Raw genomic sequence first — 56,606 nt, forward strand, 5'->3', positions numbered from 1 at the left:
TTTGATCAGGAAGACCTGGAAAAGAAGGGCTTCCGAATCTGGGATGTCAATCCGGGTACATATGTGGTATTTGATTGTGTGGGTGAGGATGGCGACTGCATTGCTAAGACTTGGACGATGTTCTATAAGGAGTTTTTACCTCAAATGGGATACGAAGCGTCAGAAGAGACAGACTATGAACTTTACTTCGATGGTACTCGACCTGACGTGTTCTGTGAGTTATGGATTCCAATCAAAAAGAAGTAAGTGGTTAATGGAAGAACATCAGGAAGGCAGTGAGCTGACTAATAGCGATAAAGGACTTAAAAATATGAAGATAACTTAATGATTTCTATACAGCGATAAGGCGTCTATGAGTAGAAATACTTGTAGGCGCTTTTCTTCTATTTAGAGTAAGAGGGTATGATATATTGAAAATGTAGAAGTTTTTGAACTAGCTAATTGATAATCTAAATATTTAACATATGTGATGTTTTTTGTTGGTTAAGTGGTGAAGGAGATATTGGTGAAGTATGGCTTGTATTGTTTCCTTTAGAGGAACTCGAGGAAATTAACTATGACTATGAGATAGATAAGTATCTTCTTGGACATATTATTATTGGATCTGATGGCAGTGGTGAATTATATGGAGTAGATGAAAATGGTCGATTCTTTAATGTTCCTGTTATGATTGAAGCAGAGTATGTTACATATTTTGGAACGAATAGGGCTAAGATATAACTTGGTAAGAAAAACAGAAAGTTACTAGTGTAACAATAAAGGGAACTGTTGGTAAAAATAAATACCATTAACGACAACAATAATACAATTTACAACAGATTATAACCTCTGATAATTTTTCTGATGTATTATGCATACATAAGATAAATGAAACGCAAACGAATCGCAAAATAATAAATCGGAGGATATGAAAATGAAGAATACAAATAAGGAAATCGTAGTCACAGGTAAGATGGTAGTAAAGGCAGCTATGATAGTAGCGCTTATAGCAACAGTAGTTATTATGGGATTTGGTATCTATCATGCTGATAGTCGTTTAATTGGAGAAGCATCATTATTTGCATGTGTTCAGTGCGGATATTGGTCAGCGCAGGAGCTTAAAAAGAAAAGTGATGAGAAAACTGCAAAGAAAGTTATCAAAATGGAAGTTGTTAAAGGAATGATAGCGGGATTTGCTGTAGGAGTCATCTGGGAACTTATGATCATCACACCGCTTATGAGCAATTGGACTCTTAGAAGCATAATCGTTGCATTATCAGTTTCAGGGTTTGGATGTAGTATAGCGGGTGCAGTATTTGCGATAGGAAAAAATAAGAAAAATGATAATCTATGTTATAATTAATTTGTTTTCCGAAACTGATGTGTTTTTATCGGAATGGCTTGTAAAAGTTTATTCCAGTAAATCAGATAGTTAATTACTAAGAAACGATATATATACTGGAGGGGTATGCTTATTGAAATCTAAACGTGAACCTAAAATGAGCTTCTGGATGACTCTGTATGGGAAGAATATTGATCTATCTGGAATCGAGGAATTGCTCCATATACAACTCGATAATAACAGCATCCGTGTACCGGATAATTTGCCGGAGAATTCGGATGGACCTGTATTCTATGAAGAAATAGAATGGCTTTTGAATCTGGCAGAAGAAAATGAGAAAGAACTTATCAGACTGGGAGTTGATTTCTCAGATTCGCAGATTTGGATGATCTACTATTACGATAAACAATGCAACATGGAGTATGATCCTGATCTGATGGGGCGCATGGGAAAACTGGGGTTGAAACTTTGTGTTTCCTGTCAGGAGATTTAACCGGAAGTAAATGGATGAATTTATACTAGATTAATTAAATAAGTGAGGATAAGGGCATGAAGATTGGAATAATAGGCTATGGCAGTATGGGAAAAATGCTGCTTTGGAAGTTTTCGGAATCTGGATTATACGGTAAAGACAGCTTGTTGGTTGCTAACCGGACAGTAGATAAACTTGAGGAAGTAAGAGATATTGCTGTTATATGCAGAAACGCGGAAGCTGCAAGTGAGGCTGATATAGTCTTTGTCTGTGTGCGTCCGAGTGATATGAAAGCAGTATTAGCTGAAATTGAACCAAGTATCAATAAGGATGCTTTGCTTGTGACTTTGAACGGCAGCATTACATTTGAGATGATCCAAAAAGTTATAAATCATAGAACAGCTAAAGTAATACCGAGTGTGACGGCAGAAATCAATAAATCACAGACAATAGTGTGCTATAACGATCTGGTGAATCAGTCGGATAAAGATAACCTTACCTCATTGCTTGAGATTATTGGAAATGTAATTGAATTGCCGGAAAATGAAGTTGGAATGGGATCGGAACTGGTAAGCTGTATGCCGGGATTCATAGCATCTATGTTTGATGTGGTATGTACTGCCGCTAAGAGTCATACTGATATCCCACAGGATAAAATAGTGAAAATGGTTCTGAATACTATGATTGCGACAGGAAACCTTATGCTCGAGAAGGATATGTCATATGAAGAAGTGGTTTCGAGAGTTGCAACTAAAGGCGGAATTACAGAAGAAGGAACCAAGGTGATATATAGAGAGTTCCCAGAGACAATGGAGGAACTGTTTAATAACACATTAGAGAAAAGAAGATTGACAGCTGAAAAAGCTAAAGAGTCATTTGAATAGATTTGAAAAGATGACAAAACTTCGCAAAATAATCATATACAAATGGACCGATGGAAATGACGAAGATTTTCAAAGGTTTTATCTCAAAACAGGAGAGTATTATGCAAACAATCCAGCAAAGATATGAAGAGATTAGGAATGAGCAGGAATTAACTGAAAAAATAGATAAGCTGATAGTTGATTGTTATCACTATAAAATCTTTAAGGAAAAAGCTTCCGCTAGATATAAGAAAGAGTTTAAGGATGATTTTGAACGGGACTATCCGGTATATGTTAGTGATATTACAAAGAAGCTTGCTAGTAGACTTCGTGGCAGGATTAGCTTCTATAAAGAGGAAGAGGCATACCAGGCGAAGGCCAGACAGCAGAGAGCTAAAAGGGGATATGCAGACACTGATGTCTGGAATATGAATGACTGGTTTATGGATACTATTTCTCCAATGCTTAAGCAGTTCAGGAAAAAGCATAATGGAGTCCCTTCAACCTTTTTACCATCTATGATGTGTTCAGATGAAGAGCGGGAGGTTGCCAATGCAAAATGGGAACAGATATTGGATAGAATGATTTTCCTGACCGCTATCCGACTGCTCAGGAAATCAATGATAAGTATTTTGAATATGAAAGAAAGATATTTGAATATAGAGATCAGTGTAAAAAAGAATTCTTTGAATTATTTTCAGAGTATTTCTGGCAACTATGGGATTGATATTTAAAAGGAAATGTGAATTACAAAATGATAATAAAACGTGTTAGTGAAATAGATGATCAAATAGGAGAATTTATCAATAAAGAGTTCGCTGAATATGGCGTGCAAAGTGGTGTGGAACTTAATTTCGAGGAATTTCATTTTGTGGCTGAAGATGAAGATGGCAAGGTTATAGGAGTTATTACCGGTCATGCGTACTATAATGAAGTTCATATCGGTGATTTAATTATAGATAAAAATATTAGAAGAAATGGTTTGGGAAGACAGCTTGTGGAAGCTGTAGAAAATGCATATAAAGACAAGGAATATGAAAAGATAACGCTTACAACATTTGGATTTCAGGCGCCTGAATTCTATAAGAAGCTTGGGTATGAAGTAGAATTTGTTCGTGAAGATAAAAATCCAAAACTAAGCAAATATTTCTTTGCCAAAAGTATATGATAAGATAAAAGAATAATTATGGCGATAAACACCAAGGGAAAACGAAAGTTTGTTTTTATAAGATTGCTGTTTTTTGTGATGGACTTCTGTAATCAGTCTTAACAATGAAAACATATATTCGGAGGAAATTAAAATGACAGATAAAACATTTGGTGAAATCGAATACGATGAACAGTACGGGTATATCGGACATACGACTCTTGTATTTGGAGGAGGCGAGCAGTCTGTGGAAGTGGTGATTGGCTGCGACGATGATGAAGATATATCTCAGTTCCAGCGTGATGCATTTGAAGCGTTATTGAAAGGCTGGGATGAAGTGCAGCATAAGATAGCAGCTGCAATACTTGAGTATTACAATGAAGAAGAAAAGGGAGCGTATGGCCCTGAGGACGAGAGCGAATTTGAATCGTGGTGGCCGGATATTGACACTGAAGAAGAACTGGTAAAGAAGATACATCTTGATTCGATAGTCATTGAGTCAGAGTATGTTATGGAATCACATGGTGAAAATCCGGTATATATTTTGTTCAATCGTGACTGGGGCGGAGAGGATACGGAAGATAACGGTGTTGCTGTGCTGATTGAAGATGGAGAAGTGACTGAAGTTGGTTATAAAGATATTGCTTTCTGATTATCATCAGTATGATAAAGGTTAACGTCTATGTATTATGGAAAATCAAGGGGACAAAAGCGAAAATTAAAAAGATTATTGAAGAATATTGCTCAGATAGAACCATATCAAGCTATTGAAGAAACAAATGAATGGGGATATGAGCATTTTCATGTTCCTTGTTCTGTATGGCTGGATATGCCTAAAACTTCATCGAAGATAAAATCATTGTTTTGTAAAACCTGGATAAGAAAGACGGAAGAAATACTTAAGGCAAAACCTAAAGATTTGCAATTCTGCAAGGTTGTTTGTTGCTTGTGCATTCCTAATGTATGGGAATCACAGATTATTATTTTTTATTCGCAGAAGTATTATGAAACTTTTTGGAATAGGCATGGTGATTATCAGGATTGGTCAAGGATTCCTGATGGTCATTCGCTTTTGAAGGAAAGGAATATCGAAACGGGATTAAAAGAATTTGGTTTCAAAGAGACGCTTACGGATGAGGATTATACAGTTGTTTCACATATATGGTTTTATGGTGAAGTAAAAGAAGATATTTAGAATATATCTTCGTAAGATATTCCGGAAGTTATCTAAATAGTTGTTAAAGGCAGTAAGAAAAATGATTAGAGAAGTCACAAGGGACGATATACCCGTATGTGTAGATATTATAAGAAAGAGCTTCAAAACTGTAGCTGAAGAATTTGGATTTACGATAGATAACGCTCCAGGATTCACGGCATTTGCAACTACAGAAGAGCGTTTGTATTGGCAAATGGATAATGAGCCACGTCTGATGTTTGTATATGAACAAAATGGTGTTATATGTGGATACTACTCTTTGCTGATGCAGGATAATAATGAATGTGAACTCAATAATCTTGCAGTCCTTCCTGAATATAGGCATAGTGGATTTGGTAAGAGATTATTAGAGCATGCATATGAAACTGCAGGAAATCAAGGATGCAAACTCATAAACATAGGAATAGTTGAAGAAAATATACGGCTTAGGAAATGGTATGAACAGAACGGAGCCGTACATACCGGAACTAAAAAATTTGATTTCTTTCCGTTTACGTGCGGATATATGGTAAAAGAATTATAAGGTGCTATCGGATGATTCAATGGTAGGTTATCCCGGAATAGAATTGAATAGAATAATCGTAGTAAAAGTCCTGATTCATAAATGAAATATGAATCAGGACTTTTATTGTATGGAGCGTTCAAGGATTACATTTTATGCTATAATGATTCTGGCGCAATAAGAGAATAAGATGCGCACAGTAAATTTTGTTTAATAACAAGGTGATTACAAGAGGAGTTCTGACCGTAGATATGGGAACTAAGAAAAAGATTATATTAATAATTCTGTTTCCGATAGCTTTGATGATTTTTGCCATGAGTAATGGCTTTTTTCTGGATGTTCTGTTGGAAGCGATTATCAGAAAATCTGTTTTAGCGGACCTGGGTATATATGGCTCAATAACTGTGATTTCAGGTATTGTCGAGGTTGCTATAATGCATGCGCTACTAAAAGGTTATGATAAGGTTGTGGAGAAAAAGAAAACTTTGAAATGGTATTTTGATAAGCAGCTGATTCCAATGTTCGTGGTGGGAATCACAAGTGCACTGGTTCTTATAACAAAGCGAAACGATGATAATGAAGGACTATATCGTGTCATAGGTGCTGCTATGTTCCCGCTGATGGGCATCACTGCTACACCCAATGTAGTACGTTATGCATTACGGGAAATGAAGAATTGGAAAGATGCATTTTACAAAACAGGGAATCTTCACAAATCTAAAGATTCTAAGGATTTTTACAGAGTAAGAAAACCACTGCCGTGTGAAGGAAGAATGTGCTTTACAGTAGTGAGAACCCAACTCATGATTTTAGTGGGAGTGATACTAATTATGCTCCTGATAGTTTATGCGTATATATCTTCCATAAGTGTTCCTGATTCTGTACCTGCCGGTGATATAGCGCAGGCAGTAATATTTGTAAGGCGCAGAAGAGGCCAGGGACCGCTGTTTTTTATGATGATATTCGTAGTCACATTTGCTATATCCATCATTGCATATTGCATAACCTACATGGCAAAGAAACTGAGAGTAATATTACGTCATGAATATATAGCATATCACGTGATTGTAAAGAAGGTTGAAGACTCCACCGTAACCGTTGATCGGGACGGCAAAGTGTTTCATTACAAGGATTGTTCATGTATTGGTATACAGGCTAAGAAGATAAATAATACCGGGGCAACTCTTGTATTTATTCCGGATGATGTGCTGCTCGTACCGGATGAGGTAGTAAAAAAATGAGATTTAGCAAATTTCTAAAAATATTATCAATTGCATTTTTCATATTGGGATGTGTATTTTTGGTGCTTAATAATTTATATACAGCAATAAAGCGTCATGAGTAGAAGTACTTATAGGCGTATTTTTTATTTTAGATAAACCTTTGTACGAAAAGTCCAAAAGTTGGATGAATTACCATTTACGACATCCTCTATTCTATTCACAACAGATTTGAAATTAGTATCCTCGGCTTGTTGTATTATTTAATCATCGAAGCGACCGATTGCGAAGTAATCGGTGGTCCGAGTGAAACGAGGATTCGTTCTGCAAGGCAGAACCAAGACTTCCGTAGGAAGGCTTGCATATCGCTGAAAGCGATATGGCACAAGATAAAACAAAGCGAACAAATCGCAGAAATAAATAATAAATCGATGGAGGATACAACAATGACAAATACAGTTATGAATAAAAATAAGAAGGAAACAAAGGTTACAGAGACAAAGGTATGTGCAATTCTGCATTCTATTACAACAGTTCTTTGGCTATTCAATGCAGGAATGATACTTGCAGGTTCAATTTCTTCAGGTGATAAACTTGGATGGAACTTCTGGTCAGATATAGCAATAGCAGTAGTTTTTGGATGCTGTGCAGTAGAATATTTTCTTAAATGGAAAAAAGAGAAAAGGTAGAAACAACAAATAAAAAGTCTTTTTTATCTATTCAGGGTAAGGGGGTTATGATATATTGAAATTGCAATATATAATAATATTATGGATTTTATCTTTGAACGTTCTGAATATGATGTAGTTGTAAAATCATGTTATGAAAAACATAGATGCAATTTTTTTTGTGGAGGGTAATAATGTCTTTATCAGAATGTATTACAATATTAGAAGAATTATATGAGAAAGATATTAAGATAAAAGAAGGTTGTGAGGATGAATCCAAGCGTTTTCAGGTTCCTGATAAATTGAGAGATTTCTATTCTTTGTTTCAGTCTCTAAAGATGCCTTTTGGAAGAATATATCCAATTCACGAGGGACTTGAAATGTCTCAGGATGAACCATTTAAGTCTGAAGGTTGGTTTTGTTTTGGTCAGGATGATTACTTTTCATTTTGGCTGTGTAAAAATACTCCAGATTCTGAGGGAATGTCATTCACTGCATGGGATCACGAAATGGAGGAGGAAATCGGTAATCCTGCTTTCGGGAGTATTGAAGAATTTCTTCTCTTTCTCTCTGATGAATATATGGATAGTGAATCAGCTACTATGTGTAAAGTGTATGTTTCAGGCTATTGTCGGGAAGCTATGAAAGAAATGATGGAGGTAAAGAAGGCGTTTCACAGTCCAGTCTCTATGCTTGACTTAAAAGATAAAGCAACCAAAGGAACATGTATGATAAAAGAAGGATTTCATTATTATCAGGCAAGGAAAATTATTAGAAAATTAAATCTAAAATATCTCAAAGTAACATTAAAGAAAACAAAAGAATGGTATTAGAGTTATCAGGAAGAAAGCTCAATACCGGAATGCTAATCGGTAGCAAGGGCTCAGCATTATATAGAACAGCATAAATGTAAATAAAAGATTTCAGTGGTTGTGAGTAATCCCTAAAATATGACACATGCAAACAAATTTTAATCCTAAGGAATATGTTGAGATTACTGAATGGAGATGCAACTTGTTGTCATCATGAGCATGAAGTTCATGGGAAACATGGCTGCGGTCATGGTGGATGTCATTAATGAGAGGAACGAAAAGATATGACAAATGATTTTATATTAAGAGAGGCACATTTAGAAGACGCTGTAAGATTGGTGGAGATATACTCATATTATGTACTAAATACTGCAGTTTCATTTGAATATACAGTACCAACAATTGAAGAATTTGAAGATAGAATAAGCAAAATTGTTGAAAAATATCCTTATCTGGTATGTGAAGTAAACAATAAAGTTGTTGGCTATGCATATGCGAGTGCATACAGTGTTCGAGATGCATATGCTTGGACTGCCACGACTTCAATATATCTAGATAAGGATTATAGAAGACAAGGGATAGGTACTGCTTTTTATGTAAATTTGGAAAACAGACTCCGTGAGCAAGGGATAGTGAACATGTTAGCTGGTGCGGCATATTGTGAAAAGGAAGATGAGTATTTGTCTCATGACAGCTTCAAATTCCATTCAAAGATGGGATTTACTAAGGTTGCGCACATGGAATCTATCGGAAAAAAGTTTGATAGATGGTATGATCTTTTATGGATGCAAAAGAAGCTTTAATTTCAGGATAATGTGTTAAAGAAAGTATAGGAAAAAACCATGTCGGTGTATGAATTGTTGAAACAGGTTAAAGATAGAGACTCTTTTTTGATTTTTCTTGAAAGTCTGGCTAAAGATTATGACGAAAATCATGATGAGTGGGTAAATTGGACGATATCAGACTATCTTGAAAGAATTTCTGCGTGGATAAAAGACAGCGATGAAAACTTTGAAACTATTGACTTCAAAAAGATGGCTGAAATATTTTATGTAGGGAAGATTTACGAGTAAATATAAGTAAAATGGATGAAGAACGAAAGAAAAGAGCTATTAGTTTATATGAGAAAAATGGATTTGAGATAGTAGGTAAAGCGTAATATTCCGGAATTATTAATCATGGATAGTGTTACGAAAAGTAGAAATATTGAAGAGGAATTATGATATGAATATTGGGATAATTGGATATGGTAGCATGGGAAAAATGCTACTTCAGAAAATCAGTGAAACTGGTAAAGTAAATCATGATAAGTTATTTGTATCAAACAGGACTTTATCGAAAATTGAAGCAGCTCCAGATAAATATGTGATCAGTGAATCAAATACTTCTCTTGCAATGTCTTCAGATATTATATTTATATGTACTCGTCCTGCTGATTTGCTGCCAGTATTAGAGGAAATATCAAGTGTTGTAAAAGATGATACGCTTATTATATCCCTTAATGGAAGTATAACATTTGAATCTCTTGAGAAGATCAGCAACCGAAAATATGTAAAGGTTATTCCGAGCGTAACTGCTGAAATAAATAAATCTCAAACGTTGGTTACTTATAACAGATTTGTGAGTGAGGATGATAAAAGATTATTAAGAGATATTCTTTCATGTATCGGTAACGTCATTGAATTACCTGAAAATGAGATGGGAATGGGGTCAGAGCTTGTAAGTTGTATGCCGGGATTTATAGCATCTATTTTCGATGTGATTTGTCAATCGGCAATAAAACATACGTCGATTCCGCAGGAGCAAGTAATTAAGATGGTTCTTGACACTTTGAGTTCAACCGGGGAACTCATGCTTCGTAAAGATATGAGTTTTGAAGATGTGGTAAAACGAGTAGCAACCAAAGGTGGTATTACTGAAGTGGGCTCAAGAGTGATATATGATGGCTTTCCAGACATTGCAGATGAGATGTTTGGAAAAACTCTTGCTAAGAGAAGAGAAACTGCAGCTATAGTTAAAACATACTGTGATTGAAGTTTAAAATGGCAAACTATAGATAAATTAATTTCAGTTTTAATACCGAAAGAAGAAAGAGAAATTTTTATGGAAAAGTATATTGAAGGAAATAAAGCGGCTTGGGAAGAAGCTTTTGATAAAAGGGATGCCTCATGGGGCGCCGATATAACGGAACGTGTACAGAAAGAAGACTATCCGTTTTTTGAAAAGGAAATGGCGGATGTTTTGAAAAACATGGATACGAAAGGAAAGACGATCGGTCAGTTTTGTTGTAACAACGGTCGAGAACTGCTTTCTTTGGTAAAAAGCGGAAATGCCTCAAAGGGTGTTGGATTTGACATTGCTGAAAACCAAGTGGCTTTTGCAAATGAAAAAGCAAAAGAATTGAACTTGCCTTGTATATTTGAAGCTGTGAATGTTTATGATATTGATGATCGTTTCAGAGAACAGTTTGATATTGTGATCATCACTATCGGAGCACTATGCTGGTTTGAAAATCTGAATCGCTTTTTTGAAATCGTGGCAAAATGCATGAAACCCGGAGCAGTGATCGTGCTTAATGAACAGCATCCCTGCACGAATATGCTAGCTACGGAAGGCGATGCTGAGTTTGATCCTGAGCATAAGATGGAATGTCATTTTTCTTACTTTGAACATGAATGGACCGGGAATAGCGGCATGTATTATATGACGCTGAAGAACTATCATTCTAAGACTTTTACCGATTTTACTCATTCATTGTCAGAAATAATATCCGGAATGTGTAATAACGGAATTGTCATCACCGGGCTAAAGGAGTTTGATCATGATATCAGCGGTGGGTTTTCCTCAATAGATCATAGGGGGTATCCACTGTCAATGATCCTACAGGGAAATAAACAATAAATTTCAGTTTGTCTTACGAGGAGAAATAGAAAATGGAATATGAAATAAAGAGTTTGACTCCTGATTTGGCGGAGGATTATTTTGATTTCTTTGATAATAGGGCATTTTCAGACGGATCGCCATTCTATCCGTGTTATTGCAATGCATTCAATCTGAGTAAAGAAAGAATGAAAAAGGAATTGTATCAGAGGGCGGAGGATTATGGCAACGGACTGGAAGGCTGGATAAGAGCACTTAGGGAATCAGCTGAAAGAATGGTGCAGGCAGGCGAAATCAAGGGATATTTGGCATATGATAACGGAATAGCAATCGGTTGGTGTAATACGAATGACAGGCTGAGCTACTTTAGAACCGGTGAATTTGATCTTCATACCTTGCCTGAAGATCAGGAATACTCACATAGCATTGTTCCTGGCGAAGTCAAAGCAATAGTATGTTTTGAAATATCTCCGGAATACCGCGGTAAGGGAATTGCAACGCAGTTTTTACACAGAATCTGTGATGATGCAAAGACCGAAGGATACAAATATGTTGAAGCATATCCTGTAAAGGATGGAGAGAATATAGAAATGGCTTTTACCGGACCGTTACGATTATATTTAAAGGCCGGCTTTGAAATTATTGAACAGTCCGGTAATACATATACGATGAGAAAAAAACTGATTCTGTAACTTGGAATAATCTTTAAGCGTGAAGAGTGGGATAGAAACGATTTCTTGCAGATATGCTTATATTGTGACACTGATCCCGATATCAACTGCAATTAAATCGAAAGGAATAGCATATGGCCGGGGATAAGATGTATCAGGCGATGAAGAAAGATCGTGAAGAAACCTTACCAAAGCTAATAAATTATAAATGATTTTTTACGACCGCTATGAGAATTAGTTCATGGCGGTTTTTCCATTCGCGGCAGCTTTATTATTTAATTATGGAGGATTTGTGGAGTTATATGGTATAGTAAAACAATAGTAGCTTGTAAATGTTTATTCCAGTTTTATAGACGATGACAGATCGGGGTTTATGGAGGAAAAACAATGCGACGCAATGATAGAGAGGTTACAAAGTTCTCAGACATAATTGCAATAATTGAGAAATGTGATGTGTGCAGACTTGCTTTGAATGATGAGGATTATCCATATATACTGCCACTTAACTTTGGAATCAATATTACAGAGGATAATAATTTAGAACTATATTTCCATGGAGCATCAGAGGGAACAAAACTCAAACTAATTGCAAAAGATAATCGGGCAAGTTTTGAAATGGATTGTGAACATACTTTGGTATCGGAAATTGAACGTGGAAGCTGCACAATGGAATATCAAAGTGTGATTGGGCATGGACATATCGAGATGATACCTGATGAAGAAAAGTATAATGCCTTGTGTATTTTAATGAAGCATTATCACATGGAGCATTTTCCATTCAATAAGGCTGTCATGCCTCGAACAACAGTTTACAAACTTGTTGTAGAACATATGACTGGGAAAATAAGGCTAAAAAGAAACGATAAGCATTAAATTCAAATTTGTCTGGATGAAGGCATAGTGTATGAATTCACAGGTGAGAATTAATCAGGAAAATCGGAAAAGAACTGAGAAAAAATATATACAGGTTAGATAATTATGGAATTGGTAAAATACAATGGAAATCTTAAAAGTGAACTGTTTCGCTTTACCACTGAGAGTTTTGCTGAATTAGGAAAAATGATTCATTCTTCGATTCCGGATTGAAAGATGTTTATATACTGATAAATGGAAATGATATTATCGGAAGTGTCGCGCTGAAAGGTGAAGAAATAGATGATCTTATCGTGAATTCTAAGTATCAGGGAAGGGGATATGGAAGGCAGATTCTTTTATGGGCACTGGAAAATATAAACAGTAAGCGGATAATACTGCGTGTGGCCGCATGGAATAAAAGAGCTATTAGTTTATATGAGAAAAATGGATTTGAGATAGTAGGTAAAGCGTAATATTCAAGCAAAATAAAATAAGGGGAATGTAAAAATGGCATCGAGCAAAGATTATTTGGATTTCATATTAGAACAGCTTTCAGAGCTGAATGATATAACTTACAGGGCGATGATGGGAGAATACATCATCTATTATCGTGGGAAAGTTGTCGGTGGCATTTATGATGACCGCTTTCTTGTGAAGCCTGTAAAGTCTGCTGTGAGAATGATGCCGGAAGCCAGTCTAGAACTGCCATACGAGGGAGCGAAGGAGATGCTCCTTGTCGATAATGTTGAGAACAAAGAGTTTCTTCGCAATCTGTTAGAAGTGATGTATGAAGAACTACCTGCGCCTAAGAAAAAGAAGTGAGTTATTGTAGGAAAAATCGGAATATATTATGCTGAAAGGGTTAAGAAACTGATTATATGAAATATCCAATAGACAAAGAACTAAAGAGCATATCAATATATAGCGGGTCAGTGGTAGGCAGGTTATACCCGTTGATCAATATGGGGTATAGGCTGAGAAAATGTAGATCAGACAAATGTATATCTGTGAGAAGAGTATCTACTCCGGGATATGACGGCGAGAAAATTAATACGTTAATAATTGAACCCAAGGAATGTGGTAGGGATTTGCCTTGCATTGTTTTCTTTCATGGTGGTGGGTTTCTGATGAGCGCATCTGATGCTCATTATAGGGTGGCAAAACGTTATTGCAACGAAATAAACTGTAAGGTGATCATGCCGGATTATAGATTACTGCCCAAGTATCAGTATCCTGTTGCCATAGAGGATTGCTATAACACATATCTTTGGGTTTTGGAAAATTCAGAAAGCCTTGGGATAAACAAAGATGGAATCATATTTGTAGGGGATAGTGCAGGCGGAAACATTGCTGCAGCTGTGACAGTGATGCTTAAGGACAGAAATCAGCTAATTCCCCAGGGTAATATGCTTATTTATCCTGTCCTGGATAAAAGAATGATCACTGAATCAATGATGAAGTATACAGATACTCCTATATGGGATTCAAAGTGCAATAAACGGTTTTGGGATATGTACTTGAAAGGAATTGATTCGTCTCATGCAAGGTATTCATCGATATCCGAGATTGACCATCTGGATTTCTTTCCAAAAACATATGTGGAAGTGGCTGAATTTGACTGCCTTCACGATGAAGGAATCGCCTTTGCCAGGACTCTCATTTCTGAGGGAGTAGAAACTGAGTATTATAGCGTCCATGGAACGTGCCACGGATTTGAAGCGGCAACAGGAAGTTCGATTTTTAATGAGTGTATGAAGAGGCGTATTGAGTGGATGCAGAATGTATATAAGGTAAAAGTTAGCACCAATGGAGGGTGAAGTGTATGAGGAGTATAGAAAAGTATAAGAAATATATTTCATAATAACGTTCTATTAAGGGAAAGAAATATGATATACAGGCTTCCCGAATTAAGCGATAAAGTCATCTTCACATTTCTTACCGATCGTTGTGCGTTTGGGAATGTTGTAAAAAGCATCTGAAATCTTTCTGTAAACAAGTACACATATTATGATCATAAATACGTAAGCTATGCCATACGCAATAGTCAGCATGAATGGTGTTCCGAAGAATGCCATTATGAGTACATTTGGCAGCCAGACGAAAAGTGATATTTCCAGTGCAAAGATTATGGATGCAGATATTGAGGCCTTCTTTGGAAGACAACAGCGATTCCATAATGGAAGCAGAACACCGGCCATAAACATGAATATGGTAAATACTATATAGAACAAGGTTTCACGTTCAGTGGATACACCCAGAATACTGCAAAGTCTCCAGGAACTGTTAACAGCACCGGCTGCTATATCTGTCAGGAAGTTAAGTGCGGCAAAAAGCACTCCATATATGATTGAGCATATTATAAATCTTGTATTTGTAATATGCTCGATCTCATCAGGATTTTTCACATCATAATTCTTCATAAGAAGTCCGAGAACGAGGCCCTTCAGAGAATAGGAGATGACATCAACAACGAGGATTCCCATGGAGAGGGACTCTTCGATTATCTTTCCGTCACCACCCAGCATAGCCAGAATATTGGGAATATAACTGCTGATGAGAATCAGCATTATATAGGCGAAGCCGCGAAGAACCGTATTCTTTATCGGAAGTTTATATCCAATTACCAGATAGCCGAGTCCCACCACAAGCTCTGCGCAGATTCCGTATATAATAAATGGAACTGTGACAAAAGCAGGTGCCCCTTCTTTACCTTCTATAACAGCTTCCACAAATATGCGGAGTGGAGTAGTTAAAAGAATAGTTATAAGTACAAAGAGAAGCAGGCGAAATACTCTATTCACGGTTAGTGTCATTACTTAATTCCTCCTTCATAACATAAAGTTTATTCAGCAGTTTCTGCTGAACTTTTGCAAATGTCTTTATATCTCTTTCGGATATGTCGGCATAGAGTTCAGAAACAAATCTCATATTTTTATCCAGGTTTTCGGCACCCCATCTACGGCCCTTATCTGTAATAACGATTATCATGTTTCTTTTGTCAGCATCGGATTTTTCGAGAGTTACATATCCTTTTTCAACAAGCTTATCTACAAGCTGCTTTGTGCTCTGTCGTGTGATGCCGCATTTCTCAGCAAGCTGATTAAGATTAGGCGCTTCTTCACATCTTCCAAGTATCATAAGAGGAAGCCACTGTCTTGAAGTGATATCCTCCATTCCCATATCCATAACGCTCTGAAGAGTATTGGCGAGTCTGGAAATTTCAACGAGAGAAGTAAATACAGGTGTATTATATTTATCCATGGTATATCCTCCTGATCAGAATATGCAGTATACTGCACAAATATGTTTGGACGTAGTATATATGCAGTATACTGCATTTGTCAAGGTGAAAAATAAAATAATATAATATAATATAATAAACATGACATACAGTTGTCGGGATTGGGGTGCTAAGATTATATAAAAAAGAAAGGGGTAAAATATAATGCGATTAGATGGATTTGGACTGCTTGTTGAAAATATGGGTGAGATGATCCGGTTTTACAGAGATGTACTTGGTTTTGAGATAAAGGAAGAAGAGGATTCATCAAATGTATATCTTGTTAAAGACGGGACTTTATTTCTTCTATATGGCCGAAAAGACTTTGAGGATATGACGAGCCGTAAATATGAATATATTAAAGGACTGAATGGACATTTTGAGATTGCTCTCTATGTTGATACTTTTGAGGAAGTGGATGAGGCATTTAAAAAAGCAGTACAAAATGGTGCAGAACCGGTACTGGAACCAGAACTTGAGCCATGGGGACAGAGAACATGTTATATTGCTGATCCTGAAGGAAACCTTATTGAGATCGGTTCATGGAATAAACCATTCGAAGAGAAGGATGCGGAGAGGTAGATTGAAATGGCATTTGATTTTAAAAAAGAGTATAAAGAATTTTATATGCCTAAAGCGAGGCCTGAGATTGTTACAGTTCCTAAGATGAACTATATAGCAGTTCGCGGAAGCGGTGATCCGAATGAAGAGGATGGCGATTATAAGAAGGCAATCGGGCTTCTGTATGGAATCGCCTTCACTATCAAGATGAGCAAGAAGGGTGACCATCGGATTGAAGGTTATTTTGATTATGTGGTTCCGCCACTGGAGGGATTCTGGTGGCAGGGTGATAATTCAGCAGAGCCGAATCCTGATGTATTGACAGGTGTGATCGACTATTCGCACAAAGAGGATTTCCATTGGATATCAGTGATAAGACTTCCTGATTTTGTAACTGAGGAAGACTTTAAATGGGCTGTAGATGAAGCAATCACAAAGAAGAAGATGGATTTTTCCAAGGTTGAGTTTCTTACCATTGAGGAAGGCCTGTCAGTTCAGTGCATGCATATAGGTTCCTATGATGATGAACCGGCTACTGTTGCGATGATGCATGAGTTTATAGAGCAGAAAGGCTATGTACTGGATATAACAGAAGACAGACTACATCATGAAATATATCTAAGTGATGCAAGGAAGGTTGCACCGGAGAAGTTAAAGACTGTAATCAGGCATCCGATAAAAGAAAAATAGATTAAGTGTTGACAGATAAGGATATGCAGAGTATCCTAAACACATTATAATTCATAAACAAGTTAACGATATTAAAGGGAGTTTATTCATGCGTAAGTTCAATCTCGCAAATGCATACGCCGTACTAAGACCATCAAACGTCAGACTAATGAATGGTCTTAATTTTGTATGTGAGTTTCCGGGATTTAAAGCGTGAGTGGATTGTCAGAATATTATAGTATTAGCTATTATAGACCACCTATCGTCTCGGATAGGTGGTCTTTTTTCATAAGGAGGAATGTAAGTATGAGTATTATTAATTCTTTTGATAACAAGTCTAAGGCATTGATAGATCCGGGACAGATTTTTAAGAACCCGAAGATGATATCAGATATATGTATAGTTACATTTTCTCAGCATGTCAGAGATATGGTTTTAGAAAAATATAAGTATGAGTCGGTCGGTTACTCAAGCACGGCGAACGGTAATATAGATATATATCTTTTAAAATTGGATGATATAAGTGTTTTGTTTTATATGAGCCCGATTGGTGCACCATCTGCAGCTGCTGTAATGCATGAAGTCCATTATATAGGGGGCGCAAGTAAATTTATTATATACGGTTCCAGTGGAATCTTAGATTCAGAAAGTTGTAAGGGTAATTTGATCGTCCCAACAGCATCATATCGAGATGAAGGTTTGTCATATCATTACATGGAAGCATCTGATTATGTTGATATAAAGAATGCTGATAAACTTGCCAAAATCTTTGATAAGCTAAAATATCCATATGTGATGGGGAAGAACTGGACAACCGATGCAATATATATGGAGACGGTTGATAAGGCAGAGGCCAGACGTCAGGATGGTTGTATTACGGTTGAGATGGAGGTGTCCGGTCTACAAGCTATGTGTAACTACTACGGCTATGAGTTATATCCATTTTTCTTTGGCGCAGATCTTCTTGAAGGAGACTCATGGGATATGGCATCTCTGGGAAATGAAAAAGAATATAATATACAAAAAAAGACATTTGAAGTGGCAGTAGGCATTGCAGAGAACTTATAGAAACTGAAGAGGAGGACAGATTATATGAAGATTTCCGGTATTGATAATGGAAAATCTTTTGATTTTGGAAATACATCAAAAGATTATGCTAAATATAGAGATATATATCCAATCTTCAGAAAATGAGACTGATTATATAAGGAAAGCGTATGAGTATGTAAGGGATAACATATCACACTCTGCAGATGCCGGTGAAGATGAAGTGACCTGCAGTGCTGGGGAAGTATTTGAAGCGGGACATGGTATATGTTTTGCTAAGTCACATCTTTTGGCGGCGCTTCTTCGTGCAAAGTCAATTCCTGCAGGCTTCTGTTATCAAAAACTTATACTTGATGATGAAATTGCTCCGGTGCTTATCTACCATGGTTTGAATGGAGTATATATCAAATAATATGATAAATGGATAAGACTTGATGCCAGAGGAAATAAGCCAGGAGTTAATGCTCAGTTTGTTGTAGATTTAGAGCAGCTGGCATTTCCTATTCGTCCTGAAAAAGGTGAGGAAGATGGTTTTGTGATCTATCCAGATCCGGATAAAGAAATAGTAAAGGGCATTAAAAGAAAATACATCTAGAACAAAGTTATGGGAGGAGCTGCCAATGAAATTAGAATACAATGAGGAAGAGTTTGAGATAACTGATTATAATCTTGATGTTGAAGTTGTTACGGGTGGATACACGGAGAGGGTAATTCAGCATTTAATGTTCCTATAAAAGTAGATGTGGTGCTGGATAGCATTAACGTTGATGATTATGATGCACTGGCGATTCCGGGTTGTTTCGAAGAATATGGATTCTATGAAGAAGCATATGATGAAAAATTACTGGAACTTATTAGGGGGTTTAACAGATGTGGTAAGTATATAGCATCGATATGTGTCGGAGCTCTTCCAATCGGAGCCAGTGGGGTTCTTACAGGAAGACGCGGCACAACTTATCATTTCAGGAACGGACATCGTCAGGATCAGTTAGCTGAGTTTGGGGTGAATGTACAGCGTGATGAGAGAATCGTAATAGATGAAAATGTAATGACCAGCTTCTGTCCGGAGACTGCACCGGATGTGGCTTTCCAGTTACTAAGATGGATGGTTGGTGATGACAACACTGAAGTGATAAAGTATGCGATGGGATATTAAGATTGGAGGAACACAAATGAAACAGTACATAGTTGACGCGTTTACTGATACGTTATTTCATGGAAATCAGGCTGCAGTATGCGTGATGAATGAATGGATATCTGATGAATTAATGCAGAATATTGCAAAGGAAAATAACTTTTCTGAAACAGCGTTTACAGTAAAAGAAGGCGATAATTATCACCTGCGTTGGTTTACTCCGGGAGGAGAGATAGACTTCTGTGGACATGCAACACTGGGTGCATCATTTGTACTTTTTAATTTCTATGAAAAAGAAAAAAATGAGATTTCCTTTGTGACACAAGTAGGAAAACTGATTGTTACAAGAGAAAAAGATGAGTATGTTATGGATATGCCGGCATATAATTGTCAACCTGTACCTGTGACAAATGAGATGGAAGATGCACTCGGAGTAAAACCAATAGAAGCATATCTCGACAGAGATTTATTAATGGTACTTGAGACAGAAGACCAGGTAAAAAATCTTTCGCCTGATATTGAAAAGATGAAACTTCTTGAGGGGCTTACTATTGCAGTGACATCACCTGGTCGAGAATATGATTCTGTATCCCGCGTTTTTGTGCCTAAGCTAGCTATTTCAGAGGATCCTGTTACAGGAAGTAGTCATTGCATGATTGCTCCTTATTGGAGCGAAAAGCTTGGAAAGAAAGAACTGAACTGTTATCAAGCATCAGAACGAGGTGGAGAATTAAAAATAAAGGTTTTAGGTGAGAGGGTAAAAATAGCAGGAAAGGCCGTTTTGTTTTCTGTTAGTGAGCTATATATAAGGAATTGATCTAGCGAGGAATCGGATATGAAGATACACCAGATAAAAATAGATTTTAATGTGACGGAGCAGATCACACGCTTTGTGTATGTTTATATAATTGAAGCAGAATCACTTTATCTCATAGATTCAGGAGTGTTTGGATGTGAAAAACAGATTAAGGATTACGTGGACTCCATCGGAAGAGATATATCAGAGATAAAGGGTATTTTCCTTACACATGCACATCCGGATCATATTGGTTCTGCAGCATGGTTTCAAGAGAATACAGGCTGCAAGATATATGCCAGTGAAGGTGAAAAAAGATGGATTGAGGACATTGATCTTGAGTTTAAGGAAAGACCTATTCCTAACTTCTATAAGCTGGCAGGTAGATCATCAAAGGTTGATGTCGTAGTTAAAGATGGAGATGTGATTGAACTAGAGGATGGAATTAAGGTTCGGGTTATAAGAACTGCCGGACATTCATGTGATGAGGTTTCCTATCTAATTGATGATAATATGTTTATTGGAGATTCGGTTCCTGTTAAGGGAGATATTCCGATATTTATAGATGAGCAGGAAATGAAAAAAACACTGGATATACTTGAAGTGATTGAAGGAGTAGAAACCTATTATCCAGCATGGGATCATATATATAGTAAGGCTGAGATGCAGCAGAAAATCACTGAGGCAAAGGAACTGATAAAAATGCTAAAAAAGACAGTTACAGAACTGGATGATGGAGGAGCTATAGAAGGATTGGTAGATAAGGTCTGTGATAAGTTAGGAATGCCAATGCTTAAGATGAATCCGCTGTTTAGTAAGTCAATCGATTGTTTAAGAGGAGCAAAGTAGAAGATATTATATTATTATCTCATGGTACGAGGTACGAAATGTTGCTTGGAATCAAAGTGTTTGTCCGTGGAATGAAGCAGATAATATTTTTTTAGGAGATAAATATGGATACACGTATTTTTATGGCAAAAGAAAATGATTTTGAGACGGTAAAGGATATAACACAGACTACAATAAAACTGGTGTATCCTAAATACTATCCAGAAGGAGCAGTGCGGTTTTTTTGCAATCATCACGCTGATGATAGAATATTGAATGATATAGCAGCTGGGAAGGTGTATCTTCTTGAAGCGGATGATGTTTGTGTAGGAACTGTTACCATCTCCAATAATGAGATCTGCCGTTTGTTTGTACTTCCTGAGTATCAGCATAAGGGTTACGGCAGATTATTAATGGATTATGCAGAGAAAATGATTAGTAAAACAAACAAAACTGTAGTTCTTGATGCATCATTTCCAGCAAAAAAGATTTATATAAAGCGTGGATATGAACCGACAGAGTATAATATGATTGAAACTGAAAACGGGGATTACCTGTGCTTTGACGTTATGGAGAAAAGTATATGAAAGTGTTGTTGTTTTGCTGTAAGGGATTTGAAACTATGGAGTTCGCACCATTTGTTGATGTTATGGGATGGGCGAGAAATGATTATGGTATGTCGGTCGAAGTTGTTACAGCCGGCTTCTCTAAGACTGTAGTATCAGCATTCGGAATACCTGTTTTGGTTGATAAAATCTATGATGAAATAGATGTATCCGAATATGACGCACTCGCAATTCCCGGTGGATTTGAAGAATTTGGGTTCTATGAGGATGCTTATGATAAACGGTTTTTAAATCTTATACGAGAATTCAATTATTCTCATAAATATATAGCTTCTGTCTGTGTTGGGGCGCTTCCGGTTGGTGCAAGTGGAATACTTAAGGGAAGAAAAGCCACAACATATCATCTTGGAGATGGAAAAAGGCAGAAGCAACTTGCAGAGTTTGGAGCAGAAGTGATACCTGATCAGAGTGTTGTGATAGATATAAACGTGATAACAAGTTTTTGCCCCCAAACAGCGCCTCATGTTGCAATTGCCTTGTTAGGCATGCTTATGGGTGATGAAAAAGCTCGGGTAGTTGCGACGGCAATGGGATATGAATATCAGTTTCAGGGTTTGAATGTAGTATAGCGGGTGCAGTATTTGCGAAATGTGCATCTTATGTACTGTATATGGCATCTTGCGTAATGAGCTATTGAACATTCCCGATTTCCTTGGTATCTTGTGCCCAAGATTTATAAAGGAGGTCGGGAATGATACGTTGTAATGATGTTTACAAAAGTTTTTCAGGAAAGACGGTTCTGTCGGGAATAGATTTTGAGATAGGAGACGGAGAAATATTTGGGCTCCTTGGACCATCCGGAGCAGGTAAAACCACACTCATCAGGATCCTGACAGGACAGCTTTCATTTGACAAGGGCTTGGTGACTGTCTTCGATAAAGATATTTCCTCTATGTCAGGAGAGGATAAAAAAAGTATAGGGATCATGATGGATCAGTTCGGAGTATATGAAAGACTATCCTGTATTGATAACTTGAAGATTTTCGCTGATATATACGGAGTTCCTACAGACATAATAAAAAGTACTCTTCAACAGGTCGGGTTAAAGGATGTGGGAGGCAAATCAGCATCGACTCTTTCCAAAGGCATGAGAGCCAGACTTTCTCTTGCGAGAGTGTTCATGCATTCTCCGAAGTTGATCTTCTTAGACGAGCCGACAAGCGGGCTGGATCCACAGACCATGCGTCAGATTCATAAGATCATACTTGAAAAGAAAAAAGAAGGCTGCACGATCTTCCTTACTACTCATAACATGGAAGAAGCCTATAAGCTATGCGACAGGGTTGCATTGCTTAATGAAGGAGTGATCGTTGAAAATGGAGCGCCCGAGGAAATATGCAGAAAGTATAATCATCAGAAAACGATAAAAATGCACTTATCATCCGGTGAGGATGTTGTAATCCCTCATGAAAGAGGAGCTGCTGAAAGGATTAGCCGCTTTTTGTCAGATGGGAGCATTGAAACGATCCATTCGTCAGAACCAAATCTTGAAACAGTCTTTTTGGAATTGACGGGAAGAAAATTAGAGGAAGATGAAATATGTGCAACAGTTTGATAATTCTAAAAAAGCAGCTTAAGGATACTCTTAAGAACAAAACGGTTTTGATACAGTTTATTCTCTTCCCAATCATGACACTTATCATGGAAAATGCTATTAAGATCGATGGAATGCCGGAACTGTTTTTCACAAAGCTGTTTTCTGTAATGTATATAGGTATGGCACCTTTGACATCGGTAGCATCAATCATATCCGAGGAAAAGGAAAAGAACACCTTAAGAGTACTGATAATGGCAAATGTTAAGCCATGGCAGTATCTCATCGGAGTCGGCTTTTATGTATGGTTTATTTGTATGCTCGGAGCCGGTGTGATGGCAACCGGCCTAAAGAAAGAAGACATACCGTTTTATCTGCTGGTGATGGCTGCTGGATTTGCTATTTCGATTCTGGCGGGAGCATGTATAGGTGTTTTTTCAAAGAACCAGATGACCGCTACTTCTATTGTAATGCCGGTGATGCTCATATTTGCTTTTTCTCCCATGCTTGCAATGTTCAACGAAAATATAGAAAAAGTAGCCAGGTTTGCTTATACTCAGCAGTTTAAGAAAATCATGGATGATATGTCATTTGCCGGGATAAAGACAGACAATATCTGTATTCTGGCAATAAACGCAATGCTGATGATGGCTTTATTCTTTATCACATTCAGAAAAAAAGGACTGGAATAAATGAAGATCGAAATCGATATTGACGAGAAATATCCGGATACGGAAGTCGTGATCCGGGCAAATAAACTGGATAGCGATGTCGAAAGACTTGTTGCAATGATGCGCATGGTGAACATGCAGATCGGTGTACGCAAAAATGATGAAACCTATCTGCTGGATGTGGAGAAAATTCTATATATAGAGGCTGTTGAGAGAAAGACATTTGTGTACACCTCGGATGAAACTTATGAATCGGATCTTAAACTGTATGAGATAGAGCAGGAACTTCTTGAACGAGATTTCTTCAGGATCAGCAAGCAGAGCATTGTGAACATCAGTATGATCAAAAGTTTAAAATCTGACATAAACAGAAAAATCAGGATAACATTAAGGAATGACGAACAGATAGTCGTATCACGCATGTATTCTGACGAACTTCGAAGAAAGTTGGGGCTTAAATGATGGAAGAAAAGAAAACTGTATTTTATTATGTAAGGCAGGCATTTGCGACATATGGAGTCATCGTGTTGGTCTTTGCCGTAATGAGTATCGTAATAGGTGAAAGAACGAAAGATTATGCAACTCTTTTTTCCATGGGAAATGCCGGAATGTCAATGCCGATATTGATGGAATTGCTTTTGTTGGCTGTAATAATCACGCTTGCGCAAGTGGTTTTTCTGACGGACATATGGATCATGAATATGTCAATGATGATCAGAAATGTGCTCTTTTTTGTGTCGGTACTGATTGTAATTGTATTTATGATTGTGGCATTTAATTGGTTTCCCACAAGAGATATGACTGCGTGGTTAGGATTTATCATATCGTATGCGCTTAGCATGATCATCAGTGTGCTTATAACGAGGCTAAAAGAAAGAGCCGAAAATACAAAAATGCAGGAAGCTTTGGATAAGTATAACAGAAGAAAATAGAGGGCTTCAAAAACTATACATTATGCTGTTGCAAAAATATTCGGAACATTGATCTTCGACCGCGGATGGTACGGATATGCCTGCATGTATATCCTGTGGGAAGTGCAAGCGGGTATGCCCTATGAATGTAGATGTGACGGATAATTCAAGAAAACGTAAAAATGGAACAGAGTGTATTCTGTGCATGGAATGTGTGAAGAACTGTTCGAAGAATGCACTTTGAACTTCGGGATAATAGACTATGAATCGGAATTTGATGGTGAGGTAGTAATATGATTCGGATTATGAAAGCAAGTGATTTAGCACAATGTGGTAGGATTTATGCAAAAGCATTCCCAATAGAACATTGGGGAATAGACTGGACGGAAGAAAATGCAAAAGACTATCTTCAAGATTTTTTTGAACAGAAAAGGTTTGTCGGATATGTATATGAAGATAATGAAGAGGTGTTAGGTTGCATATTCGCACTTTGTAAGATTTCAGGAAGCAAAAAAGAGATTTACATTAATGAGATGGCAGTGCTTCCTGAACGACAGGGTCTTGGAATAGGTAAGCAACTATTGAATGCTGTTAAAGATTACAGTAAAAATAACGGACTTGCAGGAATTGTACTTTATACAAGTGAGTATGCCCCAGCAGCAAAGTTTTATGAAAAGAATGGGTTTAAGTTGTCAAAGGGGACTATATGTATGTACTGTGAGTGATCAAAGGTATATAAAAATTTCTGTTTGTCAGAGCGATAAATTCTGATTTGTCGGGTTGACTGCTGGAACATAAAAATGGAAGATATAGAACTGCCGAAGAATTGGTCGAATAATATGAAAGCAGTATTTTGGAAAATGTAGATATTTGGAAGAATTAATTCTAATTTGGATATTATCTTTAAGTTAAACGTAGAAAGGAGTAATGTATATGTTCGTTTTGTTAGTCAGATACAAGTGTAAGCAGGGATGCAGAGGCCGCTATTATGAGGCGATAAGAGAGAAACATATAGACGAGATGAGCCGTGCTGAGGAAGGGTGCCTTCGTTATGAATATTCTTATGGTATGGCTGAGGATGAACTTCTTTTGACGGAAGTATGGCAGGATGCTGAAGCCATTGAATTTCATAAGAACAGCGAGCATTTTGCCAAGCTGGGAGAACTCAAGGCAGAATATGTTGAGAACACTGAGTTTATGAAGTTTAGCGCGGAACAGGTCTAAGAGGAATATTATGATCACAATAGAACAAAGGAGATAATGCATGATTCTGTTAGTTGTTGATACACAAAAGGGCTGTTTTGATGAGAGACTGTTTGCGTTTGAAATAGTAAGGGATAATATCAAACAGTTGATATCTGTTGCAAGAGAGAATAATGTTGAGGTCATATATGTCCAGCATGATGATGGGCCAGGGACCGATCTTGATAAATTTACTGAGAACTATGAAATATATGAGGAATTCGCTCCAAGAGATGGAGAAAAGCATTTTGAAAAGAATGTAAACAGTGCCTTTCACCCTATGACCGGATTAACTGAGTATCTGCTGTCCAAGAATGAGAAAGATATTATTGTTATAGGTGTATCAACTGATTATTGTATGGATGCGACTATTAAAAGTGGATTTGAAAAGGGATTTAATATATATGTTCCAGAGTATACAAACTCAACTTACGATAATCCATACTTTGATAAAGAAACTGCATATCATTACTTTAATGAATTCATGTGGAATAAGCGATACGCAAAGGTTATTTCATTTGAGCAAGCGATTCAAATGTTGCGATCTGAAGATAATAAAAAGAACCCATGGGAAGAAATAAGTCTGGAAACATATGAAAAGCATATGAGTTTGGATAGCGTTAAGCAACTACAGGTGATGAACCAGATAATGAAAAGGCAGTTTGAAGACTATCCTGTTGATACAGTAATGATCTTAGGTGTTGCCGGCGGAAATGGTTTGGAACACATTGACATTAAGAAATACAAAAAAGTATATGGAGTCGATATAAACGAGTTATATCTTCAGGAAACCCAAAAGCGTTATTCTAATCTTGCTGATATTTTGCAGTATTTACATCTTGATATAGTTTGCGAAACTGAAAAGTTGCCTCAGTCACAATTACTGGTTGCAAATTTGTTAATAGAATATATTGGATATGATGCTTTTGTCAGGGCAATTAAAAAAATCAATCCTGAGTACATTTCCTGTGTGATTCAGATTAATACAGATGAGGAAATGTGGGTTTCAGACTCGCCATATATTCATGCATTTGATGGATTGGATGAAATACATTATCAGATGGAATCGGAAGTTCTGAGTGAAAAAATAAATTCGATTGGTTTTAAATTGATTATGCAGGATAAGGTGGATCTTCCAAATAGTAAAGCACTGGTAAGATTAGATTTTCAAAGAATTGTGTGATTAAACCGGAAGATATAACTTACAAACTATATTTCAAAAATGGTCAATAAAAAACAGCCACCTTATTCGTATATTGTATGTAGGAAGTTTTACAATACGAAAGGGGCGAAAAAAATGAAAAGAAGAGGAATTGTGCTTGGACTGATTTGTGTCCTTCTGATGAGCGGATGTACGAAGAATATGACAGGTAATCCGGTCGGTGGAAATGTTTCGGATACATCGGAGGTTCCTTCTGCGACAGTGACGGATTCAGGAATATCAAATTGCATTGAGAAATCCTTGACGGAAACCGAGGAACAAATTGTGGAAGGTGCCTATGTTAACAGTTTCAGCTGTGGATATTTAAGTGGAGATCTCGTACCGGACCAGTATACAATGTATCTGGTGACCAATGAAGAAGAACTTGCATATGCGGAATGTTATCTCGGAATGCAGATTCCGTTAAATGTGGATGATTTTTCTGGTTTTAATATTGGCCTTGCGGAAGAATTTCAGAAAATGAAGGAAGCCTATCCGATTTCGGATTACAATTATCTTCTCTATTATAGTGAATACAGTCAGGGTGGACATTACCATCATTCGGATTCCGTGGTGTTTAACGAAGACAGAATCTATTTTCATTATGATGAGGTGAAATCTCCAGAAGGCGAAGTCGGCACAGATGTGATGGAAGGCGATTTTGACATGGCGGCGGTTCCGAAGGCGTTTTTTGAAGGAAAGAACTTCAAAAATACGAAAAGATACGGAATTCTGCTTACCGAAGAAGGTACTGCCGACAACGAAGTGGGAGAAGGATGGTGTGCCAAATTCGAGTACGGCAATCCGGATTTCGTCAATGAAACCTTTGTTTATTTTACCGAAGATGGCTACAAATGTGTCAATGCTCATAATTCATATATTCCGGGCACATCGAAATGGGAAAGATGGATGGATTATTACGAACCTGTATCCACAAGGGAGGAAGTACTTGAGGCCGCAAAGAAACACGGATCGAACGGGAACTTATTCTATCAGGGAGATGATAAAATGTATGAACCCGAAGATTTTTTAGATAAAGTGGATGTTTCGGAAATGCAGGAACCTGCGTCAAAAGTATCACAGCAAGATGCAAATACTCCCGATACATCTACAGATAAAGCTATAAAAGTAGTATGGAGTAACATTTATTATTGGGCTATGGGAAGTGACTATGTATATATAGATTCAGATGGAAATATTTATGCGGAGCACGAGATGGAGGAACCCTTGTTCAATCCATTAGGGGCATGTGATGAAACTTATACAGGGAAGAAGTTTACGGAAGAAGAGTTTAATGCGTTCCTCAAATTAAAATATGATGATGAGGTTGCTCAGAAAGAGGTGCTAAGCAAAAAGGGTATCAAATTCGGAAAATGACCTAGCTTGCATTACTTTTATATATTGTTTTTCATAGCTATAGGCAACGTGACAATCACGTTGCCTCTTGTTCTTCTCCACTGACTATTATTTTAACTTTATCGTCAAACCACGAAACATTAAAATCATCACACCGCTTATGAGCGATTGGACTCTAGTGACATTGAAACCATGATAATCTATGTTATAATTAATTTGTTTTCCGAAACTGATGTGTTTTTTTTCGAAATGGCTTGTAAAAGTTTATTACAGGATAATAGACTAAGACAAAAAGGGATTTGTAGGGCTCTTCTATAAGAAAAAGAACTCGATAAAATCCGGTTTGTCGGATGGTAATTATACATATTGAAGATGATTTTGATCTGCAAAAGATTGCTATTCCCTTATCTTCAGTTTTTCCTGAACAAAGAATAGAGAGGTAACAGTGAAATGTTAAAACATTTATTGTATTCGCAGGATAATATTAAAATGACTTTTTGTCTTGCGTTTATTATCTGGTTTATCATTCTTCTGATTGTGAGTAAAAAAGTCGGAAACAACCCCGCAAAAGCAAAAGCCTGGAAATGTCTGTGCCTTGTTCCGCTTGCAGCGGCAATAATTCATTTCTTTGTTTTTTCATTCGGTGATGCGGTTCTGCCCTTGCTGGAGGAATATGGGTTCATTTATGCATCGGCTGTTCTAACGGCTCTGCTCCCGTTGTTTTATATAAAAAAGAGCAAAAAACCCGTAAAAATAATCGGCGCTGTGGTTACCGGCGCAGTATGTCTTCTTTCGCTTTTCTTCAATATCGATTCGTCGGTGTCGGTCAATTACTCGAACAGGGATTTGAAGAGCGCATACATTTCACTGTGCGATTATTTTGAAGAAAACTATATAATGAATGAGTGGAAAAAGCCTGATTACGAAAAAATCAAAACGGACGGCTTAAAGCTGATTGACGAAGCCGAAAAGACAGGCGATATTACGAAATACTACGAAGCGGTTGATGAATTCACAAACAGCTTTTATGACGGACATATGAGCATATCCTTCTATGACGGAAACGATTACCTGATGACAAGGATAAAGCAATTCAACGACTACGGACTGTCTCTGATTACACTTGACGACGGAACAACGATAGCCGTTGACGTTGAAGACGGACTTGAAATAAAAAACGGAGACACTGTTACAAAATGGAACGGCGTTCCGATTGACCAAGCCATTGAAAGCGTGAACGTCCCGATGCCCGAGCCCGTATCCGAAAACGACAGGATTGATAAAGCGTTCTGGCTGGCGTGTATGGGAGGCGAGAGTGTTGAGGTTAGCTATATCAATTCGGATAACGAGGAAAAAACTCTTACTCTCGATAAGCTTGATTCAGAAATGCCCAGAGCATTGAAGGCAAGACGTCTGTTCTGGCATAACACAGACGAGGCATATTCTTATAAAATGCTTAACGGCAATACGGGATATATGAAAATCACTTCTGAAGAAACCGACAGGTTTCACGATTATCTTGCCTATTGCACCGGCAACCATAATTACGCAAGGGAAATGTTCAGAAACGACCTGCGGGAACTGAAAAATCAGGGAATGACAAAGCTGGTCGTTGACATAAGAAACAACGGCGGCGGGTATGACGAGGTTGCAACCGCTTTTGCAAGTCTGTTTACAAAAGAAAAAATGTACGCCTATTCGCTCGGAATCAGAAAGAACGGCGAGTACATTAAAACTGCCGACAGATATGTTTCGGCAGACGGCGAATTCAGTGATATTGAAGTACTCGTGCTTACCAATATGCGCTGCGCATCTGCGGGAGACGGAATGGTTCTTTATCTGTCAAGGCTTGACAACGTTACGGTTGCTGGCTTGTCCTGCCCCGCAGGCTGCAATCAGGAATCGGGCGGTTCGATATTTATGCCGAAAGGTATAGTTGTTAATTTCCCCGTGGGTCTTGTGCTGGACGAAGAAGCAAACCCAAATATTGACGTTGATTATTCAAGGCAAAGCCGAACTCCGCTCGATGTTAAAATCCCTTTGACAAAGGAAGCGGCTCTTGAAATCTTTAATGAGGAAAACTTCGATAACGGTAAGGATTACGAGCTCGAATGGGCGATTGATTTTCTTGATGGACAATGATAATCGATGTTTAAGAAAAGGAGACGACTATGGAGATTGCTATGATATATATATTTGCATATGCTCTGTTGGCGGTGATTTTAATATCCGTGATTACGCTGATTGTAGTTATGATTATAAATATAAAGAAAAAGAAAAAAGTCGGAAAAATTATAAGAAATGGAATAATCGTAGGAATAGTATTAGCATATATGATTACTATCTGGATTAGTTCTCATAAATCATATCCATTGATCAATGATTGGGCTTTCTTGGGCAAAGATATTAATGTCATCGAACATAAATACAAGACGTTTAAAGAATACTTCACGAGAGAAGATGGATCTGGATATGCGGTCTTGATGACAGAGCAGATTACTGGGATAAAAATGTATGATGCAGGTGATTACTCCTGTTACTACATGGAATTTGATAAGAACGGAAAGATTATCAAGGTGTATTGTGCAAGACCATTTGGTGGATGAATAAACGATGATGAAAAAAACGATTTATCGGGATGATGCGATAGTAAGTTATATTGGAAGAAACCTTACCAAGGCAAAATATAATATATGATTTTTACGACCGCTATGAGAATTATTTCATGGCGGTTTTTTCATTCACAGCATCTTTGTATCCATTCACAACAGATTTTCTATATAGGATTAATGTTGTTGTAATATCCAATCATCGAAGCTACCGATTACGAAGTAATCGGTGGTCCGAGTGAAACAAGGATGCGTTCTGCAAAGCAGAACCAAGACTTCCATAGGAAGACTTGCATATCGCTGAAAGCAATATGTCACAAGATAAAACAAAACGACGAATCGCAGAAATATATACTAAATCGATGGAGGATATGACAATGAATAATTCAAAGAAAGAAACAATTAGTACAAGTAAGAAGATAATATGTGTAGTTACAGTTATTATAGCTATTGCAGCTGCATATGGACTTATATATGGAATAGTAAGAGCAAATAGTATGATAATCTTTCAGGCTTCATCGCTTGCAGCAATTGATACAGTTACTATCTGTTTGAATAGCAAGAATATTAAGAAGGAAAGAGAAGCAAAGAAGAACGAAGTAATAGAATAATAGATATAATCAAATAGTGAAGCGATATAGAAGAATTCTTTGATATTATTGACTGGTGATATATTCAAAAACTACTATTATGTTACTTAAAAGTAGAAGCAAAACAAGCTTTTTGAAGCAAATTATATTGTGCCAATTTACTGATACAATTGAAACGGAAATAGATGCATTTTTAGACCTAAAGACGCCTAAGCGATTTTTTGAAAAGCTAGTTATTAAGCCATCCATGACCATACAGACCTAATGGGCTAGGTGGCTAGGATACCTCCCCATAAGTAACATAATACCTTCTCCAAAAGAGCGTGTCTACCCCGACACGCTCTTTTACTATCTTCAGTGTTTGTGCCATATCTGCCAATGGCAGATATGAAAGTCTTTGCTTCGCAAAGCCTTTGCTACACTGCGTGTAGCGCATCCTGAGCTTCGCTTCGGAGCAACGATTTCTTTCAGAAATCGTTACCTGATATGCGGGTTTGCGGGCTTTTAGCTTTATTTTTTTGACTTCAAATATGGTTTACATAAACAAGAATATTATGTCTACTGATACAAAGTGTGACAATTATTCATTGTCAAAAGTCTCGGAACCCGCATAAATAAAGGAAAAATCCACCTTTCGAGGAGGTGGATTTTCTGCAAGATTATTTATTCATTTTTATAAAATTGGCTATTTTACTTGATTTACTTATCTGATGTGAGTAGGTTTAATAGTTCATCGTCGGATTCTTTATCTAATTTCATACAATCTATTAGGCATTATTTTTTTTAGGAGTATCTCCGGTACAGTTTTGGTATGTTGTAACCAATATCGCGTCCGGTATGGGACTTATCAAATGCAGAAATATGGTTATTCCATTTAATTATGTTCAGAGTATCAATAATATCTGTATAAGTTTGGAATTAAAGACAATCCTTGGAAAAATCTTGATTATACTCAGTTTGGAAATGCATATGAAGGCTTGACCGCAGTATCGTCCTGCTTTTCCTCATCGTCCGTGACCGAGGAATTACTGTCCGCATCATCATCGGACTGCTCACCCTCTCGGAGCTTTTCAAGCTGTTCATGCTCACGCTCAATTACAGAGAAAAGGTCTTTGCCACTCAGCTTGAACTTGTCGGACAGGAACATGATGTAGAGCTTGTTATATTCTGCTCTATCCTTATCAAGCTCCTTTGTCTCGTCAGCGATAGCTTTCTCACGCTTTGCGATCTTCTTTTCGAGCTTCGCCAGCTTGTCAGCGATAGAAGTCGTAGCCATATCATCACCACCATTCTGAAATTTTAGTCGAGCCGATCACTCAGCCCCATACTAAAATTATAGCGCACTTCCGTATAAAAAGTCTATTCGCAGTGCGCATGAAGTTGAGTGCACCATTAGAATTTTTCGTTCGGCATTGCGCACAAGGTGATATAAAAAAGCAGCGGAGCGGATATTGCTTTACGCTTCACTGCTTGTGGAGATATTCGATTTTAGATTTTTGATAGCTTTGAAAAAGGGAGTAGCTGATTTCAAATTTGACTTTTTTACAGGTATACTCCCTCCCCCTTTTTACTAAATAGTTAAAGTTTGGGCAGCTTCTTCAAAACAAGATATCACTTTTTTCTCTAAATTGGTATTTTGTACATCAATAGGATAAAACAATAAGAAAATATCATAATCGTAAGGATCTGAAGCATCGCTTCTTAAAACATAAAAATACATTATATAATCTGATGCGGATATCTTAGCTTTGAACAGATATTTTTCATCAGAAAAATCTTCAAATTGTTCTACACCCGATACTGTCCCGCTTGAAAAATATTCTTCAATACACTCAGCAATTTCATCAAAATCGCCTACACCTTCAAGCAATGAAACAGTAATCTCTCCCTCATCGTCATATTCCAATATGTCAAGATGCTCGGGATCATATTTTAAAGCAACAACAGAATGTGAATACCCATTGTGATCGGTAAAATCATCTGAGAGCATAAACTGCACATTCCTGCAGTGTAAACGTGCTTGTACCGGAACTGACGGAAGAGGTTCTGACGGAGCATCAAATCTGTCATTTCCGTTTGTTCTTGCATTATTTGGATCTTGCTCCATATCACGCTGTATGTTCTCAACGGCTTCTTTAGTCCCGTTGATCACTTCTGATGCGGCATTGATAAATTTGTCAAAAAGTCCCATAATATTGCCTCCTACTTTATTTATCGGTTTATAAAAGTATTATAAATAAACCAGGCGATCCCCAAAAGCATAAGACCGCCGGCTCTTGGTAGCAATCTCATCACAAAAATGAATATCCTAGCCGGAATGCTGCAACCATGATAAAGCTGAAGTTCAGGAACATAGCACTTATGCGGATTAAATGGTGACACCTTTATTGTATAAATTTCCTTATCATTTATAAATTGGTTATCGCTCTCCTTAATATTAACAGCAGTTGCCATAACCGCTTTCCCGTTTTTTTCATATGTAAAGACCGAATCCTCATAATGAACACTACCGTAAGGTTTACCCGGATGTGCCCCACCATCTCTTACTTTTTCCGAAATATCATCTGCGTCCCTCTGGATATACTTTCCTTTGTTATTTGCTTTTGCCTGAACCTTCTCATGATACAGCAAAAATCCGATTATGCCGTATGTTAACACATACAGTCCCGCCAATCCAACAATGACTACCATTAAATATGCAAAAATGTGATCTCCCATAAATAACTCCTTAATAGATTTCATACTTATGAACGAAACTTATAATTATCAATCACTAACCTGTTCAACAAATTACTGATTTGTTAGGCAGACATCTGCCCTTGAAAAAATATTGTAACACACCGCTGTAAAAAAAACAATTAAAAACACTGATTTTGAAGCCCTGGTTTGGTATAATAAATTTACTATATCGGGGCTTCTTTTTATGAAAAGGAGCTGATATTAATGGGAAAAAATCTTAATGGCAATGAGTTAGGGAAAGGACTGATTCAGGAAAAAACCGGACTATATTCTGCAAGGTACGTCGATCGAAACGGAAAAAGACAAAGCAAACGGTTTAAAAAATTACAAGAAGCGCGGAAGTGGTTGGCAGACAGTATATTTCTTGATGATCATAGTAATCCTATGTATCCGGGTAATATGACATGTAACGCATGGTTTGCAACCTGGATAGAAATGAAAAAAACGTCAACACGACCGGGGACCCTAGAGGTTTATACTTCATATTACAATAATACTGTTAAAGATATTATTGGTGATATGCAGTTATCCGATGTTAAGCCTATTCAGTGTCAAATGATCTTATCAAAAATGGCTGAACGAGGATACCATCAAGGTACAATAAAACATACGCGTATTGTCTTGTACGGAATGTTTGAAGCCGCAAGGGAAAATGACATTATTATTTCTAATCCGATGAAACGTTCTTTAAAAATTGAGATTGGGAAGCCTGCAAAAGTCCGAGAAGCATTATCTTTGGAAGATCAGAAAAAACTCTTTAAAGCATTGGTCGGTCACAAGTATGAGAATCAATATACTTTTACAATGCAGACAGGTCTCAGAGTTGGTGAATTGGTAGGCCTCCGTTGGGAAGATGTTGATTTTAAAAATCGGACTATAAAAGTACAGCGTACAATGAAGTATGTATATGCTTCAAAAGAATGGAGAATCGGTCCTCCCAAAAGTGCTGCTGGAAATAGAACGATTCCTTTGACTGATGTGGCAATTGACATTTTAAAGAAGCAGAAGGAACAGAACAGTAAACTCAAAGTTCTTCCGTTAGAATTTAAGGATTATGTTTTTATTGATGATAATGGACTTATAAAATATGGTTCTTATGATGCTGCTTTAAATTGGGTATGTAAAAAGACTGGTATAAATCATATTACAATGCATAATTTACGTCACACGTTTGCAACAAGATGTGTTCAGTCAGGTATGACCCCCAAAACCCTTCAGACAATACTAGGGCATTCCAAGATAAGTGTTACGATGGATTTATATGTGCATATTTCTGAGGAAGAAAAATTTAGAGAAATGGACAAGGTATCGGAAATGTTAAAGGCCATCTAAGATGGTACAGAAAATGGTACACCTGCTACGGTGGGTGTGCCAGAAAGCAAGCATTTACAAGGCTTTTGAGGATTATTAATAATAATATAATTATCCCGGAAGATAATTGATTAAGTCAAATTGAGGTTTGTAGAGAACTTTAACTTTGAAGTTTACTTGTTAATTAAGAATTATTTTCTTTGAAAAAAAAATATCGAAAGGACAATATATAATATGGGATTATTCGACAAGTTTAAGAAAAAAGAAGAACCAGAAAGCTTAATGCCTATGTATCTTTACGATGAAAAAGATTTGGATGAAATTGATGCGTATATCTCTGAGGTTTTTGGAAATTTTGAGAATGTCTTTCATGAAATTGTTTCTCCTGATATTCATTTGGATGTATGCTTTATTCCTCCTACTGATGAAGATCCTTACTATAAGCTCGTTACTATGGGGGCAGGTGCTTATGAGATGAATATTCCGGATAAGTGGAAGAAATACAATCTTGAACGCGCTGAGTACGTAATATATGTTCCGAAAGATTGGAATCTTCAGAGTCAAGATATGAAAGATTATTGGCCAATCAAGACTCTAAAAAATGTTGCGCGTCTTCCTATCTGGTGTGATACATGGCTTTCATTTGGCCATACTACGCAAGCTGATGAAGAAGGAACACCTTATGCATCCAACACGAGATTTAATAGCGTGGTTCTTGATTTTTGCAAAAACAGTCAAGGAGAAGTACAACTAAAAACATCTTCTGGTAAGACAATCAATTTTTATCAAGTCATTCCTCTTTATCCAGAGGAATTGAGATTTAAGATGGATAATAATGCAGAAACACTTTTAGCTGTGTTCGATGAAAAGGGAATCGAATATAAAGTAGTGAATATAAACAGAAGAAGCGTTATTGAATAAATTCATGTTTGTCGGGATGAACGATAGAGCGTTATCTAGGAAGATAATCCCCCTTGGGGAAAATAACTTCCAGTAAAATTGACGAGGTGATTTGAGTGCAGATTGTAGATGGAAAGGATTATCTTTCTGAAGTTAAAGATTTAATAATAGAATATTCAAGGAGACTTAGCAGAGATCTGTCGTTTCAGAACATAGATGAAGAGTTGCAGGATCCGGCTCATAAATATACAGCACCGGAAGGAGAGATACTTGTTGCAATCGAGAATGAAAAAGTGATGGGGATGGTCGCGTATCATAGGCATTCAGATGAACGGTGTGAGATGAAGCGCTTATATGTTAAGCCGGAGACAAGGGGAATGCATCTCGGGGATTCTCTTGTAGAAGAAATAATAAAACACGCAAGGATAGCAGGATATAAAGAAATGGTTCTTGATATAATCGTGCCTTTAAAGGCAACAATATCATTATATAAATAACATGGATTTGAAGAGTGTGAGGCATATTATCATAATCCTATGGATGATGTGATATACATGCGTAAGACACTTTGAATTTCAGTAGAATTTACGAGAATATTTTTTTAGGGGCATGGTTGATCATGAGTATGAATCACTTGATGAAGAAAAACGTAGCGGGATACTATGCTTAGAAGAATACACTGATGAGGATTGGCAACGGTATGGAGATAATATTGCGTTAGAAAAAGTTGACAGTCCTGCATGGCGTGAATGGATAAGTCAAAACTGGAACGAAGAACTATATCGTAGACTAAAAAACTATTGCTTTAAATCATATCAGGATGAGAATCATATATTATGGTTTAATGAATGTAATTTTACCTTTGAACGTTTTGAATACGATGCAGTTGTAAAATCATGTTATGAATAACATAGATGCAATTTTTTATGATGGAGGGTAATAATGTCTTTATCAGAATGTATTACAATATTAGAAGAATTATATGAGAAAGATATTAAGATAAAAGAAGGTTGTGAGGAAGAATCCAAGCGTTTTCAAGTTCCTGATAAATTGAGAGATTTCTATTCTTTGTTTCAGTCTATAAAGATGCCATTTGGAAGAATATATCCAATTGATGAGGGACTTGAAATGTCTCAGGATGAACCATTTAAGTCTGAAGGTTGGTTTTGTTTTGGTCAGGATGATTACTTTTCATTTTGGCTGTGTAAAAATACTCCAGATTCTGAGGGGATGTCATTCACTGCATGGGATCACGAAATGGAGGAGGAAATCGATGATCCTGCTTTCGGGAGTATTGAAGAATTTCTTCTCTTTCTCTCTGATGAATATATGGATAGTGAATTAGCTACTATGTGTAAGGTGTATGTTTCAGGCTATTGTCGGGAAGCTATGAAAGAAATGATGGAGGTAAAGAAGGCGTTTCACAGTCCAGTCTCTATGCTTGACTTAAAAGATAAAGCAACCAAAGGAACATGTATGATAAAAGAGGGATTTCATTATTATCAGGCAAGGAAAATTATTAGAGAATTAAATCTAAAATATCTCAAAGTAACATTAAAGAAAACAAAAGAATGGTATTAGAGTTATCAGGAAGAAAGAATATGGAGAAGCAAATGAAGAAAAATATCCCCAATGATGAAGAATTAAAAAAATATATCCATAAGAAGATGACATTACCTTTGATGGAACATGCTTCTGAAGAAGTGAAAGAATCTGTATGGAAGCTTGTTAAAAGGTTATCGACCTATGCTCGTGTTCCGGGTACGGTGTCAGATTTTAAGAAAATGGCAGTGTTCGCTGAAGATGATGCAATAGTTGATGTTGTCCTGGATACACTAAAGGATATGAAATATCCTTTTAAAAATACAGATTTTATACCTGATATTGCGGGATATTATTATTGTATAGCGCTAGTTTCGCAGAGTATGCATAGAAGGGATGAAACAATTAAATTGTTCTATGAACTTGTTGATTATGCGATCGCTATTCAATCAGATAGTGCACTACCGCTGGTAAGAAATATGGATGTTATGTCAAAAGAATATACGGATCTGACAGATATATTTGAAAAAGCAAGAATCATCTATAAAATTAATGCAATTAATACTGTTACGGACTGGGTTCGTATAAAGATTGACAAGCTTTATAGTAATTATACAAGTGCGGATAAAATAGAATCTGAATATATAAATATTGAGAATCCTCAGGATGGCAGGGTTTTTGTTGATGTGGATGAAAGTGAATATATCGTTAGGATAGTTGAAAAAGGAAAAGACATTTTTAATAAAAAATTCAAGCATTACAGCTATGATGCGATTGTGTATGCTATAGTCAGAGATGTTTTACTGAGAAAGTACATGTCAGACATGCAAATCGATAATTCTGATGATACGAGAGTTGTCGAAGCTATGAAGAGTGATATTCAGAAACTATATGGTGAGATTGCGATTAAAGTAAATAATGAAGAGCTAAAGTATATAATGGATTGGTATGAAAGATATGATCATACTAATCTGCCTCAGGATGTTCGGGACTATTTGGCGGAAATATATAACGATGAAGACCTTAAAGATGCATTTTATAACGCGGATATTGAGATATATGATGAGAAGTGGGTAAAGAATCTGGAGGATGACGACTCCTGGTTTGACGAACTGATGGGACCGGGAGAATCAACATATGAAAATATCAAACCATTTGCCAGAGATGGTTCAGGTGCTCTGTGGGTGGTTCTTAATGATGAGCTTATAGGATATATCGGTACAGAAGGAGAATGCGGAATCGTTGCAAGAAATATCCATGAGTTTATGAATATTGTTTCTGTCTGGGGAGGATATTTAGATGATTATTGGGATGAAGAAGTTCTTGAGAATAGTGTATCCTTCTATGAAACAATGAATGATTTTGACAGACTAGAGGATTATGATGATATAAAAAAAGATAGAAGAATATTCAAGAAATTCATCAAAAAACATGGATTTACCACAAAAATATATGATATGGCTGTAAAAGGAATGACTGTTACTCCTTCTTTTGTTGTAAAAGCTACGGATGATGAATACGTAGATTCGGAGCCATTGATATAATGTAGTTGGAACGGTAACTTACAGATAAATGTAGCAAGAGGTTTGATTTTTATAGTATAGAAAATTATCAGCATAAGAGAATAATTTTGAGGGTTAATAATGAGTAATTTCAATATTAATGAAATGCTGGAGATGCAGAAAACACTTCAGGAAAAGTATAAAAGCATATGGAAACCAATCGGTCCTGACCGCGGACAAGATCAGTTGCTTTGGATGATAGGGGAAATTGGCGAGGTAATTGATATCGTTAAAAAGAACGGTGGGGAAAAAGCTTGCCAGGACTCTGCGTTGCGTGAACATCTTATAGAAGAAATGGCAGATGTTCTCATGTATTACAATGATATTCTCCTTTGCTATGGGATAACAGAAGAGGAGTTGAAAACTGCTTACGTCACTAAGTATGAAAAGAATATGAAACGTTGGTGATTATAAGCGTATACATAATAAGCAGTAAAGCAGACAAATATAGAATTGTAGAGGTCATTATGCATAAGATTTTTGGTACAAAAGAAGATAAAGAATATAAAGACAGAATAGGCGCTTATATTATTCCGGTTAAAGGAAATGAAGTTGGTGTCGTAGAAACTCCAAAAGGTTATTTCTTATTAGGGGGCGGCTTGGATACCAATGAAACAGATTTTCGATGCATTAAACGCGAGTGTTTAGAAGAGTCTGGATATGAGGTTGAAATCGGTGAAAAAGTTGGTTCTGCAGAAACCTACATGCTTCATCCAACGATAGGTTATTTTCACCCAATTCAGTCATATTATGTTGGCAAATTATTGGATAAAGTAAAAGAACCAGTTGAACCTGACCATGTTTTTAAATTTGTTAAATTTGAAGATATTGAAAATAAGATGTATTTAGAGATGCAAAGATGGGCTATAGAACAAGCAATGGCTCATTAAAATCGGATTTGTAGGAGAGTTTTCATAAATGAAGAAAGCATTGCTGGTAATTGATATGCAGGAGTTTATCGTGGGAGAAAACCATGCCAATATATTTAAGTATCCGGGGGATATGGTTGCGAGAGTCAATAAAGTTATTGATGAAAACGCCGATAGCGTTATTATTTACATTTCAAACCTTATGAGGAATAATATATGGAATAAGTTTGCACCATTTCAATGTTATGAGGGTACACTACAAGCAGAACTGGTCAAAGGACTACATGTAAATAGTAAATATTGTTTTACTAAGTATAAAGGAGATGCATTTTCAAATCCTAAACTTACCACATTCATAAAGGAAAATGGAATTGATTTGATAGAACTCGTAGGCGTGGATGGGGGAGGCTGTGTCTCATTGACAGCCATTAGTGCTTGTGATTTGGGCTTTAAGGTCGTACTGAATAACAATGCAATTGGAACTACTTTTGTAAGAAAACGGGATAAATATTTTAAGCGACTAAAAAAGCTTGGGGCAGAATTTGTTTCATGAGAATTATTTCTGCGTTGTTTAGGCAGGGGAGGATAAAGACGATGAAAGTGAGAGAGTGCGATGGCGATGATTTGCCTGTTTTGACTACATTTAATAAATGTTTGATTGAAGAAGAATGGCATAAAGGTTATTGATGTGGAGGATTTATAGTAGCTTTACAACTTCTAATTTGTCTGGATGAAGGCATAGCCTTTTATCTCGGAATATTATTGTTTGGAGGAGCCCATATAAATGGCTTAAAGAAAACGCGGAAAGAATAATAAATGAGAATTCTAAGTAGAAAACTAGATTCCGGTTTATGAGAAAATCGGTATGAAAAGGGCTGACGATGTAATGAAATACAACCACATAGAATGGACTGAATGGAAAATATGAGTGGCTGGCAGATTTATATTACAGTTAAATGCACAAGAGATAAAATATGATAAGGATATGAAAAATGCTTACACATTTAGGAACAAAAACAATTGAAACCGAACGATTAATTCTTCGACGATTTGAATATTCAGATATAGATTCTATGATTCGGAACTGGATTGCTGATGAGCAGACACAGTGGGATTATGGTGAGCCAAGCTATGAAACTCCTGAAGCAGTAAGAGAATTATTTGAAAAAAAGTATGTTGTTTCGTATTCAAGAGATGATTATTATAGGTGGGCTGTGATTGAAAAAAAATCTAAGGAGTGTATTGGACAAATTGCATATTTTTCCGTAGATACTGAAAATCAGCATGGTGAGATCGAGTATGTTATCGGACCGTCATTTCATGGTAAAGGATATGCTACAGAGATGACAAAGGCGGTCATTGCATTTGGATTTGACAAGATAAATTTCAATCGAATTGAGATTGATTGTCGTACGGAAAATGAAGCGTCACGTAGAGTTATTGAAAAGTGCGGACTTATTTATGAAGGAGTGTTTCGTGACTTTTTTTGGAGAAAGGATCATTTTGAGGGGAGGAGAGTATATTCTGTATTGAAAAATGAATGGAAGAAAGAAAACTGAAATTGTACATTGCAGAGCATTCTTCAGTCGTGCTAAATTCTCTTGACCTGGCCCTTGAGGCCGGGTCTATTATTTGTCCGAATTAAGAATAAGGAGGATAGATATGAGAGATTTAAGCCTGATGACATGGAAAGAGATTAAAGAGGTTGACAAAGAAAACAGTATAGTGTTTGTAGTGATGGCACCCATCGAAGAACACGGGTGGTGCCTGCCTCTGGCGACGGATCTTATAGAAGGAGAGGCCTGGAGCAAAGGGGCGATGGAAGAGATTGAAAAGCACATTCCCGCAGAGTGTTTTTACCTTCCTACATTTCCTATTGCGGCAGCATCTGTAAATGAGTTTTACGGTTCGATTCATTTTTCCATGAAGACAACCTACGAAGTTGGATACGAGATTTTGGAAAGTCTTCGATTTATGGGATTTAAGAATATGGTGATCATTGCTTCCCACGCGGATCCAGATCATCAGATTGCGGTGAAAAAAGCAGTAAAGCGTATCAATAAAAAGTACGGTGTGTGTGCGATATCACCCATGGGTTCTATCTTTATGGGAGAAGGAACGGAAGAACCGGATGAACTGAAAAAGCTGGAAAAGGAATACGGAAATGACTTTCATGCGGGATGGGTTGAAACCTCGAGTCTGCTGGATATCGATGAGAGTTATGTAAGGGACGGGTATAAGAACTTACCTGATTCAAATATCACTGATAAGGATATGATATCTAAGAAGAAACAGCTCTCAGCAATGGGAGGATACGGACATATGGGAATGCCGAGATTCGCTTCGAAGGAAGTCGGCGAGATGTTGAACCGCAATTGTGTTGAATCGATATGTGATGCTGTGATAAAATTCTATAACAGAGACGGATATGAGAAATACGATGATTATTTTCTTTATAAGATCCTTCCGCTTCACATAAGATTTATAAGGATTTTCGGAAGAGTGAAGAGAAGGATGGTGAGTGAATGATGTATACAAGAGGTCAATTTGCAATCATAGGAAAAGTGGGGAGAAAAGCACTCGTTATCATCGGTGTTGTAGCAGCGATAATGGCATTAGTAGTAGGATATAAGGATGAAAGAATTTGATGCATTTATACAACCTAATATAAGCCTTTTGATTCCGATATCTAAAGTGAGTCAGGATATAGAAATATTTGACGGTACATCAGACGATTATAGGATAGCGATAGATTTCAAATTAAAGGCGAAGAAAAGAAATTATTATGTATCTATAATAAGTTCACCGCATACAAAGCTTAGCGAAGAATTGTCAAATGATTACTATATCGTTTTGATAAAGAAAGATTTTTTCGAAAAGGTTTATGCCATGTATGATGAGGCAGAAGAAGGAATTCCTCATTATGAGAATACTTATGTCGAGATATGTAGTGATATACTTAAATATCTGAATATGTTTGCATTTGAGTCATCTAAGTCTATGCCTAATTCAGAAGTGACAATAGGGGCACATACTACCCTTATCGGACATTGGATTATAAGAAGTATTCTTGGAGAATCGGTTGATATGAGAGCTATTTCTTCTGATTATTCGGTAGCAAGGGCTCAGCATTATATAGAACAGCATTATACTGAAAAAATCACAGTGGAGCTACTTGCTGGATTAACATATATATCTTCTTCAAGTTTGTCGCATAAATTTAAATCGGAAATGGGAGTATCACCGATAGATTATCTTTTGGAAGTGAGACTTCAGAAGGCACAGAATATGATGAGGAGAAAAAATGTATCATTGACAGACGTCGCAGAATCATGCGGCTTCTCCAGTTTGTCACATTTTTCAAAGTATTTCACATCGAAGATGGGAATGACTCCTACTGAATATATAAAGCATTATGTATAGGTGATATCATTCCATAAAGGCATACTTATTGCAGGATTGTATAAATACTATGCAGGATTCCTAAAGCCAAAAGTAAACTATTTCGTTATAATATACAAAAACTAAAAAGGGAGGAATCTATTATGACAAAAGAAGAAATGATTGCTTTTATGAATGCAAATCCGGTAATGCAGCTTGCAACTGTTGAGGGAGATAAGCCAAGAGTTAGGGCGATTTTGCTTTTTAAAGCGGATGAAAAAGGAATCATATTTCATACCGCGAATACAAAAGATTTGTATAAGCAGCTGATGAAGAATCCAAATGTTGAGATATGTTTTAATAGTCCTGATACTCAGTTACGAGTGACTGGTGTCGCGCATGTAGATGATGATCCGAAGCTCAGAGAGGAGATTTTCGCTCATCCAACTCGTAAATTCCTTCAGGCCTGGAAAGATATGGGAATAGATAATTTGCTTACCGTATTTCGAGTTACAGATTGTATTGGAACAACATGGACTATGCAAACAAATTTTAATCCTAAGGAATATGTCGAGATTACTGAATTAGAAAGATAAAAATGAAAAGACGAAAGAAGTAGTAGCTCAAATAAATGTAATATAAATACAGTGGTAGGGCGTTACAAGTAGATACTTGTAACGTCTTTTTTCATCTATTCAGAATAAATGGTTTATGATATATTTTAAAATTGGAAGCGGTTTTTGTTGGCGACTGAATATACTTTTTATGGATTTAGGATCTTTAAATATACTGGAAGTAAATGGAGGATCACGTAAGTGAATGTAATAGAGGCAATTTATAAAAGACATAGCTATAGAGGAAGATATTTGGCTAAACCAGTTTCAAAAGATGATTTAGTGAAGATAATGGAAGCAGGGATAGCAGCTCCATCGGGATGTAATAAACAAACAACCAGTTTTATTGCAGTGGATGATCCGGATATATTAAAGAAGATTATCGGGGTTATTGATCCTCCGGTATGTGAAACGGCCCCTGCGATAATTGTGGTATTAACTCAAAGAATAAATGCATATAGAGACAGGTGTTTTTCTGTTCAGGATTACTCTGCTGCAATCGAGAACATGTTACTGACAATCGTGGAACTTGGATATCAAAGCTGCTGGTATGAAGGTCATATTACAGATGAAGACAGAATATGTGACAAAATAGCGAAGATTCTCTCGGTGCCGGATGATTATGAAGTTATAAGCATATTGCCAGTGGGAGTGGCTGAAAATGAGCCTTCAAACCCGAAGAAAAAAGAATTTGAAGAAAGAGCTTGGTTTAATACATTCAAAGGATGAAAGAATAAAATATTTCAGAATAATGGGGTTATGATATATTGAAAATATAATGTGATTACCATTTGCGACATCTTTTATTCTATTTACGACAGATTTGATATATATATCCGAATTTTAGTGTATTATTCAATCATCAAAGTAATCGATTAAAGAAATACGAAGGTGGAGGTTAAGAAAATGACTAAAGTAAAAGGTTATGATGACTTACCAAAGAGTGATATCGTTTTATGGATAATATCAGTTGTTTTATGTTTGATAGGACTTGGATTAATGTTCTTAGATATGGCAGATATACTGGAAGTGAAAACATATATTCAACTTGCATTTATAGTTGTCGGTCAGTTTATTAATATATTTTGCATTATAAAGAATAAAGATAAATTTCACAGAAAATAGAAGTAATAAACAATTGATTATAAATACGCAAAATTATTCGGAGGTGGATGGAGGGTAGAATATATGGAAATTGTTTATAAAAAATTATCGGAAAATGAATTGAGCAGAATCATAAAAATGAGAATCGACCAGCTGACGGAAGAATATACATCAGAGGGCAGAACTGTACCGGAAGATGTGGATCTCGAAGCATCACTGATGGATTTTTATAAAAGAAATCTGGCTGCAGGCACTTATGTTTCTTGGCTTGCATTTGACGGTGATAAGATTATCGGAACAAGTGGAATGTCATTTGCTGAAAAACCACCATATTTTTCATGCCCTTCAGGAAAACTTGGAATCCTGTCCAGCATGTATACCAATCCTAACTACAGGAGGATGGGAATAGCTACACAGTTACTTGATAGAGTAGTAAAAGAAGCAAAAGAATATGGTTGCGGAACAATCTATATTACAGCTTCAGATATGGGAGTAAAGTTATACGAATCATACGGATTTAAGCATAACGGAAATTTCATGCAGTATAATTTTTGACATTAAAGAGAGCCTCCTTGATATTTTAAAATTTTATCATAGAAGACCATACATAAGACCTACTGCAAAATGTGCAGCGGTTAATCCTAGGATAAGCAAGTACGATTATAGTGGACATTATTTCAGAATTGAAAGAATTCAGAAATAATGTGGTAAGAATCATATGATACCCTATCTTTTGTAAAATGAAATGCAAAAGGTAGGGTTTTTAAAATGTCAAACACAAGAAAAAAAGCAGTTAAGAAATTGGCCTCAGGCCCAATAAGGACAAACAAAGGAAAATACTCAGTGATGATTTTTTCAATCATTCTGACTACGGTATTATTCTCATCTCTTTTTACAATAGTCGGAAGTCTGTTAAGCGAGTTCAGACAGTCATCAATGGGACAGTATGATTACATGGATCCGTCAGCTGCTCTGATCTGTGTAGCAGCATTAGTTATATTCATGGTATCCGGTTATTTAATCATCAATAATATTTTCGATATCAATATTGTATCTGAAATGAAGGAATACGGACTTCTTAAGACTATCGGAACTTCAGGTAAACAGATACGAAGAATAGTGAAATACAGAACAAGACGTATATGTCTTATAGCTATCCCTATTGGTCTTGCCATAGGTTGCGGTATCGGTGGATGGATGCTTCCGATGATAGGAAGATTTATCAATACTGTAGGTGCAAATAAAGGTCAGGTTCATATGAGTATATGGATAATCCTTTTCACCGCTTTTTTCTCATATATAACAGTTGCTATAAGTGGAGGAAAGCCACGAAGAAAGGCATCAAAGATATCGCCGGTTGAAGCCTCTCGTTACAACGGTAATCTTAAAAAGAACGGAAAACCTAAGAAGAAAGTGATCTTGGTTGTTCTTTCTCTTTCATTTTCTCTTGTAATACTTAATAGTGCGTATACTTTAATGAGCAGCTTCAGTACTGATTCTTACGCTGAAGAATATATAGTCTGTGATTTTTGTGTTCAGGACGAGCTTCTCGATAATGCAGGGCAGAATGAGAAGAATGTAAATGCTGTTGACAGTGTATTCTTTGACGAACTCAGTAAACAGCAGGGTGTTGAAAGTATCGGCAATTTATATCTTAATCATGAAAGCTATACATTTTCACCGGAAGTGTGGAATGAGATTGAAAAGTATTTCTTCTCGGATGAAGTAGTAAAGATGCAGATTGAATCATTCTATGCAGGTGATGGATACACAGTAAAAAGTTATCTTAAAGACCTTCACAATAAACGCGCCATGGAGGGCAATACTTACGGCATGAGCAAGATGACAGTTGAAAAGCTGTATGACGTGCAGACAATGGATGGGGCTACAAGTGTTGACTGGGAGAAGTTTAATTCTGGTAATTATGTTCTTGCTGAAAGATGGCAGTATTCAAATGACGGATTCCTTAATGTTGTAAATCCGGGAGACAAGGTTGAGATAGGAGGAAGAGAATATACAGTTTATGCATCAGTTGATATTCCGATGGTAATTGAATATCCGGTATACGGTCCTATTGAATGTAATTTTATACTTCCTGAAGATGAATATCTTTCTATTTATGGTGAAGTAAATCCAATGCGTACTCTTATTGATGTAAATGATGGCTGCGAGGAAGGTTTCGAGGAATGGATAAAAGGTTATACAGCAGATTCTAATCTTAGTTATACATCTAAGAAGAGTGTTATAGAGGATAATAGAGCATTTGGAGAACTCTTTGCTATAGCAGGATTATTCGTGGCAGTAATCCTTGGACTTATCGGTGTTATGAACTTTGGTAATACTATGATCGCATCAATTATTTCAAGAAGTCGTGAACTTGCTGTACTTGAAGCAGTTGGAATGACAGAGAAGCAGCAGAAGAGAAGTCTTTTAAAAGATGGATTCAGATATTTTACATATACCTCTATACTTTCGGTGGTATTATCAAGCATTATAAATGTAACTGCAGTGAAGTCATTTGTTAATAATCTTCCAATGTTTTCATGGAGATTCAGTCTTACTTCACTTGCATTATGCCTTCCGGTGATATTAGTTATCATTCTCATAATTCCGGCAGCGGCATATAAAAGACTCAGTAGAAGAAGCGTGGTTGATAGACTTAGAATGGAGTAAGATTCGGAAAGACTTAGTGTAAATTAGTAAAATATGATTGATGACAGGAAAATGTTTGTTCATATAGACAAAAATGACTATTTATGATAATATAAAGACACTATATAGACAATAATGACTATTTAAAGTTATAAAAATACTTTAAATAGAAAAAAATGACTGCTTATAAACATATATTGACATTAATAAAATAAATGGAGTTTTAGTATGAACAAACAAAAAAACTGTCAGGAATATATTAATGAACTGGGCAGAAGGATAAAACAATATAGAATTATGCGAGAAATGTCACAACAGGAGCTCGCAGATAAAACCGGAATCTCCAAAAGGAGCATATCCCGACTGGAGCAGGGAGAATCAGTACAGTTAAATAATCTGTTTTTGATCCTTATTGCTTTGGATTTGGGAGATAACATAGAATTGCTGGTTCCCGATCAGGCGAAAAGACCAAGTTTTTACTTGGAAAAGACTGAGAAGATCACTAAACGTGTTAAGAAAAAGACTGAGAAAAAAGCATTTAAATGGGGAGATGAAGAATGAATCATACAGCAGAAGTGTTTCTTTGGGGAACAAGAATAGGTATTATCCATCAGGAACCCGGTTCGCCCTATGCAGCATTTGAATATGATAATGGTTTTGTGAACAGTGGGATTGAGCTGTCTCCAATCAGAATGCCTCTCGGAAGGAATATCTATGAATTTCCGTCTCTTGTCGGAGAGCCTTTTTACGGGATGCCCGGACTTGTAGCAGATTCATTACCGGACAGATTTGGTAATGCTGTTATAGAGCGTTGGCTTTCAAATCAAGGTAAGTCTCTGTCCGATTTCACTGCAATCGATAGACTGTGCTATACAGGGAAAAGAGGAATGGGCGCATTGGAATATGTCCCTGCAAGTGTGGATATCGGGGACGTTGATGACGATATAAATGTGCGTGAAATGGTAAGGTTTGCATCGGATATTTTGGCCGGGAGAGAAAGTGTAGTCTTAAATGCAAATGATAAACTGGCATACTCGCAATTGGTACAGGTTGGAAGTTCTGCCGGCGGTGCCAGGGCGAAAGCGCTTATAGCATGGAATGAAGAGACAAATGAAATAAGATCCGGACAGATCAAGTTAGGACCGGGATATGATTATTGGATCATAAAGTTTGATCATGTTTCAAAAAACGGAGATCATGGACTTGAAGATAAACCGGAATATACATTGATCGAGTATGCATATTATCTCATGGCGGTAAGTGCAGGAGTTGTGATGAATCCATGCAGGATTTATGAGTCTGATGGGGATCATCATTTTATGACCAAACGTTTTGACAGGGAGAATGGTAAAAAATTACATATGCAATCTCTTGGAGCATTGGCGCATATAAGCTACCAGGAGCCGGGAGCTTGCGGATATGAACTTGCTTCAGCTTACATGAAAGAACTCGGATTATACCATAAAGAGATAGAACAGTTTTACCGTAGAATGGTATTTAACTGTCTTGCAGTAAATCAGGATGATCATGTGAAAAATATATCTTTTGTTATGGATAAAAGCGGAAAGTGGCAATTATCGCCTGCGTATGATATTACATTTTCATACAACCCTGATAACAAATGGTTGAGAGCTCACCAGATGACGGTAAACGGTAAGCAAACAGAAATAGGACTGAGTGACCTTATTGAAGCAGGAAGCAGAATGGGAATAAAGGAACGACGCTGCAAGGATATGATCAGCGAAGTTAAAACTGCAGTAGATAAATTTGGTTCTTTTGCTGAGAAGGTGGGAATAAAAGAAAAAACTGCCGGCTATATAAAATCAGTTATAGATGCAAATTCTGTTGATATATAGAAAGTATCATGAAAGAAAATGGATCAAGCAGAAAATGGATCAGACAAAAAATCAGTAAGATAAAAGAACAGACAAAAATACACAACTCAGAAAACAATCAGATATATATGCTTTAAAAGGCTGTTTACAGAAAGGGTTTTTCATCATGAGATACAAGAATAAGAATATAAGATGGTACTATAGTGTAATGTATACTGTCTTTGTAATAGGATCAGTGGTTATAGGGCTGGGACTTTTGCTTATGATTATTGGACTTATATCAACAAGCAAGAGGTTGAATAATGTGCAACATATTGATACGGTTTTACAGGATTCGGGAAATCATGCCGGAAACGCAGCATATTTTGATATAACAGAATCACCGGTTTTTTTGAGTTCCTACAAGAAGGATGATTACTATCTTATAACCGATGGAAATGAATATCGTATAGCTGAACTCGGTGGTAAAGAATACGAAAAGATAAAATCAGCTGTTGATGAGACAGGTTCTTATCATGTTTGTGGAATGACTCATTTTATAGTTGATTCTGATACAAGAAAAGATATTGCATCTAAAGTTAGCAGTCTTACAGGTCAAAACATGACTAGTAAAACTATGGATGACGTGCTTGGTGATGTGGTCATTGAATGTATGAAGATCAATTTTTGGAATTTGTATAAAAATAGTGCCGGCATGGTCGGAATTATTATTGTGCCTATATTTCTGATTTTATTATTCCTTCCAAGCTTCTATGAACTCAGAACATCGCGTAAAGTCACATCTCTCGGTAATATAACTGCTAAAGAAATAGATGCTGAAGCATGTAAAGATGGTTCGGTATGGTTAAGTGATCTGAGGATTTATGTAACGGAGAATATGGTGCTCGGTATAATCAGTGATGCTAAAAAACATTATGGTCAGGTGGCGCTTAAGTATAACGAAATACAAAGGATATATGGATATAATAAGTCCGATGAGAATAAACCTGTTGAGCGAAGTTATATTGTTGAAGCTGTTGCTGTTGACGGAAATAAGTATATATTGTCTGATTCAAAAATGACTTGGAGTTCGGATGATTGGACTAATGAAATGGATACACTTTTTGAGCTGATCAAGGATAAGAATCCAAATGTTCAGTGTGAACCGGATGATGTAAAGTATTTAACATACAGATTTGCGTATACTGTGCTTGATGAAGATGGAAATGAATCCTCAGAAATGGCTGTAGATGCTGAAGATATCATAAGTGACTTTAATAGTAGCAATTTAGAATCATATTTTAAACCTGCAGATGCTATAGTTTCTATGAAAATGAGTATTCCTGCGGATGGCGTGGTTGAGATCACTACCGGTTTCTTTGGGGATAGAGAAGAAGAGGTTAAACCTGTGCTTTACGACTTCCTGAAGGGGCAGCTTATGGATGGCTGGGGTGAAGATGTTAACATGGATTATGGTTGCGTGATTGATTTCAAAGAATTAGATGTTCATTAAATGAAATTGGTAAATAAATGAATAGAAAAAGGTGTCATTAGTGTGCTGATGATACCTTTTTTTGCTATTCAGATACCACCTTTTTATGGTATATTTTATATATGGGGAATAACCGAACCCGGAGGCTTTTAATAAGGAGAAAAAAGAGTATCAGGCAAAATTCACTGAGGTACTTGAGAAACTTATTGACGGATAGTCCATTAAAAAAGGGTGATCAGGTTGAAAAAAACTTTAATCAGTATAGTAAATGTAATCATTATAGCGTTCATATTGATTTTCGTTGTTTTTTATTCAAGATATGAGAATAAAGAATTTTACCTTAGACAGATTGAAAACTTTGAAAATACTACAGTCACCATGGAACAGGTAACGGAAAATCATCTTGAAGGTGAGCAAAGAATTTGTGAATCAGTCTATTTTTGAAAAGGAAGGTCTTAGTGTACCTACAACATATAAGGAGCTTGTTGATGTGTGCAATTCATTTCGTGAAAAAGGTTATGAAAATCCGATTATGGGATTCTCAAAAGATGAGAAAACTTCGCTTTTTACTTTGACCATCTATCCATATTTCTGTGAAACAGTGGCAAAGGACGCTGAGGCTGTCAAAAAACTGAATTCTCTCAATACTTCTGCCGGAGAATATATGCGCCCTTCACTTGAAAGGATAACTAAGTTTATGCAAGAAGGTTGTATAAATCTTAATGCTTGTGATAAGATTGAAGACAATTATGAGGCAGTAATACTTCGCTTTTTTGAAGGTGATATACCGATGATGACTTGCTCCGGAGATACTGTGTCCGGTACGAAGAAAAGGGAAAGTCGTTCGGAAGCATTTATAGCTAAGCCTTTTACATATACATTTGTTCCGATTCCTATATCTGATGAGGGTGCAATATTCCTGGATATGTCGAATCTGCAGTTTTCTGTCAATAAAGACAGTGCGAATCTGAATATGGCAAATGAATTTATGCGTTTTCTGATCACTTCCAAAGAACTAAGTGAAATGGCGCAGAATAAGGGGCTTATGTCACCGACAAAGGATCTGTCATTTAACAGTATGTATGCTGCTTTTGGTAATGTTCCGGAATCAAAGATTCTTTCTCCTGAAGAGATTGGGCTTACGGATGATGCTATCTTACAGTTAAGAATGGCAGTATATAATGTTGGAACAGGTAAAATGACAATTGATGAAGCTATTGGAGCATATGGCTCTTTTACAAAATAATATTTATAAAGAGATAAAAAAATGGGCAAAAATAACAGAAATAATAAGAAAAGAAAGAAAAAAAATCGAAATAAACAGGTTGTAAATAATCAAAATCGAAATGAAGTCGATTCTTCAAAAAAATCCATAAAGGGATATGTCATTGGAATTATTGCATGTTTGCCATTTCTTGCTTTTGGTGTAGCATTAATATTTGCGTATTTCTCAATTGATTCATCGATGAAATCCTGTACCGAGGAAACTGTAGGAGTTGTTGGGAAAGTTACCAAGTCAAAGAGTATGAAAAGAGCAAGTAGATTTTGGTATATTCAACGCAATTATAAGGCAAAATGTACATATGTAGTCAATGGGAAAGAGGTTGTTGAAAATATAAAATTATCTAAAAAGATAAGTGAAGGTCAGAGGGTCCGTATAAGGTATAATCCTAAGAATCCGGAAGAAAAATACATTGTTGGATATGAGGATACAGGAAATATAATCTTGCTTATATTTGGGATTGTTTGGAGTGCTCTGATTTTATTTATTATATTTGCCTTGGTCAACGGACTTATTTACAGAAAAACCGGAGTGGATTTGCTTCTTAAATATCAAGAATCAAAAAGGAAAAAAAGAATAGAAAGATGACATAATAAAGAATACAAATGATTTAAGACTTAATATTAGTGATAAAATGAGAAAGATTAAAAATAATCGGAGGTAAGACAACATTGGTAAAAGTATATTGCTATTCAAAATGTACAACTTGCAAGAAGGCTTTGAAATGGTTAGATGATAAAGGAGTTAAGTATCAGTTGATCGATCTTAAGGAAGATAATCCGGATGAAAAGACGCTTAGATCGCTTCATAAGAAGAGCGGACTTCCACTGAAGAGGTTCTTCAATACAAGCGGTATGATTTATAGAGAGCTTGAACTTTCGAAAAAGTTACCTGATATGAGTGAGGATGAGCAGTTTAAACTCCTTGCTTCAGACGGAATGCTCGTTAAAAGACCACTTCTTGTTACAAAAGACAAAGTGCTTACAGGATTTAAGGAGAAAGAGTGGGAAGAATGTGCATTTATTTAGTTAAGAGAATTACAGAGGCTGATTATGGATGCGAGGATACGGGAAGAGATGAGCCTATGGCTCTTCTTTTTCTTGAGCCGATATCTATAAAATCCGGTAGAGATCATAAAGATGTTGCAGTAGTAAGTAACGACAATGCTTTCGGAGGAAAAAGAGTTGAAGTATCGGAAGCATTTTTAGCAAAATATGGAATAAGTGAAGGAAAGAAAGTAGTGATAAGTGAAAATGGCGAGATCAGAAAATGCATCCGCGTAGTTGCTGCTATCATTATTTCCGAAAATTCAGATAAAAAGAAAATGGTATTTGCAACCCAGAGAGGTTATGGCGAATTTAAAGATGGTTGGGAATTTCCGGGCGGTAAGATTGAAGATGGTGAAACTCCTGAAGAAGCGATAGTTAGAGAGATAAAGGAAGAACTGGAAACAGAGATAAAGGTCGAAAACTATTTTGACACTATCGAATATGATTATCCGGAATTCCATTTATCCATGGATTGCTTTGTTGCAAGCATAGTAGAAGGCGATATCGTTTTAAAGGAACATGAGGCCGCAAAGTGGCTTACTGTGGATGAACTTGACTGCGTGGAATGGCTTCCTGCAGATATAACAATCATCGACGAAATAAGGCAGCTTCTGCAGTAATACCATTTCTTTTTTTATGTTTATTAAAATATAATCAACAGTATTCAACTAATAGGAGGAAAGTGAAATGGGGTTAGAAAATTTCCTTAGTTCAGGTAATATGAGACTGGATCAGCAGCTTAAATTTTCGGCTGAAATAGATAAGATGACGAATGTTTACAGAAGAACACTTCTTGTTTCGGGAGAAAGAAGAGAAAATGATGCAGAACATTCATGGCATGTTGCGGTAATGGCACTTCTTTTTAAGGAATACTGCGTAGAGGAGCCGAATGTTGAACGAGCTATAAAAATGCTTGTGGTTCATGATCTTATAGAGATTTATGCCGGAGACACTTTCGCATATGATGTTAAAGGAAATGAATCCAAAGCGGAAAGAGAAGCTGCGGCTGCAGACAAACTTTATTCTCAGCTGCCTCCTGAACAGGGTAGTGAACTAAAAGCTCTTTGGGAGGAGTTCGATGGGATGGAAACGGTAGATGCAAAATATGCAGCATGCCTTGACCGAATTCAGCCCCTTCTTCACAATACACTTACAGAGGGGCATACATGGCAGAATAACGGAGCTGTAAGGTCCCAGGTTGAAGCAAGGGCCGGTATAGTTAAAGAGTTTATGCCGGAAGTTTATGCGTGGATAGATAAAAATCTCGACAGAGGTGTTGAATTAGGATGGATTAAGGATATATAAATATTTCCTGAGTTTAAACAGATCAAATACACTTCTTAGTCTTAAATTTAAGTTTGATTATGTACGTAATTTTATACAATTTAATATATTTACATGTAGTATAAAATATAATATATTGTACACGAAAAGGATGGTATTCGAAAGAAGCTGTACCCGTTATATTTAATAGCTGACATATTAAGGCATGCTTTCATTTAACTTTAGTTTTATAGACCAAAGCAAAAATGAAAGGTGGTGATGGTATGAGGATTGGATTTATTGGCGCCGGAAAAGTCGGATGTACTCTCGGTAAGTATTTCAGAGAGAACGGTATTCCTGTTTCGGGATATTACAACCGAACGAGCGAACATGCGAAGGAAGCGGCGGAGTTTACTGATACTTTGTACTATGAAGATGTTAATGACCTTATAAATGAAAGCGATATGATCTTTATCACAGTCAGCGACAATTCTATTCCTATGGTTTATGGATCGTTAGACAAGAAGATCCTTGCCGGGAAGATTATTGCTCACAGTAGCGGAGCACTCTCGTCATCAGTATTCACTGATTCAGGGACGTACGGATTCTATGGTTATTCAATCCATCCAATATATGCCGTCAATGACAGATTTACAGCATATAAAAATGTTCAAAATGCATTTATTACAATTGAAGGAAATGAAGATAAGATAGATTTTCTGCTGAATCTTTTTCGAAGCTTAGGTAATAAGACTGCGAAGATATCGAGTGAAAATAAAGTGAGATATCACTCAGCAGCTGTATTTGCAAGCAATTTGGTTTGTGGGCTTTTCGGAAAAGCGGAGGATATACTTGTAAGCTGTGGCTTTTCTCAGGATGATGCAAAGGATGCACTAAAGGGACTATTTCTTGATAATGCGTCAGGTATTGCTGATAAAGGGCCTATGCTTCAGCTGACAGGACCTATTGAGAGAAATGATACAGGTACAGTCAGAAAACATCTTGATGTTCTTTCCGAAGACGAAAAAGAGGTATATATAGCGGCTTCCAAGGCTGTTTTGAAACTGGCGAAAAGGAAGCATTCTGATAGGGACTATAATGAAATGGAGACACTCTTAGGGGGTGGAAAGGAGTAACATTATGAAGAATACAGTTGTTACATTTAAGGAAATGAAGCAGAAGGGTGAGAAGATATCTATGCTTACAGGATATGATTATTCAACAGCTAAGCTGCTTGATGAAGGCGGAATAAATGGTATACTTGTTGGGGATTCTCTTGGCAATGTTATGCTTGGTTATGAAGATACAGTATCGGTTACAATGGAAGATATGATACATCACGGAGCTGC

75 protein-coding genes and 1 pseudogene (1 of these 76 running past the window's edge) are annotated in these 56,606 nt (G+C 36.7%); 71 read left to right on the top strand and 5 right to left on the bottom strand.

What is annotated here, in order from left to right; translation table 11 throughout:
• The 22 genes from B5D25_RS09050 to B5D25_RS09155 form a co-directional block, all read left to right on the top strand.
• Positions 1 to 246 (top strand): GyrI-like domain-containing protein (locus tag B5D25_RS09050; RefSeq protein WP_143000666.1); only part of this gene is annotated, 246 nt, incomplete at its 5' end.
• A gap of 276 nt (positions 247 to 522) precedes the next feature.
• The gene (locus B5D25_RS09055) at positions 523 to 720 is read left to right on the top strand and encodes a hypothetical protein (RefSeq protein WP_078787649.1); all 198 of its coding nucleotides are present in this window, start codon (positions 523 to 525) and stop codon (positions 718 to 720) included.
• Between the two features lie 193 nt (positions 721 to 913).
• Positions 914 to 1,342, top strand: a complete 429-nt coding sequence (locus B5D25_RS09060) for a hypothetical protein (protein ID WP_078787650.1) — start codon at positions 914 to 916, stop codon at positions 1,340 to 1,342.
• A 112-nt stretch (positions 1,343 to 1,454) separates the two neighbouring features.
• The gene (locus B5D25_RS09065; protein ID WP_143000665.1) at positions 1,455 to 1,814 is read left to right on the top strand and encodes a hypothetical protein; all 360 of its coding nucleotides are present in this window, start codon (positions 1,455 to 1,457) and stop codon (positions 1,812 to 1,814) included.
• Between the two features lie 56 nt (positions 1,815 to 1,870).
• On the top strand, positions 1,871 to 2,677 hold the full coding sequence (locus B5D25_RS09070; RefSeq protein WP_078787652.1) for an NAD(P)-binding domain-containing protein: 807 nt from the start codon (positions 1,871 to 1,873) through the stop codon (positions 2,675 to 2,677).
• A 101-nt stretch (positions 2,678 to 2,778) separates the two neighbouring features.
• Complete coding sequence (locus B5D25_RS09075) at positions 2,779 to 3,390, top strand: hypothetical protein (RefSeq protein ID WP_078787653.1); 612 nt, start codon at positions 2,779 to 2,781, stop codon at positions 3,388 to 3,390.
• 20 nt (positions 3,391 to 3,410) lie between these two features.
• The gene (locus tag B5D25_RS09080; RefSeq protein ID WP_078787654.1) at positions 3,411 to 3,824 is read left to right on the top strand and encodes a GNAT family N-acetyltransferase; all 414 of its coding nucleotides are present in this window, start codon (positions 3,411 to 3,413) and stop codon (positions 3,822 to 3,824) included.
• A gap of 133 nt (positions 3,825 to 3,957) precedes the next feature.
• Positions 3,958 to 4,455 carry a DUF6985 domain-containing protein gene (locus tag B5D25_RS09085; RefSeq protein WP_078787655.1) on the top strand — a complete coding sequence of 166 codons (498 nt, stop codon included), beginning with the start codon at positions 3,958 to 3,960 and terminating at the stop codon, positions 4,453 to 4,455.
• 30 nt (positions 4,456 to 4,485) lie between these two features.
• The gene (locus B5D25_RS09090; RefSeq protein ID WP_078787656.1) at positions 4,486 to 4,998 is read left to right on the top strand and encodes a DUF3916 domain-containing protein; all 513 of its coding nucleotides are present in this window, start codon (positions 4,486 to 4,488) and stop codon (positions 4,996 to 4,998) included.
• A 61-nt stretch (positions 4,999 to 5,059) separates the two neighbouring features.
• Positions 5,060 to 5,542 carry a GNAT family N-acetyltransferase gene (locus B5D25_RS09095; protein WP_078787657.1) on the top strand — a complete coding sequence of 161 codons (483 nt, stop codon included), beginning with the start codon at positions 5,060 to 5,062 and terminating at the stop codon, positions 5,540 to 5,542.
• A 230-nt stretch (positions 5,543 to 5,772) separates the two neighbouring features.
• A complete protein-coding gene (locus tag B5D25_RS09100; protein ID WP_078787658.1) occupies positions 5,773 to 6,762 on the top strand; it encodes a hypothetical protein in 990 nt (329 codons plus the stop codon).
• Between the two features lie 425 nt (positions 6,763 to 7,187).
• Entirely contained in the window at positions 7,188 to 7,430 is a 243-nt protein-coding gene (locus B5D25_RS09105; RefSeq protein ID WP_078787659.1) for a hypothetical protein, read from the top strand.
• Positions 7,431 to 7,603: 173 nt separating this feature from the next.
• Positions 7,604 to 8,242 carry a hypothetical protein gene (locus B5D25_RS09110; RefSeq protein ID WP_078787660.1) on the top strand — a complete coding sequence of 213 codons (639 nt, stop codon included), beginning with the start codon at positions 7,604 to 7,606 and terminating at the stop codon, positions 8,240 to 8,242.
• Positions 8,243 to 8,505: 263 nt separating this feature from the next.
• Positions 8,506 to 9,024, top strand: a complete 519-nt coding sequence (locus B5D25_RS09115; RefSeq protein ID WP_078787661.1) for a GNAT family N-acetyltransferase — start codon at positions 8,506 to 8,508, stop codon at positions 9,022 to 9,024.
• A gap of 87 nt (positions 9,025 to 9,111) precedes the next feature.
• Positions 9,112 to 9,294, top strand: a complete 183-nt coding sequence (locus tag B5D25_RS09120; RefSeq protein WP_143000664.1) for a DUF7660 family protein — start codon at positions 9,112 to 9,114, stop codon at positions 9,292 to 9,294.
• 151 nt (positions 9,295 to 9,445) lie between these two features.
• Positions 9,446 to 10,255, top strand: coding sequence for an NAD(P)-binding domain-containing protein (locus B5D25_RS09125; protein WP_078787663.1), 810 nt, complete (start codon positions 9,446 to 9,448; stop codon positions 10,253 to 10,255).
• A 69-nt stretch (positions 10,256 to 10,324) separates the two neighbouring features.
• Positions 10,325 to 11,122 carry a class I SAM-dependent methyltransferase gene (locus tag B5D25_RS09130; protein WP_078787664.1) on the top strand — a complete coding sequence of 266 codons (798 nt, stop codon included), beginning with the start codon at positions 10,325 to 10,327 and terminating at the stop codon, positions 11,120 to 11,122.
• 32 nt (positions 11,123 to 11,154) lie between these two features.
• Positions 11,155 to 11,793 carry a GNAT family N-acetyltransferase gene (locus B5D25_RS09135; protein WP_078787665.1) on the top strand — a complete coding sequence of 213 codons (639 nt, stop codon included), beginning with the start codon at positions 11,155 to 11,157 and terminating at the stop codon, positions 11,791 to 11,793.
• Between the two features lie 366 nt (positions 11,794 to 12,159).
• Entirely contained in the window at positions 12,160 to 12,645 is a 486-nt protein-coding gene (locus B5D25_RS09140; protein ID WP_078787666.1) for a pyridoxamine 5'-phosphate oxidase family protein, read from the top strand.
• Positions 12,646 to 12,854: 209 nt separating this feature from the next.
• Complete coding sequence (locus B5D25_RS09145; RefSeq protein WP_159444136.1) at positions 12,855 to 13,100, top strand: GNAT family N-acetyltransferase; 246 nt, start codon at positions 12,855 to 12,857, stop codon at positions 13,098 to 13,100.
• A gap of 34 nt (positions 13,101 to 13,134) precedes the next feature.
• The gene (locus tag B5D25_RS09150; protein ID WP_078787668.1) at positions 13,135 to 13,449 is read left to right on the top strand and encodes a TfoX/Sxy family protein; all 315 of its coding nucleotides are present in this window, start codon (positions 13,135 to 13,137) and stop codon (positions 13,447 to 13,449) included.
• A 56-nt stretch (positions 13,450 to 13,505) separates the two neighbouring features.
• Entirely contained in the window at positions 13,506 to 14,444 is a 939-nt protein-coding gene (locus B5D25_RS09155) for an alpha/beta hydrolase (protein WP_078787669.1), read from the top strand.
• A 90-nt stretch (positions 14,445 to 14,534) separates the two neighbouring features.
• On the opposite strand, the gene B5D25_RS09160 is transcribed toward B5D25_RS09155, so the two are convergent.
• The gene (locus B5D25_RS09160) at positions 14,535 to 15,440 is read right to left on the bottom strand and encodes a hypothetical protein (RefSeq protein WP_078787670.1); all 906 of its coding nucleotides are present in this window, start codon (positions 15,438 to 15,440) and stop codon (positions 14,535 to 14,537) included.
• Complete coding sequence (locus B5D25_RS09165) at positions 15,421 to 15,888, bottom strand: MarR family winged helix-turn-helix transcriptional regulator (RefSeq protein ID WP_078787671.1); 468 nt, start codon at positions 15,886 to 15,888, stop codon at positions 15,421 to 15,423. Before B5D25_RS09165 ends, B5D25_RS09160 begins: the two co-directional genes overlap by 20 nt.
• Positions 15,889 to 16,072: 184 nt before the next feature.
• Between B5D25_RS09165 and B5D25_RS09170 the strand changes: the two genes are divergently transcribed.
• The 21 genes and pseudogenes from B5D25_RS09170 (at position 16,073) to B5D25_RS09265 (ending at position 31,704) form a co-directional block, all read left to right on the top strand.
• Positions 16,073 to 16,489, top strand: coding sequence for a VOC family protein (locus tag B5D25_RS09170; RefSeq protein ID WP_078787672.1), 417 nt, complete (start codon positions 16,073 to 16,075; stop codon positions 16,487 to 16,489).
• Positions 16,490 to 16,495: 6 nt separating this feature from the next.
• Positions 16,496 to 17,158 carry a GyrI-like domain-containing protein gene (locus tag B5D25_RS09175; RefSeq protein ID WP_078787673.1) on the top strand — a complete coding sequence of 221 codons (663 nt, stop codon included), beginning with the start codon at positions 16,496 to 16,498 and terminating at the stop codon, positions 17,156 to 17,158.
• Between the two features lie 285 nt (positions 17,159 to 17,443).
• Positions 17,444 to 18,205, top strand: coding sequence for a nucleoside phosphorylase (locus B5D25_RS09180; RefSeq protein WP_078787674.1), 762 nt, complete (start codon positions 17,444 to 17,446; stop codon positions 18,203 to 18,205).
• An 85-nt stretch (positions 18,206 to 18,290) separates the two neighbouring features.
• Positions 18,291 to 18,596, top strand: coding sequence for a transglutaminase-like domain-containing protein (locus B5D25_RS13015; RefSeq protein WP_200803238.1), 306 nt, complete (start codon positions 18,291 to 18,293; stop codon positions 18,594 to 18,596).
• 333 nt (positions 18,597 to 18,929) lie between these two features.
• On the top strand, positions 18,930 to 19,340 hold the full coding sequence (locus B5D25_RS13020; RefSeq protein WP_242870230.1) for a DJ-1/PfpI family protein: 411 nt from the start codon (positions 18,930 to 18,932) through the stop codon (positions 19,338 to 19,340).
• Between the two features lie 16 nt (positions 19,341 to 19,356).
• On the top strand, positions 19,357 to 20,136 hold the full coding sequence (locus tag B5D25_RS09190) for a PhzF family phenazine biosynthesis protein (RefSeq protein WP_078787675.1): 780 nt from the start codon (positions 19,357 to 19,359) through the stop codon (positions 20,134 to 20,136).
• A gap of 18 nt (positions 20,137 to 20,154) precedes the next feature.
• Positions 20,155 to 20,964, top strand: coding sequence for an MBL fold metallo-hydrolase (locus B5D25_RS09195; protein WP_078787676.1), 810 nt, complete (start codon positions 20,155 to 20,157; stop codon positions 20,962 to 20,964).
• A gap of 104 nt (positions 20,965 to 21,068) precedes the next feature.
• Complete coding sequence (locus B5D25_RS09200) at positions 21,069 to 21,530, top strand: GNAT family N-acetyltransferase (protein WP_078787677.1); 462 nt, start codon at positions 21,069 to 21,071, stop codon at positions 21,528 to 21,530.
• Positions 21,527 to 22,138, top strand: coding sequence for a DJ-1/PfpI family protein (locus B5D25_RS09205; protein WP_078787678.1), 612 nt, complete (start codon positions 21,527 to 21,529; stop codon positions 22,136 to 22,138). The genes B5D25_RS09200 and B5D25_RS09205 overlap by 4 nt, the downstream gene beginning before the upstream one ends.
• Before the next feature lie 122 nt (positions 22,139 to 22,260).
• Positions 22,261 to 23,124, top strand: coding sequence for an ABC transporter ATP-binding protein (locus tag B5D25_RS09210; RefSeq protein ID WP_078787679.1), 864 nt, complete (start codon positions 22,261 to 22,263; stop codon positions 23,122 to 23,124).
• Positions 23,109 to 23,795, top strand: a complete 687-nt coding sequence (locus B5D25_RS09215) for an ABC transporter permease (RefSeq protein WP_078787680.1) — start codon at positions 23,109 to 23,111, stop codon at positions 23,793 to 23,795. Before B5D25_RS09210 ends, B5D25_RS09215 begins: the two co-directional genes overlap by 16 nt.
• Positions 23,796 to 24,236 (top strand): LytTR family DNA-binding domain-containing protein, encoded by a 441-nt coding sequence (locus B5D25_RS09220; protein WP_078787681.1) that lies wholly within the window; start codon positions 23,796 to 23,798, stop codon positions 24,234 to 24,236.
• Positions 24,236 to 24,706 carry a hypothetical protein gene (locus B5D25_RS09225; RefSeq protein ID WP_078787682.1) on the top strand — a complete coding sequence of 157 codons (471 nt, stop codon included), beginning with the start codon at positions 24,236 to 24,238 and terminating at the stop codon, positions 24,704 to 24,706. Before B5D25_RS09220 ends, B5D25_RS09225 begins: the two co-directional genes overlap by 1 nt.
• Before the next feature lie 73 nt (positions 24,707 to 24,779).
• Positions 24,780 to 24,929 (top strand): annotated as a pseudogene (locus B5D25_RS09230) (4Fe-4S dicluster domain-containing protein); the annotation flags it as partial.
• A 49-nt stretch (positions 24,930 to 24,978) separates the two neighbouring features.
• Positions 24,979 to 25,410, top strand: a complete 432-nt coding sequence (locus tag B5D25_RS09235; protein ID WP_078787683.1) for a GNAT family N-acetyltransferase — start codon at positions 24,979 to 24,981, stop codon at positions 25,408 to 25,410.
• 208 nt (positions 25,411 to 25,618) lie between these two features.
• Positions 25,619 to 25,909, top strand: coding sequence for a putative quinol monooxygenase (locus B5D25_RS09240; protein WP_159444137.1), 291 nt, complete (start codon positions 25,619 to 25,621; stop codon positions 25,907 to 25,909).
• Between the two features lie 40 nt (positions 25,910 to 25,949).
• Complete coding sequence (locus B5D25_RS13255; protein ID WP_078787685.1) at positions 25,950 to 27,110, top strand: isochorismatase family protein; 1,161 nt, start codon at positions 25,950 to 25,952, stop codon at positions 27,108 to 27,110.
• 114 nt (positions 27,111 to 27,224) lie between these two features.
• On the top strand, positions 27,225 to 28,505 hold the full coding sequence (locus B5D25_RS09250) for a hypothetical protein (protein ID WP_078787686.1): 1,281 nt from the start codon (positions 27,225 to 27,227) through the stop codon (positions 28,503 to 28,505).
• A 468-nt stretch (positions 28,506 to 28,973) separates the two neighbouring features.
• Positions 28,974 to 30,626, top strand: a complete 1,653-nt coding sequence (locus B5D25_RS09255) for a S41 family peptidase (protein WP_159444138.1) — start codon at positions 28,974 to 28,976, stop codon at positions 30,624 to 30,626.
• A gap of 29 nt (positions 30,627 to 30,655) precedes the next feature.
• Complete coding sequence (locus tag B5D25_RS09260; protein ID WP_078787688.1) at positions 30,656 to 31,090, top strand: hypothetical protein; 435 nt, start codon at positions 30,656 to 30,658, stop codon at positions 31,088 to 31,090.
• Between the two features lie 380 nt (positions 31,091 to 31,470).
• Complete coding sequence (locus B5D25_RS09265) at positions 31,471 to 31,704, top strand: hypothetical protein (protein ID WP_078787689.1); 234 nt, start codon at positions 31,471 to 31,473, stop codon at positions 31,702 to 31,704.
• 931 nt (positions 31,705 to 32,635) lie between these two features.
• Here B5D25_RS09265 and B5D25_RS09270 read toward each other — a convergent pair.
• From B5D25_RS09270 to B5D25_RS09280, 3 genes are all read right to left on the bottom strand, one after another.
• A complete protein-coding gene (locus tag B5D25_RS09270; RefSeq protein WP_078787690.1) occupies positions 32,636 to 32,959 on the bottom strand; it encodes a hypothetical protein in 324 nt (107 codons plus the stop codon).
• A gap of 294 nt (positions 32,960 to 33,253) precedes the next feature.
• A complete protein-coding gene (locus tag B5D25_RS09275; RefSeq protein ID WP_078787691.1) occupies positions 33,254 to 33,874 on the bottom strand; it encodes a hypothetical protein in 621 nt (206 codons plus the stop codon).
• Between the two features lie 20 nt (positions 33,875 to 33,894).
• Entirely contained in the window at positions 33,895 to 34,401 is a 507-nt protein-coding gene (locus tag B5D25_RS09280; RefSeq protein ID WP_078787692.1) for a hypothetical protein, read from the bottom strand.
• A 225-nt stretch (positions 34,402 to 34,626) separates the two neighbouring features.
• Here B5D25_RS09280 and B5D25_RS09285 point away from each other — a divergent pair, with 225 nt between their 5' ends.
• The 28 genes from B5D25_RS09285 to panB all read left to right on the top strand — a co-directional run.
• Positions 34,627 to 35,754 (top strand): tyrosine-type recombinase/integrase, encoded by a 1,128-nt coding sequence (locus tag B5D25_RS09285; RefSeq protein WP_078787693.1) that lies wholly within the window; start codon positions 34,627 to 34,629, stop codon positions 35,752 to 35,754.
• Positions 35,755 to 35,967: 213 nt separating this feature from the next.
• Positions 35,968 to 36,654 carry a suppressor of fused domain protein gene (locus B5D25_RS09290; protein ID WP_078787694.1) on the top strand — a complete coding sequence of 229 codons (687 nt, stop codon included), beginning with the start codon at positions 35,968 to 35,970 and terminating at the stop codon, positions 36,652 to 36,654.
• A 95-nt stretch (positions 36,655 to 36,749) separates the two neighbouring features.
• Complete coding sequence (locus B5D25_RS09295; protein ID WP_242870228.1) at positions 36,750 to 37,130, top strand: GNAT family N-acetyltransferase; 381 nt, start codon at positions 36,750 to 36,752, stop codon at positions 37,128 to 37,130.
• A 112-nt stretch (positions 37,131 to 37,242) separates the two neighbouring features.
• The gene (locus B5D25_RS09300; RefSeq protein ID WP_078787695.1) at positions 37,243 to 37,542 is read left to right on the top strand and encodes a hypothetical protein; all 300 of its coding nucleotides are present in this window, start codon (positions 37,243 to 37,245) and stop codon (positions 37,540 to 37,542) included.
• A 33-nt stretch (positions 37,543 to 37,575) separates the two neighbouring features.
• Positions 37,576 to 38,214 (top strand): hypothetical protein, encoded by a 639-nt coding sequence (locus B5D25_RS09305; protein WP_078787696.1) that lies wholly within the window; start codon positions 37,576 to 37,578, stop codon positions 38,212 to 38,214.
• Between the two features lie 32 nt (positions 38,215 to 38,246).
• Positions 38,247 to 39,719, top strand: coding sequence for a hypothetical protein (locus tag B5D25_RS09310; protein ID WP_143000663.1), 1,473 nt, complete (start codon positions 38,247 to 38,249; stop codon positions 39,717 to 39,719).
• A 99-nt stretch (positions 39,720 to 39,818) separates the two neighbouring features.
• Entirely contained in the window at positions 39,819 to 40,145 is a 327-nt protein-coding gene (locus B5D25_RS09315; RefSeq protein ID WP_078787698.1) for a MazG nucleotide pyrophosphohydrolase domain-containing protein, read from the top strand.
• 59 nt (positions 40,146 to 40,204) lie between these two features.
• Positions 40,205 to 40,627, top strand: a complete 423-nt coding sequence (locus tag B5D25_RS09320) for an NUDIX domain-containing protein (protein ID WP_078787699.1) — start codon at positions 40,205 to 40,207, stop codon at positions 40,625 to 40,627.
• A 28-nt stretch (positions 40,628 to 40,655) separates the two neighbouring features.
• A complete protein-coding gene (locus tag B5D25_RS09325; RefSeq protein WP_078787700.1) occupies positions 40,656 to 41,159 on the top strand; it encodes a cysteine hydrolase family protein in 504 nt (167 codons plus the stop codon).
• A gap of 439 nt (positions 41,160 to 41,598) precedes the next feature.
• A complete protein-coding gene (locus B5D25_RS09330; RefSeq protein WP_078787701.1) occupies positions 41,599 to 42,165 on the top strand; it encodes a GNAT family N-acetyltransferase in 567 nt (188 codons plus the stop codon).
• A gap of 103 nt (positions 42,166 to 42,268) precedes the next feature.
• On the top strand, positions 42,269 to 43,135 hold the full coding sequence (locus tag B5D25_RS09335; RefSeq protein ID WP_078787702.1) for a creatininase family protein: 867 nt from the start codon (positions 42,269 to 42,271) through the stop codon (positions 43,133 to 43,135).
• Positions 43,132 to 43,254 (top strand): hypothetical protein, encoded by a 123-nt coding sequence (locus B5D25_RS13195; RefSeq protein ID WP_278286137.1) that lies wholly within the window; start codon positions 43,132 to 43,134, stop codon positions 43,252 to 43,254. Before B5D25_RS09335 ends, B5D25_RS13195 begins: the two co-directional genes overlap by 4 nt.
• The gene (locus B5D25_RS09340) at positions 43,241 to 44,029 is read left to right on the top strand and encodes a helix-turn-helix domain-containing protein (protein ID WP_078787703.1); all 789 of its coding nucleotides are present in this window, start codon (positions 43,241 to 43,243) and stop codon (positions 44,027 to 44,029) included. The genes B5D25_RS13195 and B5D25_RS09340 overlap by 14 nt, the downstream gene beginning before the upstream one ends.
• A gap of 122 nt (positions 44,030 to 44,151) precedes the next feature.
• On the top strand, positions 44,152 to 44,583 hold the full coding sequence (locus B5D25_RS09345; protein WP_027440122.1) for a pyridoxamine 5'-phosphate oxidase family protein: 432 nt from the start codon (positions 44,152 to 44,154) through the stop codon (positions 44,581 to 44,583).
• Positions 44,584 to 44,802: 219 nt separating this feature from the next.
• Positions 44,803 to 45,330, top strand: coding sequence for a nitroreductase family protein (locus B5D25_RS09350; protein WP_078787704.1), 528 nt, complete (start codon positions 44,803 to 44,805; stop codon positions 45,328 to 45,330).
• Between the two features lie 177 nt (positions 45,331 to 45,507).
• Positions 45,508 to 45,726, top strand: a complete 219-nt coding sequence (locus B5D25_RS09355; protein WP_078787705.1) for a hypothetical protein — start codon at positions 45,508 to 45,510, stop codon at positions 45,724 to 45,726.
• A gap of 63 nt (positions 45,727 to 45,789) precedes the next feature.
• Entirely contained in the window at positions 45,790 to 46,260 is a 471-nt protein-coding gene (locus B5D25_RS09360) for a GNAT family N-acetyltransferase (RefSeq protein WP_078787706.1), read from the top strand.
• Between the two features lie 291 nt (positions 46,261 to 46,551).
• Positions 46,552 to 48,378: an ABC transporter permease gene (locus tag B5D25_RS09365; protein WP_242870233.1), complete on the top strand. Its 1,827-nt coding sequence runs from the start codon at positions 46,552 to 46,554 to the stop codon at positions 48,376 to 48,378.
• A gap of 207 nt (positions 48,379 to 48,585) precedes the next feature.
• The gene (locus B5D25_RS09370; RefSeq protein WP_078787708.1) at positions 48,586 to 48,918 is read left to right on the top strand and encodes a helix-turn-helix domain-containing protein; all 333 of its coding nucleotides are present in this window, start codon (positions 48,586 to 48,588) and stop codon (positions 48,916 to 48,918) included.
• On the top strand, positions 48,915 to 50,213 hold the full coding sequence (locus B5D25_RS09375) for a type II toxin-antitoxin system HipA family toxin (protein ID WP_078787709.1): 1,299 nt from the start codon (positions 48,915 to 48,917) through the stop codon (positions 50,211 to 50,213). The genes B5D25_RS09370 and B5D25_RS09375 overlap by 4 nt, the downstream gene beginning before the upstream one ends.
• A gap of 145 nt (positions 50,214 to 50,358) precedes the next feature.
• Positions 50,359 to 51,684 carry a hypothetical protein gene (locus B5D25_RS09380; RefSeq protein WP_078787710.1) on the top strand — a complete coding sequence of 442 codons (1,326 nt, stop codon included), beginning with the start codon at positions 50,359 to 50,361 and terminating at the stop codon, positions 51,682 to 51,684.
• Between the two features lie 403 nt (positions 51,685 to 52,087).
• Complete coding sequence (locus tag B5D25_RS09385; RefSeq protein ID WP_159444140.1) at positions 52,088 to 52,909, top strand: extracellular solute-binding protein; 822 nt, start codon at positions 52,088 to 52,090, stop codon at positions 52,907 to 52,909.
• Positions 52,910 to 52,930: 21 nt separating this feature from the next.
• Positions 52,931 to 53,533, top strand: a complete 603-nt coding sequence (locus tag B5D25_RS09390) for a DUF3592 domain-containing protein (protein WP_078787712.1) — start codon at positions 52,931 to 52,933, stop codon at positions 53,531 to 53,533.
• A gap of 83 nt (positions 53,534 to 53,616) precedes the next feature.
• On the top strand, positions 53,617 to 53,973 hold the full coding sequence (locus B5D25_RS09395; RefSeq protein WP_078787713.1) for an arsenate reductase family protein: 357 nt from the start codon (positions 53,617 to 53,619) through the stop codon (positions 53,971 to 53,973).
• 233 nt (positions 53,974 to 54,206) lie between these two features.
• Complete coding sequence (locus B5D25_RS13125; RefSeq protein WP_276708446.1) at positions 54,207 to 54,614, top strand: (deoxy)nucleoside triphosphate pyrophosphohydrolase; 408 nt, start codon at positions 54,207 to 54,209, stop codon at positions 54,612 to 54,614.
• A 67-nt stretch (positions 54,615 to 54,681) separates the two neighbouring features.
• Positions 54,682 to 55,299, top strand: coding sequence for an HD domain-containing protein (locus tag B5D25_RS09405; protein WP_078787714.1), 618 nt, complete (start codon positions 54,682 to 54,684; stop codon positions 55,297 to 55,299).
• A gap of 242 nt (positions 55,300 to 55,541) precedes the next feature.
• The gene (locus B5D25_RS09410; protein WP_078787715.1) at positions 55,542 to 56,393 is read left to right on the top strand and encodes a Rossmann-like and DUF2520 domain-containing protein; all 852 of its coding nucleotides are present in this window, start codon (positions 55,542 to 55,544) and stop codon (positions 56,391 to 56,393) included.
• Positions 56,394 to 56,397: 4 nt separating this feature from the next.
• A protein-coding gene (gene panB, locus B5D25_RS09415; protein WP_078787716.1) for a 3-methyl-2-oxobutanoate hydroxymethyltransferase crosses the window boundary here: on the top strand, positions 56,398 to 56,606 show its 5' portion. It continues 622 nt past the right edge of the window; the window shows 209 of its 831 coding nt (coding positions 1-209); its start codon is at positions 56,398 to 56,400; the stop codon falls past the right edge of the window.

The sequence above is a fragment of the Eubacterium ruminantium genome, from assembly GCF_900167085.1.
Lineage (GTDB): Bacteria > Bacillota > Clostridia > Lachnospirales > Lachnospiraceae > Eubacterium_Q > Eubacterium_Q ruminantium.

Coding starts and splice junctions, on each gene's coding strand:
- B5D25_RS13195 (WP_278286137.1), top strand. CDS start 43,132: ATGATGTATACAAGAGGTCAATTTGCAATCATAGGAAAAGTGGGGAGA.
- B5D25_RS09280 (WP_078787692.1), bottom strand. CDS start 34,401: ATGGGAGATCACATTTTTGCATATTTAATGGTAGTCATTGTTGGATTG.
- B5D25_RS09220 (WP_078787681.1), top strand. CDS start 23,796: ATGAAGATCGAAATCGATATTGACGAGAAATATCCGGATACGGAAGTC.
- B5D25_RS09205 (WP_078787678.1), top strand. CDS start 21,527: ATGAAAGTGTTGTTGTTTTGCTGTAAGGGATTTGAAACTATGGAGTTC.
- B5D25_RS09150 (WP_078787668.1), top strand. CDS start 13,135: ATGGCATCGAGCAAAGATTATTTGGATTTCATATTAGAACAGCTTTCA.
- B5D25_RS09270 (WP_078787690.1), bottom strand. CDS start 32,959: ATGGCTACGACTTCTATCGCTGACAAGCTGGCGAAGCTCGAAAAGAAG.
- B5D25_RS13255 (WP_078787685.1), top strand. CDS start 25,950: ATGATTCTGTTAGTTGTTGATACACAAAAGGGCTGTTTTGATGAGAGA.
- B5D25_RS09355 (WP_078787705.1), top strand. CDS start 45,508: ATGACTAAAGTAAAAGGTTATGATGACTTACCAAAGAGTGATATCGTT.
- B5D25_RS09175 (WP_078787673.1), top strand. CDS start 16,496: ATGGCATTTGATTTTAAAAAAGAGTATAAAGAATTTTATATGCCTAAA.
- B5D25_RS09215 (WP_078787680.1), top strand. CDS start 23,109: ATGTGCAACAGTTTGATAATTCTAAAAAAGCAGCTTAAGGATACTCTT.
- B5D25_RS09325 (WP_078787700.1), top strand. CDS start 40,656: ATGAAGAAAGCATTGCTGGTAATTGATATGCAGGAGTTTATCGTGGGA.
- B5D25_RS09340 (WP_078787703.1), top strand. CDS start 43,241: ATGAAAGAATTTGATGCATTTATACAACCTAATATAAGCCTTTTGATT.
- B5D25_RS09100 (WP_078787658.1), top strand. CDS start 5,773: ATGGGAACTAAGAAAAAGATTATATTAATAATTCTGTTTCCGATAGCT.
- B5D25_RS09155 (WP_078787669.1), top strand. CDS start 13,506: ATGAAATATCCAATAGACAAAGAACTAAAGAGCATATCAATATATAGC.
- B5D25_RS09105 (WP_078787659.1), top strand. CDS start 7,188: ATGACAAATACAGTTATGAATAAAAATAAGAAGGAAACAAAGGTTACA.
- B5D25_RS09260 (WP_078787688.1), top strand. CDS start 30,656: ATGGAGATTGCTATGATATATATATTTGCATATGCTCTGTTGGCGGTG.
- B5D25_RS09250 (WP_078787686.1), top strand. CDS start 27,225: ATGAAAAGAAGAGGAATTGTGCTTGGACTGATTTGTGTCCTTCTGATG.
- B5D25_RS09135 (WP_078787665.1), top strand. CDS start 11,155: ATGGAATATGAAATAAAGAGTTTGACTCCTGATTTGGCGGAGGATTAT.
- B5D25_RS09235 (WP_078787683.1), top strand. CDS start 24,979: ATGATTCGGATTATGAAAGCAAGTGATTTAGCACAATGTGGTAGGATT.
- B5D25_RS09380 (WP_078787710.1), top strand. CDS start 50,359: ATGAGATACAAGAATAAGAATATAAGATGGTACTATAGTGTAATGTAT.
- B5D25_RS09390 (WP_078787712.1), top strand. CDS start 52,931: ATGGGCAAAAATAACAGAAATAATAAGAAAAGAAAGAAAAAAAATCGA.
- B5D25_RS09315 (WP_078787698.1), top strand. CDS start 39,819: ATGAGTAATTTCAATATTAATGAAATGCTGGAGATGCAGAAAACACTT.
- B5D25_RS09265 (WP_078787689.1), top strand. CDS start 31,471: ATGAATAATTCAAAGAAAGAAACAATTAGTACAAGTAAGAAGATAATA.
- B5D25_RS09170 (WP_078787672.1), top strand. CDS start 16,073: ATGCGATTAGATGGATTTGGACTGCTTGTTGAAAATATGGGTGAGATG.
- B5D25_RS09375 (WP_078787709.1), top strand. CDS start 48,915: ATGAATCATACAGCAGAAGTGTTTCTTTGGGGAACAAGAATAGGTATT.
- B5D25_RS09140 (WP_078787666.1), top strand. CDS start 12,160: ATGCGACGCAATGATAGAGAGGTTACAAAGTTCTCAGACATAATTGCA.
- B5D25_RS09160 (WP_078787670.1), bottom strand. CDS start 15,440: ATGACACTAACCGTGAATAGAGTATTTCGCCTGCTTCTCTTTGTACTT.
- B5D25_RS09360 (WP_078787706.1), top strand. CDS start 45,790: ATGGAAATTGTTTATAAAAAATTATCGGAAAATGAATTGAGCAGAATC.
- B5D25_RS09110 (WP_078787660.1), top strand. CDS start 7,604: ATGTCTTTATCAGAATGTATTACAATATTAGAAGAATTATATGAGAAA.
- B5D25_RS09240 (WP_159444137.1), top strand. CDS start 25,619: ATGTTCGTTTTGTTAGTCAGATACAAGTGTAAGCAGGGATGCAGAGGC.
- B5D25_RS09115 (WP_078787661.1), top strand. CDS start 8,506: ATGACAAATGATTTTATATTAAGAGAGGCACATTTAGAAGACGCTGTA.
- B5D25_RS09125 (WP_078787663.1), top strand. CDS start 9,446: ATGAATATTGGGATAATTGGATATGGTAGCATGGGAAAAATGCTACTT.
- B5D25_RS09255 (WP_159444138.1), top strand. CDS start 28,974: ATGACTTTTTGTCTTGCGTTTATTATCTGGTTTATCATTCTTCTGATT.
- B5D25_RS09080 (WP_078787654.1), top strand. CDS start 3,411: ATGATAATAAAACGTGTTAGTGAAATAGATGATCAAATAGGAGAATTT.
- B5D25_RS09075 (WP_078787653.1), top strand. CDS start 2,779: ATGCAAACAATCCAGCAAAGATATGAAGAGATTAGGAATGAGCAGGAA.
- B5D25_RS09210 (WP_078787679.1), top strand. CDS start 22,261: ATGATACGTTGTAATGATGTTTACAAAAGTTTTTCAGGAAAGACGGTT.
- B5D25_RS09090 (WP_078787656.1), top strand. CDS start 4,486: ATGTATTATGGAAAATCAAGGGGACAAAAGCGAAAATTAAAAAGATTA.
- B5D25_RS09085 (WP_078787655.1), top strand. CDS start 3,958: ATGACAGATAAAACATTTGGTGAAATCGAATACGATGAACAGTACGGG.
- B5D25_RS09130 (WP_078787664.1), top strand. CDS start 10,325: ATGGAAAAGTATATTGAAGGAAATAAAGCGGCTTGGGAAGAAGCTTTT.
- B5D25_RS09300 (WP_078787695.1), top strand. CDS start 37,243: ATGGTTGATCATGAGTATGAATCACTTGATGAAGAAAAACGTAGCGGG.
- B5D25_RS09225 (WP_078787682.1), top strand. CDS start 24,236: ATGGAAGAAAAGAAAACTGTATTTTATTATGTAAGGCAGGCATTTGCG.
- B5D25_RS09320 (WP_078787699.1), top strand. CDS start 40,205: ATGCATAAGATTTTTGGTACAAAAGAAGATAAAGAATATAAAGACAGA.
- B5D25_RS09165 (WP_078787671.1), bottom strand. CDS start 15,888: ATGGATAAATATAATACACCTGTATTTACTTCTCTCGTTGAAATTTCC.
- B5D25_RS09405 (WP_078787714.1), top strand. CDS start 54,682: ATGGGGTTAGAAAATTTCCTTAGTTCAGGTAATATGAGACTGGATCAG.
- B5D25_RS09095 (WP_078787657.1), top strand. CDS start 5,060: ATGATTAGAGAAGTCACAAGGGACGATATACCCGTATGTGTAGATATT.
- B5D25_RS09195 (WP_078787676.1), top strand. CDS start 20,155: ATGAAGATACACCAGATAAAAATAGATTTTAATGTGACGGAGCAGATC.
- B5D25_RS09345 (WP_027440122.1), top strand. CDS start 44,152: ATGACAAAAGAAGAAATGATTGCTTTTATGAATGCAAATCCGGTAATG.
- B5D25_RS09060 (WP_078787650.1), top strand. CDS start 914: ATGAAGAATACAAATAAGGAAATCGTAGTCACAGGTAAGATGGTAGTA.
- B5D25_RS09335 (WP_078787702.1), top strand. CDS start 42,269: ATGAGAGATTTAAGCCTGATGACATGGAAAGAGATTAAAGAGGTTGAC.
- B5D25_RS09310 (WP_143000663.1), top strand. CDS start 38,247: ATGAAGAAAAATATCCCCAATGATGAAGAATTAAAAAAATATATCCAT.
- B5D25_RS09370 (WP_078787708.1), top strand. CDS start 48,586: ATGAACAAACAAAAAAACTGTCAGGAATATATTAATGAACTGGGCAGA.
- B5D25_RS09190 (WP_078787675.1), top strand. CDS start 19,357: ATGAAACAGTACATAGTTGACGCGTTTACTGATACGTTATTTCATGGA.
- B5D25_RS09180 (WP_078787674.1), top strand. CDS start 17,444: ATGAGTATTATTAATTCTTTTGATAACAAGTCTAAGGCATTGATAGAT.
- B5D25_RS09275 (WP_078787691.1), bottom strand. CDS start 33,874: ATGGGACTTTTTGACAAATTTATCAATGCCGCATCAGAAGTGATCAAC.
- B5D25_RS09365 (WP_242870233.1), top strand. CDS start 46,552: ATGATTTTTTCAATCATTCTGACTACGGTATTATTCTCATCTCTTTTT.
- B5D25_RS09410 (WP_078787715.1), top strand. CDS start 55,542: ATGAGGATTGGATTTATTGGCGCCGGAAAAGTCGGATGTACTCTCGGT.
- B5D25_RS09070 (WP_078787652.1), top strand. CDS start 1,871: ATGAAGATTGGAATAATAGGCTATGGCAGTATGGGAAAAATGCTGCTT.
- B5D25_RS09200 (WP_078787677.1), top strand. CDS start 21,069: ATGGATACACGTATTTTTATGGCAAAAGAAAATGATTTTGAGACGGTA.
- B5D25_RS13015 (WP_200803238.1), top strand. CDS start 18,291: ATGCTAAATATAGAGATATATATCCAATCTTCAGAAAATGAGACTGAT.
- B5D25_RS09285 (WP_078787693.1), top strand. CDS start 34,627: ATGGGAAAAAATCTTAATGGCAATGAGTTAGGGAAAGGACTGATTCAG.
- B5D25_RS09290 (WP_078787694.1), top strand. CDS start 35,968: ATGGGATTATTCGACAAGTTTAAGAAAAAAGAAGAACCAGAAAGCTTA.
- B5D25_RS09305 (WP_078787696.1), top strand. CDS start 37,576: ATGTCTTTATCAGAATGTATTACAATATTAGAAGAATTATATGAGAAA.
- B5D25_RS09330 (WP_078787701.1), top strand. CDS start 41,599: ATGCTTACACATTTAGGAACAAAAACAATTGAAACCGAACGATTAATT.